The sequence below is a fragment of the Candidatus Avelusimicrobium sp. genome (assembly GCF_056976295.1).
Genome location: NZ_DBMCTG010000009.1, coordinates 1 through 57,671, shown reverse-complemented (window position 1 = coordinate 57,671; position 57,671 = coordinate 1). Strand labels below are relative to the sequence as shown.

52 protein-coding genes, 1 tRNA gene and 1 pseudogene (1 of these 54 running past the window's edge) are annotated in these 57,671 nt (G+C 47.2%); 40 read left to right on the top strand and 14 right to left on the bottom strand.

The features are described from left to right. The 3 genes from ACZOTW_RS05230 to ACZOTW_RS05220 form a co-directional block, all read left to right on the top strand. Positions 1-341 carry the final stretch of an iron-sulfur cluster assembly scaffold protein gene (locus tag ACZOTW_RS05230; RefSeq protein WP_177746005.1) on the top strand. Its footprint begins 361 nt before the window's first position, so only the last 341 of its 702 coding nucleotides appear in the window; its start codon lies off the left edge, out of view; its stop codon occupies positions 339-341. Between the two features lie 18 nt (positions 342-359). After that, positions 360-1,355, top strand: coding sequence for a GGGtGRT protein (locus tag ACZOTW_RS05225; protein WP_177746003.1), 996 nt, complete (start codon positions 360-362; stop codon positions 1,353-1,355). Positions 1,356-2,113: 758 nt separating this feature from the next. Then, positions 2,114-2,740 carry a hypothetical protein gene (locus tag ACZOTW_RS05220; RefSeq protein WP_483997666.1) on the top strand — a complete coding sequence of 209 codons (627 nt, stop codon included), beginning with the start codon at positions 2,114-2,116 and terminating at the stop codon, positions 2,738-2,740. Positions 2,741-2,792: 52 nt separating this feature from the next. Here ACZOTW_RS05220 and ACZOTW_RS05215 read toward each other — a convergent pair whose 3' ends face one another. The 3 genes and pseudogenes from ACZOTW_RS05215 to ACZOTW_RS05205 form a co-directional block, all read right to left on the bottom strand. Continuing rightward, positions 2,793-3,422 carry a hypothetical protein gene (locus ACZOTW_RS05215; protein ID WP_483997665.1) on the bottom strand — a complete coding sequence of 210 codons (630 nt, stop codon included), beginning with the start codon at positions 3,420-3,422 and terminating at the stop codon, positions 2,793-2,795. Positions 3,423-3,524: 102 nt separating this feature from the next. Beyond that, entirely contained in the window at positions 3,525-4,685 is a 1,161-nt protein-coding gene (locus tag ACZOTW_RS05210; protein WP_483997664.1) for an HNH endonuclease family protein, read from the bottom strand. Next, a pseudogene (locus tag ACZOTW_RS05205) lies at positions 4,682-5,860 on the bottom strand (adenine-specific methyltransferase EcoRI family protein); the annotation flags it as partial. The gene ACZOTW_RS05210 and the pseudogene ACZOTW_RS05205, both read right to left, overlap by 4 nt. 231 nt (positions 5,861-6,091) lie before the next feature. Here ACZOTW_RS05205 and typA point away from each other — a divergent pair. After that, complete coding sequence (gene typA / locus ACZOTW_RS05200; protein WP_428038063.1) at positions 6,092-7,927, top strand: translational GTPase TypA; 1,836 nt, start codon at positions 6,092-6,094, stop codon at positions 7,925-7,927. A gap of 113 nt (positions 7,928-8,040) precedes the next feature. On the opposite strand, the gene ACZOTW_RS05195 is transcribed toward typA, so the two are convergent. From ACZOTW_RS05195 to ACZOTW_RS05170, 6 genes are all read right to left on the bottom strand, one after another. Next, positions 8,041-9,198, bottom strand: coding sequence for a hypothetical protein (locus ACZOTW_RS05195; RefSeq protein ID WP_483997663.1), 1,158 nt, complete (start codon positions 9,196-9,198; stop codon positions 8,041-8,043). A 224-nt stretch (positions 9,199-9,422) separates the two neighbouring features. Then, entirely contained in the window at positions 9,423-10,472 is a 1,050-nt protein-coding gene (locus ACZOTW_RS05190; protein ID WP_483997662.1) for an anion permease, read from the bottom strand. 11 nt (positions 10,473-10,483) lie between these two features. Then, positions 10,484-11,101: a DUF47 domain-containing protein gene (locus ACZOTW_RS05185; protein ID WP_483997661.1), complete on the bottom strand. Its 618-nt coding sequence runs from the start codon at positions 11,099-11,101 to the stop codon at positions 10,484-10,486. Positions 11,102-11,245: 144 nt separating this feature from the next. Continuing rightward, positions 11,246-12,610, bottom strand: a complete 1,365-nt coding sequence (locus tag ACZOTW_RS05180) for an acetate kinase (protein WP_177746315.1) — start codon at positions 12,608-12,610, stop codon at positions 11,246-11,248. A gap of 152 nt (positions 12,611-12,762) precedes the next feature. Beyond that, on the bottom strand, positions 12,763-13,434 hold the full coding sequence (locus ACZOTW_RS05175) for a toxin-antitoxin system YwqK family antitoxin (RefSeq protein ID WP_428038058.1): 672 nt from the start codon (positions 13,432-13,434) through the stop codon (positions 12,763-12,765). 4 nt (positions 13,435-13,438) lie between these two features. Further along, positions 13,439-14,665 (bottom strand): BaiN/RdsA family NAD(P)/FAD-dependent oxidoreductase, encoded by a 1,227-nt coding sequence (locus tag ACZOTW_RS05170; protein WP_428050059.1) that lies wholly within the window; start codon positions 14,663-14,665, stop codon positions 13,439-13,441. A gap of 94 nt (positions 14,666-14,759) precedes the next feature. Here ACZOTW_RS05170 and ACZOTW_RS05165 point away from each other — a divergent pair, with 94 nt between their 5' ends. Together ACZOTW_RS05165 and ACZOTW_RS05160 are read left to right on the top strand one after the other, a co-directional pair. After that, on the top strand, positions 14,760-15,440 hold the full coding sequence (locus tag ACZOTW_RS05165; RefSeq protein WP_483997660.1) for a hypothetical protein: 681 nt from the start codon (positions 14,760-14,762) through the stop codon (positions 15,438-15,440). Between the two features lie 102 nt (positions 15,441-15,542). Further along, entirely contained in the window at positions 15,543-16,205 is a 663-nt protein-coding gene (locus ACZOTW_RS05160) for a hypothetical protein (protein ID WP_483997659.1), read from the top strand. Positions 16,206-16,313: 108 nt separating this feature from the next. On the opposite strand, the gene ACZOTW_RS05155 is transcribed toward ACZOTW_RS05160, so the two are convergent. Then, positions 16,314-16,868 (bottom strand): flavodoxin family protein, encoded by a 555-nt coding sequence (locus ACZOTW_RS05155; RefSeq protein WP_483997658.1) that lies wholly within the window; start codon positions 16,866-16,868, stop codon positions 16,314-16,316. Between the two features lie 154 nt (positions 16,869-17,022). On the opposite strand from ACZOTW_RS05155, the gene mnmE reads away from it, so the two are divergent. The 11 genes from mnmE to ACZOTW_RS05100 are packed head-to-tail and all read left to right on the top strand — an operon-like array spanning position 17,023 to position 29,732. Beyond that, on the top strand, positions 17,023-18,375 hold the full coding sequence (gene mnmE, locus ACZOTW_RS05150) for a tRNA uridine-5-carboxymethylaminomethyl(34) synthesis GTPase MnmE (protein WP_483997657.1): 1,353 nt from the start codon (positions 17,023-17,025) through the stop codon (positions 18,373-18,375). Further along, on the top strand, positions 18,376-20,169 hold the full coding sequence (gene mnmG / locus ACZOTW_RS05145) for a tRNA uridine-5-carboxymethylaminomethyl(34) synthesis enzyme MnmG (protein WP_483997656.1): 1,794 nt from the start codon (positions 18,376-18,378) through the stop codon (positions 20,167-20,169). Further along, complete coding sequence (gene rsmG, locus ACZOTW_RS05140; RefSeq protein ID WP_428042940.1) at positions 20,126-20,794, top strand: 16S rRNA (guanine(527)-N(7))-methyltransferase RsmG; 669 nt, start codon at positions 20,126-20,128, stop codon at positions 20,792-20,794. The genes mnmG and rsmG overlap by 44 nt, the downstream gene beginning before the upstream one ends. Continuing rightward, positions 20,794-22,101, top strand: a complete 1,308-nt coding sequence (locus ACZOTW_RS05135; protein ID WP_428038050.1) for a hypothetical protein — start codon at positions 20,794-20,796, stop codon at positions 22,099-22,101. The genes rsmG and ACZOTW_RS05135 overlap by 1 nt, the downstream gene beginning before the upstream one ends. An 8-nt stretch (positions 22,102-22,109) precedes the next feature. Beyond that, positions 22,110-23,003: a 16S rRNA (cytosine(1402)-N(4))-methyltransferase RsmH gene (rsmH, locus tag ACZOTW_RS05130; protein WP_483997655.1), complete on the top strand. Its 894-nt coding sequence runs from the start codon at positions 22,110-22,112 to the stop codon at positions 23,001-23,003. Continuing rightward, positions 23,000-23,257, top strand: a complete 258-nt coding sequence (locus ACZOTW_RS05125; RefSeq protein ID WP_177746336.1) for a septum formation initiator family protein — start codon at positions 23,000-23,002, stop codon at positions 23,255-23,257. Before rsmH ends, ACZOTW_RS05125 begins: the two co-directional genes overlap by 4 nt. Before the next feature lie 2 nt (positions 23,258-23,259). Then, the gene (locus ACZOTW_RS05120) at positions 23,260-24,972 is read left to right on the top strand and encodes a peptidoglycan D,D-transpeptidase FtsI family protein (RefSeq protein ID WP_428064016.1); all 1,713 of its coding nucleotides are present in this window, start codon (positions 23,260-23,262) and stop codon (positions 24,970-24,972) included. Positions 24,973-24,986: 14 nt separating this feature from the next. Beyond that, positions 24,987-26,330, top strand: a complete 1,344-nt coding sequence (locus tag ACZOTW_RS05115) for a UDP-N-acetylmuramoyl-tripeptide--D-alanyl-D-alanine ligase (protein WP_483997654.1) — start codon at positions 24,987-24,989, stop codon at positions 26,328-26,330. Between the two features lie 3 nt (positions 26,331-26,333). Further along, on the top strand, positions 26,334-27,419 hold the full coding sequence (gene mraY, locus ACZOTW_RS05110; protein ID WP_177746342.1) for a phospho-N-acetylmuramoyl-pentapeptide-transferase: 1,086 nt from the start codon (positions 26,334-26,336) through the stop codon (positions 27,417-27,419). A gap of 5 nt (positions 27,420-27,424) precedes the next feature. Further along, on the top strand, positions 27,425-28,648 hold the full coding sequence (locus ACZOTW_RS05105) for an FtsW/RodA/SpoVE family cell cycle protein (RefSeq protein WP_483997653.1): 1,224 nt from the start codon (positions 27,425-27,427) through the stop codon (positions 28,646-28,648). 1 nt (position 28,649) lies between these two features. After that, complete coding sequence (locus tag ACZOTW_RS05100; RefSeq protein WP_483997652.1) at positions 28,650-29,732, top strand: UDP-N-acetylglucosamine--N-acetylmuramyl-(pentapeptide) pyrophosphoryl-undecaprenol N-acetylglucosamine transferase; 1,083 nt, start codon at positions 28,650-28,652, stop codon at positions 29,730-29,732. A gap of 113 nt (positions 29,733-29,845) precedes the next feature. On the opposite strand, the gene ACZOTW_RS05095 is transcribed toward ACZOTW_RS05100, so the two are convergent. Then, entirely contained in the window at positions 29,846-30,316 is a 471-nt protein-coding gene (locus ACZOTW_RS05095) for a type IV pilin protein (protein ID WP_428076753.1), read from the bottom strand. 139 nt (positions 30,317-30,455) lie between these two features. Here ACZOTW_RS05095 and ACZOTW_RS05090 point away from each other — a divergent pair, with 139 nt between their 5' ends. From ACZOTW_RS05090 to ACZOTW_RS05075, 4 genes are all read left to right on the top strand, one after another. Continuing rightward, a complete protein-coding gene (locus ACZOTW_RS05090) occupies positions 30,456-30,785 on the top strand; it encodes an ArsR/SmtB family transcription factor (protein WP_428044835.1) in 330 nt (109 codons plus the stop codon). After that, positions 30,782-32,686 (top strand): heavy metal translocating P-type ATPase, encoded by a 1,905-nt coding sequence (locus tag ACZOTW_RS05085; protein WP_483997651.1) that lies wholly within the window; start codon positions 30,782-30,784, stop codon positions 32,684-32,686. The genes ACZOTW_RS05090 and ACZOTW_RS05085 overlap by 4 nt, the downstream gene beginning before the upstream one ends. Positions 32,687-33,232: 546 nt before the next feature. Then, the gene (locus tag ACZOTW_RS05080) at positions 33,233-35,338 is read left to right on the top strand and encodes a glycosyltransferase (protein WP_483997650.1); all 2,106 of its coding nucleotides are present in this window, start codon (positions 33,233-33,235) and stop codon (positions 35,336-35,338) included. A 13-nt stretch (positions 35,339-35,351) separates the two neighbouring features. Continuing rightward, positions 35,352-36,035, top strand: a complete 684-nt coding sequence (locus ACZOTW_RS05075; RefSeq protein ID WP_483997649.1) for an acyltransferase — start codon at positions 35,352-35,354, stop codon at positions 36,033-36,035. 53 nt (positions 36,036-36,088) lie between these two features. On the opposite strand, the gene ACZOTW_RS05070 is transcribed toward ACZOTW_RS05075, so the two are convergent. Further along, on the bottom strand, positions 36,089-36,661 hold the full coding sequence (locus ACZOTW_RS05070; RefSeq protein WP_177746357.1) for a hypothetical protein: 573 nt from the start codon (positions 36,659-36,661) through the stop codon (positions 36,089-36,091). Between the two features lie 102 nt (positions 36,662-36,763). Beyond that, complete coding sequence (gene ppdK, locus ACZOTW_RS05065; protein WP_483997648.1) at positions 36,764-39,592, bottom strand: pyruvate, phosphate dikinase; 2,829 nt, start codon at positions 39,590-39,592, stop codon at positions 36,764-36,766. Positions 39,593-39,747: 155 nt separating this feature from the next. Between ppdK and ACZOTW_RS05060 the strand changes: the two genes are divergently transcribed. After that, on the top strand, positions 39,748-40,293 hold the full coding sequence (locus tag ACZOTW_RS05060) for a hypothetical protein (protein ID WP_483997647.1): 546 nt from the start codon (positions 39,748-39,750) through the stop codon (positions 40,291-40,293). A gap of 31 nt (positions 40,294-40,324) precedes the next feature. Here the strand turns inward: ACZOTW_RS05060 and hydE are convergent, their stop codons facing one another. Then, positions 40,325-41,383, bottom strand: a complete 1,059-nt coding sequence (gene hydE / locus ACZOTW_RS05055) for a [FeFe] hydrogenase H-cluster radical SAM maturase HydE (protein ID WP_483997646.1) — start codon at positions 41,381-41,383, stop codon at positions 40,325-40,327. 174 nt (positions 41,384-41,557) lie between these two features. Here hydE and ACZOTW_RS05050 point away from each other — a divergent pair, with 174 nt between their 5' ends. The 18 genes from ACZOTW_RS05050 to ACZOTW_RS04965 all read left to right on the top strand — a co-directional run bounded on the left by ACZOTW_RS05050 (position 41,558) and on the right by ACZOTW_RS04965 (position 57,066). Then, positions 41,558-41,728, top strand: a complete 171-nt coding sequence (locus ACZOTW_RS05050; protein WP_483997645.1) for a hypothetical protein — start codon at positions 41,558-41,560, stop codon at positions 41,726-41,728. 148 nt (positions 41,729-41,876) lie between these two features. Continuing rightward, complete coding sequence (locus tag ACZOTW_RS05045) at positions 41,877-44,636, top strand: hypothetical protein (RefSeq protein WP_483997644.1); 2,760 nt, start codon at positions 41,877-41,879, stop codon at positions 44,634-44,636. Between the two features lie 54 nt (positions 44,637-44,690). Then, entirely contained in the window at positions 44,691-45,101 is a 411-nt protein-coding gene (locus ACZOTW_RS05040; RefSeq protein WP_428042926.1) for a DUF805 domain-containing protein, read from the top strand. An 84-nt stretch (positions 45,102-45,185) separates the two neighbouring features. After that, positions 45,186-45,602 (top strand): DUF805 domain-containing protein, encoded by a 417-nt coding sequence (locus tag ACZOTW_RS05035; RefSeq protein ID WP_177746371.1) that lies wholly within the window; start codon positions 45,186-45,188, stop codon positions 45,600-45,602. A gap of 151 nt (positions 45,603-45,753) precedes the next feature. Continuing rightward, entirely contained in the window at positions 45,754-46,023 is a 270-nt protein-coding gene (gene rpsO / locus ACZOTW_RS05030) for a 30S ribosomal protein S15 (RefSeq protein ID WP_177746373.1), read from the top strand. A gap of 8 nt (positions 46,024-46,031) precedes the next feature. Continuing rightward, the gene (pnp, locus tag ACZOTW_RS05025) at positions 46,032-48,143 is read left to right on the top strand and encodes a polyribonucleotide nucleotidyltransferase (RefSeq protein ID WP_428046671.1); all 2,112 of its coding nucleotides are present in this window, start codon (positions 46,032-46,034) and stop codon (positions 48,141-48,143) included. A 431-nt stretch (positions 48,144-48,574) separates the two neighbouring features. Continuing rightward, positions 48,575-49,078, top strand: a complete 504-nt coding sequence (locus ACZOTW_RS05020) for an acetyl-CoA carboxylase biotin carboxyl carrier protein (RefSeq protein ID WP_177746376.1) — start codon at positions 48,575-48,577, stop codon at positions 49,076-49,078. 2 nt (positions 49,079-49,080) lie between these two features. Next, positions 49,081-49,344 (top strand): hypothetical protein, encoded by a 264-nt coding sequence (locus tag ACZOTW_RS05015; protein ID WP_177746378.1) that lies wholly within the window; start codon positions 49,081-49,083, stop codon positions 49,342-49,344. 127 nt (positions 49,345-49,471) lie between these two features. Continuing rightward, positions 49,472-51,790, top strand: coding sequence for an FtsK/SpoIIIE family DNA translocase (locus ACZOTW_RS05010; RefSeq protein ID WP_428046669.1), 2,319 nt, complete (start codon positions 49,472-49,474; stop codon positions 51,788-51,790). Further along, positions 51,771-52,526, top strand: a complete 756-nt coding sequence (locus ACZOTW_RS05005; protein ID WP_483997643.1) for a LolA family protein — start codon at positions 51,771-51,773, stop codon at positions 52,524-52,526. Before ACZOTW_RS05010 ends, ACZOTW_RS05005 begins: the two co-directional genes overlap by 20 nt. Further along, complete coding sequence (gene pgsA, locus ACZOTW_RS05000; RefSeq protein WP_177746384.1) at positions 52,523-53,143, top strand: CDP-diacylglycerol--glycerol-3-phosphate 3-phosphatidyltransferase; 621 nt, start codon at positions 52,523-52,525, stop codon at positions 53,141-53,143. The genes ACZOTW_RS05005 and pgsA overlap by 4 nt, the downstream gene beginning before the upstream one ends. Next, on the top strand, positions 53,134-53,616 hold the full coding sequence (locus ACZOTW_RS04995; RefSeq protein WP_483997642.1) for a phosphatidylglycerophosphatase A family protein: 483 nt from the start codon (positions 53,134-53,136) through the stop codon (positions 53,614-53,616). Before pgsA ends, ACZOTW_RS04995 begins: the two co-directional genes overlap by 10 nt. 14 nt (positions 53,617-53,630) lie before the next feature. Beyond that, positions 53,631-54,281 carry a MotA/TolQ/ExbB proton channel family protein gene (locus tag ACZOTW_RS04990; RefSeq protein ID WP_177746388.1) on the top strand — a complete coding sequence of 217 codons (651 nt, stop codon included), beginning with the start codon at positions 53,631-53,633 and terminating at the stop codon, positions 54,279-54,281. 3 nt (positions 54,282-54,284) lie between these two features. Then, entirely contained in the window at positions 54,285-54,689 is a 405-nt protein-coding gene (locus ACZOTW_RS04985; RefSeq protein ID WP_177746390.1) for an ExbD/TolR family protein, read from the top strand. After that, positions 54,689-55,402: a TonB family protein gene (locus ACZOTW_RS04980; protein ID WP_483997641.1), complete on the top strand. Its 714-nt coding sequence runs from the start codon at positions 54,689-54,691 to the stop codon at positions 55,400-55,402. The genes ACZOTW_RS04985 and ACZOTW_RS04980 overlap by 1 nt, the downstream gene beginning before the upstream one ends. A 1-nt stretch (position 55,403) precedes the next feature. Continuing rightward, positions 55,404-55,892 carry a hypothetical protein gene (locus ACZOTW_RS04975; protein WP_483997640.1) on the top strand — a complete coding sequence of 163 codons (489 nt, stop codon included), beginning with the start codon at positions 55,404-55,406 and terminating at the stop codon, positions 55,890-55,892. Positions 55,893-55,895: 3 nt separating this feature from the next. Then, a complete protein-coding gene (locus ACZOTW_RS04970; protein WP_483997639.1) occupies positions 55,896-56,852 on the top strand; it encodes an NAD-dependent epimerase/dehydratase family protein in 957 nt (318 codons plus the stop codon). Positions 56,853-56,975: 123 nt separating this feature from the next. Next, positions 56,976-57,066, top strand: a tRNA-Ser gene (locus ACZOTW_RS04965). The last annotated feature ends 605 nt before the right edge of the window (positions 57,067-57,671 follow it).

Here is a 57,671-nt window from a genome sequence, read left to right as displayed (position 1 = left end):
TGCAAATTGTCTATGGCCGCACCCAGAGTGCCTTCTCCGACGACGGTCTGCCGATTGGCGCCGGTATGGAAGACTTGGGTAAAGGGCATCGTTCCCAAATCGGTACGATGTACGGCACCCAGGCCAAAGGCCCCCGCTACTTGGAAATGGCCGAAGGCTATGTGTTGGAAATTGGTCTTGATGCCAACAACGAAATTATCGGTTATAAATTTGTCAACCTGGGCAAAATGATGGACGCCATTAAGAAAGGTGAAGAACCGAAAGTGGCGTTTGAAAAGAACGTCAGTCAGTACGGCCGCTTTGACGAAGCCGTCAAAAAGATTGACCCCCGCAAAGAGTAAGCCCAGGAGAAAATGAATATGATTACGTTTGAAGGATACGAAAGAAGAATTGATAAAATCAACTCCGTTTTGAAAGAAAACGGCATTGCCTCCTTGGAAGAAGCCAAGGAAATCTGCACCAAAAAAGGTGTGGATGTGGAAAAAATCGTCCGTGGCATTCAGCCTATCGCTTTTGATAACGCCGTGTGGGCCTACACCGTAGGCGCCGCTATCGCTTTGAAAACCGGTGTAAAAACCGCTGCCGAAGCCGCCGAAAAAATCGGCGTAGGCTTGCAGAGTTTCTGCATCCCCGGCTCCGTAGCCGACCAGCGCGCCGTAGGCTTGGGTCACGGTAACTTGGGTGCTATGCTTTTGAGCGAAAACACCAAATGCTTCTGCTTCTTGGCCGGCCACGAAAGTTTTGCCGCCGCCGAAGGGGCTATCGGTATTGCCCGCACCGCTAACAAAGTACGCAAAACGCCGCTTCGCGTTATTTTGAACGGTTTGGGTAAAGACGCTGCTTATATTATTTCCCGCGTAAACGGTTTTACCTCTGTGGAAACCGAATACAACTACAAAACGGGTGAACTCAAAATCGTAAGCGAAAAAGCCTTCTCCAATGGCGACCGCGCCAAAGTGCGCTGCTATGGCGCTGACGATGTAAACGAAGGCGTAGCGATTATGCGTCACGAAGGGGTGGACGTATCCATTACCGGTAACTCCACCAACCCGACCCGTTTCCAGCATCCCGTAGCCGGTACCTATAAGAAATGGGCGACCGAAAACGGCAAAAAATATTTCTCCGTGGCCTCTGGCGGCGGTACTGGCCGCACCTTGCACCCGGACAATATGGCCGCCGGTCCTGCCTCTTACGGTATGACCGACACAATGGGCCGTATGCACAGCGATGCGCAGTTTGCGGGTTCCTCCTCCGTGCCGGCTCACGTGGAAATGATGGGCCTTATCGGTATGGGTAACAACCCGATGGTGGGTGCGACGGTGGCGGTAGCGGTAGCCGTAGCCGAAGCCAAGTAAGATAACAACGGCTTTTTCAGTTGTTGCGAAATTCGTACGGGGGACAAAGAGTAAGTCTTTGTTCCCCGTTACTTATTAGGGCCAACCATTTGCCAAATTCGTTGCAGTTTGGCGTCTTTCGGGGCTTATGTGGCATACAGCCACACCGCACCCCGACTACATCCTCCCAACTGCTTAGAATTTGACAAATCAGGCAATCGTCTAAAAAATTTTCAGTTGGTTGTGGACGGCCCTTGTAGGACGGCTTTTTCAGTTGTTGCGAAATTCGTATGGGGGACAAAGAGTAAGTCTTTGTTCCCCGTTACTTATTAGGATAAACCCTTTGCCGCCTTTGGGCAATTTTTCACCGACTTTGCCCTTGCAGGCTACCGCTTTATTTACTTTTTGTGCCGACAAAAAGTAAGCAAAAACTCGTCGCCCAATGTGTTATAAAAGTCAGGCTTAAACGGGTATTTTTACAACTCGCCCTATTGGCTCAAACAAGTAAAAATACTTTTCCGTTTAAACCGCCTTTTAAAGGCAACGCAAAAGGGCGACAAGAACAGCAAAAGCCTTTGCTGTTATCCAACGAAGTCATACTGGAAGGTTTCTGTCCAGTATCCGTTGTTTCCCTTTTTTATAACAACAGATTCCCGACTACGCCACTCGGAAATGACACGGCCCCCTTTGTTGTTTGCCGTTACTGTTTTTTCTCCACCCTTAAAAACCCTTGAAAAAATGCCTTTTCCGCAGATACTTATAGTAAGGGGGAAAATGCTATGAAAAACCTTTTTAAAGCATATGGCGGGTTAACGGTGCTTATCTTGGCGTTAGTATTCTTTTTTGCGTCCGGCTGGGAGTTTGCTTTGGCGGAAGATGACTCTTTTGCGGCCTTGCGCGGGCAAGTTCCGGCGCAGTTAGATTCGCTTCGCGCGCGTGTTAATCAGGCGGGGGGAGAAGATATCAGTTTGGCTCTTTTGTTGGGCGCGCAAGACGAGGATGCCCGTATGGTGGGGGCAACGGTGCTTGTTTATCAGCAATATCCGCGCGAGCGGAAAATGGCTGTTTTGCTGGCGGCATCAGTCAAATTTAATAAAGAGTTTTACCGTTTGCAAGAGGTGTCGGAAAACTCTTTAAAATTAGCATTATCCCAAGCGCCCGAAGAAATGTACGGTGCGCGGGAAACCTTCCAGACGGTGCGGGACTTGCTGGAAATGCCTTCTGAACAGTTGCGCAGGGTTGTTCAGCAAAGTAAAGACTTGGCATCCAAAAATAAGCGGGAAGTGGCTTTGGCTGAAACCCAAAAAAGTTTGAAAGCGCGCCAAAAAGCAGAGGCCGGGTTGAAGCGCGGGAAAGCACAGGCTAACCGCATTATTAACGAGGTGCGCCAAGATATTAAAAAATAATTTTGTTGGAGGAGGGGAACTTTAAAACGGAGCGGGGCAAACCGCTCCGTTTTTAGCGGATAAAAACGCGGAATGCCGCCACAAGCCCCAGTACGCATACAAGGCCAAAAACGGCAAAGCCCAGTTCCCCGGGTTTTGGTTTGGCGGATAAAGTTTGTTCGGGTAAGGCATTTAAACGGTGTTGCAGGGCCGCAGGCGCACCTACCCACAGCGCGTAACAGCAAGCCCGCCAAAAGAGCGGTTTTACCAACACCGTGCCGATTAAGCCTCCCAGCCACAGTGTGCCCCACACCCACGGCGGAAAGGGCGATTTTTTGCGCATATATTCACAGGTTCGGCAGATAAGGGCATTTAACTCAAAAAACGTAACCGCCCCGCCCAATGTCCGCATAAAAGCCCCGCCGGAAAGCGGTTGCCCGGACAGGCGGCGGAAGCCCGTCAGCGCGGCCTTCCATTGGCGGAAAAGCCAATAGAGCACAAACAGCCCGCCGCTAACAGCATTTAAAATAAGCAGCGTACCTGCGTGGATAAAATAAAACGTGTTGGAAAGCCCCAATTCTTTTAATTGGGTGCGGCGCTCGGTGCGCTTGGCTTCGCTGGCGTAGTCCCATTTTTTTAGGGTGAGCGCATAGGCGATATAGAGGGCGGCTAAAACTCCGGCCATTTGCAAAAATTGTTCCATAGGGTTATTATAAAAAATTTTTCCCCGCTTGTGGGTATGCAGGAAATTTTATAAATACTGCTTATAATAAACCCCGGGTGTAAGCCCGGGGCGTTTCATATTTTACCTGTTTCCTTTGGCGCGGTTATGCGTTTTGCACAGCAGTTGGCAATTTGAAATATCGCTCCCGCCACCCTTGCTCCAAGCGGTTACGTGATCGGCGTCCATATCTTTTAACGCCCAAATTTTGGTTTTGTTGGCTTCGTGCCCCTGGGCGCATAACGGGCAGTTAGAAATGCCCTTTGCCTTGGCTTCTGCTGTTTGTTTTTTATACACCTTGCGTTTGGTATTTTCGTCAAATACGCGCACTGTCAATAATTGGGTCATTGTGTTGCCGGACAGGATATATTCAAAAATGCCCCGGGTGTTGGTGATATAGTCATCTGCCAGCAAGGTGTTAACCTCTTTCTCTACTTTTTGGGGGTTGTAACTGTTTTTATGGTATGTTTCATATAAGCGTCCCCACTCTAATCCGCGCATCTCTGGCTCTACTTGGGTAAACACTCCGGAAACCCAGTCTATCACGGAATTAAAATACAGTTTCAGTTCGTTGATATCGGTATCGTAGCGGTGGTTGCTCATATATTTGTCTATATTCCCGTGGCTTACCCAATCTAGGGCGCACTCCAAATAATCTTGGCGTTTTACATCTCCGCGGATATAGGCACTCCATTTTTGCACACGGGCATTTTGGCTGTTGCTAAACTCCTCTTTGGCTTTGGTTACAAATGGCCCGCAATAGACGGCATTGAGCAGTTCTTGATGGTTTAATGGAATCCCGGCGATGTTAATGGTTTTGAACCACTCTTTTATTTCGCTTTCGGTGCCTTGGCACTCGTAAACCAGCAAGGTGGTATTTAAAATTTTATCTTGTAAATCTTGTGCAAGACTATCAAAATATTGCTCCATACCGTTTTTGTCTTTAATGGCAAATTTGTTGGTTACAAACCGTCCCACGCTGGTAATGCGTTGTTGTCCGTCCAATACTTCCAATTTGTCTTTGGCGGGTTGATTGAAATAGATAAGCCCCAGCGGGTAGCCCTTTAATAAAGAATCTATTACCGCAACATCTTTTTTGCCGTCGGCATAAATATAATTGCGTTGGTATTCCGGCTGGATAGTTAATTTCCCACCCAAGCCGGATAGCCCTTTGCCTTCAAACTCGTTATATACAAAGCCGTTGCAAATATCTTTTACGGTATATTGTTGTAAAGTAGTTTTCATTTTTTGCTCCTTATAAATAAACGTTGATAAACAGATTGGATAATTCTTCCGGCTGAATTAATAAAATAATTTTTTATGCCGTCATTTCCTAAAATATTTGCGTTTTCGTTGGTTTTATTTCCAGAAGATCCAGTTCTTTCTCCGTTTTGCTTTACTTCCCAATATGAATCATATTTGCGTATATCTGGTACAAGGTTATGGCAGCCCCGTTGTGTTGCTCCCATAATTTCAAATTGTTCGGGGCAGTATTTGTCCAAAAAACTGATGGGTACGCCCATTACGCCTGGGTAGTCGCTGGGGATAGCATCCGTAAACGGCACTTCAATCGCGTCGTAATTATCGTACTTTTGGTAACCGTTTTGGCGGATTTCTTTATGGCGGCTAAATTTCAGGTTTTCCTCCATAGTCATTAACGATAGCGGCTGGTGGCGCTTTCCGTGGTCTATATTGGTAAACCAACAACAATTTCTAAATTTTACTAAGCCAGTAGTTTCATCATAAACCCCATTAGCATAAACCTTTTGTGGGCTTAACTCTTTGAAAAATGCATTGCCCCCAGCAAAACCATTACCTAGCCACAATTCATTGCTTTGTATATATTTAAAAGTTTCCTTATAGGTAATAGCGTTCATGTTCCCAATAATCACGCATTTTTTGTGCCCTTGCATAATCCAAGCCAAAAATTCCCTGAATAAAGAAAAGGGGGGATTTGTAATAATAAAGTCCGCCTCGTCGCGCAAGGCGGTTACTTCCGCGCTTCTGAAATCGCCGTCGCCCTTTAAATAGTGCCATTGCAGGGCGTTGATATCCAACTTTTGGCTGTTATGGGTACGGTCCAAGATGAAAATTTTACCCTTGACGGCTGTTTTCTTTTTGTCAAATTGGGGGGATTCGCTTTCAAATAAAGAGGGCTGGTAAGGGATAGACAGTTTTTTGCTTTCTGCCGCGTAACTGGTGCTGATTAATTTTTTTAGGCCAAAACGCTCAAAGTTTTGGGCAAAGTATTTAGTAAAATTGCTCCACTCTGGGTCGTCGCACGGGAGTAAAACGGTTTTGTCTTTAAAAACATCGGGGTTAAAATCCAGGTAGGCTTGTATTTCTTTTTCTATATCGTGGTACTGCGTGTAAAACTCATCGTTTTTGGCCTTTTTAGCCTTTGTGAGGTTCTTGTTTGAGGCAGAACGCTGGACGCGTTCTGCGTTCTGCGTTCTGCGTTCTGCGTTCTGCGTTCTCTAAATTATGAGGCATATTTTGACTCCTTTTGCAAGTATTTTGCTAGGGTTATAATGTTTTTATTCTACAAAAATCTATTTATTTTGCCCATACCCTCTTGCGCCTCTCTTGTTAAGGCGCCCCCTTAAATACTAAAATATATATATCTTAATATTAGGACTGTATAAACATATATGAATAATACCCGCGAGGACGTACGCAACGTAGCCATTATCGCCCACGTTGACCACGGCAAGACCACGATTGTGGATTCTCTGTTAAAATTTGCCGGAGAATTTAAAGTAAAAGAAGACCAAGCCCAAGATACTGTTTTAGACTCTAACCCGCTTGAAAGAGAGCGCGGCATTACGATTTTGGCCAAGTGCACTTCTATCGGTTACAAAGGCCATACCATTAACATTGTTGACACCCCCGGCCACGCCGACTTCGGCAGCGAAGTGGAACGCGTTTTGCGTATGGTGGACGGCGCTATTTTAATGGTGGACGCCGTGGAAGGACCTATGCCGCAGACCCGCTTTGTACTGCGCAAAGCGCTTGCCTTGGGCTTAAAGCCGATTGTAGTTATCAATAAAATGGACCGCGAACACGTCCGCCCCAGCGAAGTAGTGGACGAAGTGTTTAACCTTTTTATGGAACTGGGCGCAACGGACGAACAGTTGGATTTCCCGATTATTTATGCCTCCGGCCGCGCCGGTTGGGCGAGCCTTAAAATGGAAGAACAAGGCAAAGATATTGCTCCCATTTTGGATACGATTTTGGCCCACGTTCCCGCGCCCGAGGCTATGCCCGACGCTCCCTTGCAAATGCAAGTTACAATGTTGGACTACAACAACTTTTTGGGCCACGTCGGTATCGGCCGTATTTTGGCGGGCAATATCACCAAGGGCCAGCAAGTTACCCTGATTCACCCGGATGGCTCCACGACCAATGCTAAGGCTGCCAAAATTGAACGCTTTGTCGGTTTAGGAAAAACCGAAGTGGAAAGTGCCACTGCGGGCGATATCGTTTCTATCGCCGGGTTGGAAGGAGTGGACGTGGGCGATACGATTTGCCGCCCCGATGCCTTAAAGCCGCTTCCGCCCTTGGCCATTGATGCGCCGACGATGTCTATGGACTTTATGGTCAACGACAGCCCGTTCTCCGGCCGCGAAGGTAAATTTGTTACCAGCCGCCACCTGAAAAACCGTTTGGAAAAAGAAGCCCAAACCAATGTGGGCCTGAAAGTGGAACAATTAGAGGGCGAAGGTAAATTTAAAGTATATGGCCGCGGAGAATTGCATTTAACCATTTTAATTGAAAATATGCGCCGCGAAGGTTTTGAATTGGCCGTTTCCTCCCCGGAAGTAATTTACAAAGAGGAAAACGGGCAAATTTTAGAGCCGATGGAATACTTGATTTTGGACATTAAGAGCGAGTATCAAGGCGCGGTATTTACTTCGTTGGGTACGCGTGCTGCAAAACTGGAAAATATGGTGGCGGAAGGCGAGGACCGCTTGCGCCTGGAATATTTGATTCCGTCCCGCGCGCTTATCGGTTTTAAAAACGAACTTTTAACCAATACCCGCGGTACGGGTATTATGCACCACAGTTTTAAAGGCTACTATCCCAAAGTGAACCTGCCGGACTTGCGCCGAAACGGGGTGCTGATTGCCAAAGAAGACGGCGAAACCACTCCTTATGCCTTGTACGCTTTGGAAAACAACGGCGAACTGTTTTTAGGGCCGGGCGTAAAAGTGTATGCGGGCGAAATTGTCGGGCAGAACGCCCGCAGTAATGACTTAGTCGTCAACCCCTGTAAAGCAAAACATCTAAGCAATATGCGCAGTAAAGCCAGCGACGAATCTTATGTGTTGACCCCGCCGCGCGTGATGAGTTTGGAACAGGCTGTGGAATATATTGCGCCGGATGAATTGGTGGAAATTACACCCCAATCTTTGCGTTTGAGAAAGAAAATCTTGTCGCACCTGTTGCGCAAACGCACGGAACGCGCCGAGGAAGAAGAAGCATAATCCGGGTGTGTGAAAATAATTTAAAGGGCTGCACTTCTTTCGGTGCGGCCCTTTTTTACGCAAAAAAATGCCGCAAGCCGAAAAACTTGCGGCATTTTCTGTCAGCAGGAAAATTAATGTTCAAACAGTTGGCCTAATTTGTCTAAAAAGCCTGTAAACAGGCCGGACTCCTTGGTCTGCGCTACGCCCAGTTGGTTTTGCTCGCGTTCTAGTGTGTGCCGGATAAGAGACAAGGCTCCCGTGTAAGCAGGGTTATCGGCGGGGCAATCGCTTATAAGGTGGTCCACCACTCCCAAGCGTGCTTTTTTTGCGTTAAAAATGGCTTTGGCGGTTTTGACCATTTGCTTAGTCGCTCCGCTTCCGCATAAAATCAAGTTGGGGGAGGGGTATTTTAAGTGCAGGCAGAACGCCTGTAAAATTTCCTTATTAATACCTTGGAGCATTTTGCTTTCGGCATCCTCTATTACCTCGTCCATAATTTCGTCCGCACCCGGTTCGTAGCCGTTTAGCACCTCTTGGGCGGTTTCCACATCGTTTTGCAACAGGTCTGCCACCGCTTCGGCTCGGCGGTTTAAACCATAGGGCAGTTCTATTCCGTCCAGCAAAAGTCCTTTGTTGTATAACAGGGCGGAAACGGACTCCTCCCCTAAGTCTAGCAAAAGCGCGCCCGAGCGTTTTTCGCCCTCGGTTAGCAATGTTTCGCCTAACGCCACCGAGGACGGCAAAAGCGCATATTCCGGGCAGTTGCAGGCGGATAAAACATTATTTAAATTATTTAAGTGCGTTACAAGCGCGTAGGATAAAAATGTGCCGATTTCCAAGGTGAACCCGGCCATCCCCTTGGGATCTAGAATCCCTGTGTTCCCGTCAATCATATACGACTGGGGAAGAATATCCACTACCTCTAAGGTGTCGCTTAAATTAATCGGTACGGAGTTGCGGATCGCCTCGTCAATTTCTCTGTCTCCAATGATGCGGTTGCGGGTATCAATGGATTTGAATCCGCTGGAACTTTTAAAGGAAAGGAAATTCCCGCGCAAGCCTACTACGACGGACGGATCGGCATTTATGTATTCGTTCATTTCCACAAATACTTTGTTTAGCCCTTCTTCGGCCCCGGCCATATCGCGCACGAACGCACCGGAAAACGAGCGACAAGTCCGGCGCAAAACGTGGCGGATGCGCAAAGTGCGGGTATCGTCGTCCAGCGAGGCCAAGGCGGCGGTAATGGTTGAGCCATAGAAATCAAGCGATAAAATATTGCGGGGCATAATAAATCCTTTATCCCATTTTATCAAATTTGGACCAATGTCAAATTTGTAGAGGGGGAGCGTTTGGGGTGCGTGGGAAAATTTGTTAAATTTCCGTCGGAGGAGTTGAAAATTTTGCGGGTTGCCATTTCCCAATCATCCTAGTTGTATGATAATAATTTGGATACATAAAAAAACGCCCCGGGAAATGTAGAAACCCGAGGCGGTTCTTTGCAAATATTTACTTACTTAAAAAGCCACGTTTTAAGCAGGTAACAAGCGGCAGAAATCAAAGCCGCGGCGGGAATAGTGATAAACCACGCCCACACAATGCGGTTGGCTACACCCCAGCGCACGCACGACAGGCGGCGCAGGGAGCCGATGCCCACAATCGCACCTGTAATAGTGTGCGTAGTGCTGACAGGAATACCCAACATAGATGCCACAAAGAGAGAGATAGCCGAGCCGGATTCGGCGCAAAAGCCGTCCACCGGGCGCAAACGCGTAATCTTCTGCCCCATTGTTTTAACAATCTTCCATCCGCCGGAAAGTGTACCTAACGCAATAGAGCCTTGGCACAAAAGTACCACCGAAAGCGGCACAATAAATGTGCCTTGTGCGACTTGGTGCATTTCTTCGTGTGTGAGCAAAAAATCGCGGATAGGGGCTGCTTCTTGCCCGGCAAGTCCGCCTAAAAGCAGCATACTGATAATACCCATAGTCTTTTGTGCGTCGTTTCCGCCGTGGCCCAGGGAGTAGGCTGCCGCAGAGAACAGTTGCCCTTTGCGAAAGAAATGGTCCACCTTGTAGGGGTTAAACGGACGGCAGATATTAAATACTAATATGCCGATAATAATGCTGAGTAAAAAACCCAGAAGGGGGGATAAAAAGATAAATAAAATCGTCTTAAAAATTCCGCCGGCAACCAAAGCGTTTACCCCTCCTTTTACAAAACCTGCTCCAATCAGCCCGCCGATAAGTGCGTGCGAGGAACTGGATGGCAATCCCCACCACCAGGTAAGGATGTTCCACCCGCAGGCTCCCATTAATGCGCCAAATACCAGATTAGCATCCACAAAGTGAATATCCACAATGCCTGCACCAATGGTTTTGGCAACTTCCGTGTGAAATACCAAAAAAGCCACAAAATTAAAAAAACCAGCCCACGCCACAGCCACTTTTGGCGATAAGACGCGCGTGGACACCACGGTAGCCACCGAGTTGGCAGCATCGTGGAAACCGTTTAAATAATCAAAGAATAAGGCCAAAATAATTAGGAATAATATCCACAGCATAACCGGCTCCGTTAATTATTTTTAACCAAAATGGATTCCACCATATTGGCGGCATATTCGCAAAAGTCGGTTACGGTTTCGCCTAATTCGTAGAGTTCCTTTTGTTTTAAAATCATAATGGGGTCTTTTTCGTTTTCAAACAAATGGGTAATGGCCTCATCGCGCAGGACGTCGCCCTCGTTTTCCAAACGGTTGATTTCCACGCATTGGATAAGGGTTTCCTTCATATTTTTGTTACTGCGCAGGGAGGCAAGAGCCTTTTGCAAGGCCTTGGAGGTTTGGGCAATGGTGTGCCCCATTTTTTTGCTGTATTCGGTCGGCTTTTGGATTTTGTACATACAAAAGCGGTTTGCAAGCAGGTAAATGCTATCTACAATATCGTCTAAACGGTTGGCCAAGGCCAAAATGTCCTCGCGGTCAAACGGAGTGATAAAGGTTTCGTTTAAGGTGTTAATGGTGGTGTGGGTGAGTTCATCGCCATAGTGTTCAATTTCGTGCATTTCGCGGATGTTTTCGGGGGTAAAGTTGCCGCTATCCACGAGTTTTTTGTAAAACTCAGCCGCGCGGACGATATTTTCGCCCTGCTTATCAAACAAATCAAAAAACTTTACTTCTTTGGGTAAGAACATATGTTTGCTCCAATTAATTTTTTTCGTTCATCTTGCAACTTGCGGGCCCGGTGCGAACCTGTTTCGTCCAGGCGGGTTACATCTTACAGCATTTTTTCTTTAAAAAAACGCCCGTTTGAATAACCAAACGGGCGCACATAAAAACTACTTATTTAACTCCTGCTTTAACTGCTCGGGCAAATTAACGGCTGCTTTTAACAGGAAGGGGCGTTTTTTGACCTCTTCTATAAAGGCTGCGTCGCGCAGTTTGTTGCGGTAGTCTTTCTCCTGGAAGATATAGCGGAACTTGGTATATACGTCGTATGTTCCGGCCAAGAGGGCAACAATATCTTGTACGCCGACGATTTCTTCATCTGTCGGGATGACAAAGATTTTTACCGGCGAATTATCGGCCGAAATGCGGCACTCGGCTTTGTTTGTATCTGCCGCGTTGTTGCGCTCCTCGTCCAGGATAATGCCAAAGTTTTCAAGGCCTTTTAAAATCATTTCGCGGATATTGGTGGCTCTTTCGCCTACACCGGCGGTAAAGACAATGCTGTCCAAGCGGCCCAAGGCAGCCATATATGCGCCAATGTACTTTTTCACGCGGTAAGATTCCACGTCCAAGGCTAGTTTGCACAGTTCGTCGCCGTTGGCGGCCCCTTTGCGCACGTCGCGCTGGTCGGCAAAGCGGTCCCCGGTCAGGGCATACATACCGCTTTTTTTGTTTAAAATGGTGTACATTTCGTCCGGGCTCATATTGAGTTTCTTCATCATATGGAAGCAAATGGAAGGGTCCATATCGCCCGAACGCGTGCCCATTACAAGGCCTTCTAACGGGGTTAAGCCCATAGAGGTATCTAAGCATTGTCCGTTCTTTACGGCGGTTACGCTTGCCCCGGCGCCAATGTGGCAGACAATGGTGTTTACTTCGTCCACATTTTTGCCCAGAAGTACGGCGGCGCGGCGGGAGGTATATAAAACGGAAGAACCGTGGAAGCCGTAGCGGCGGATTTGATAATCGGTGTACCATTTGCGCGGCAATGCATACATATAAGAAGAAGCCGGCATTGTCTGGTGAAAAGCGGTGTCCATTACGCAAACGTGTGTAACATTGGGCATAAGGGCGCGGGCCGCTTCAATACCCATAATATGTGCCGGGTTGTGCAGCGGAGCCAAGTCGGAAATATTTTTAAGTTCGGCGACTACACTGTCGTCCACGATAACAGATTTGGCAAATTTACCGCCGTGCACGATACGGTGGCCCACTGCGCTGATGACATTTACGTTTTCAATAACGCCGTGTTCTTTATCGGTTAAGGTTTCAATTACCAGGTTGATAGCGTCTTTGTGGTCTTTGCAATTTCTTTTTAATTCAAAGGAGGGGTATCCGTTGCGGTCCTGGGAAATGAAGGAACCGTCAATGCCGATGCGTTCCACCGCGCCGGCGCAAAGGCTTTTCTTCTGGTCCCAGTCGTACACACTGTACTTAACAGAAGAACTGCCGCAGTTTAAAAACAATATAATCATTTGATTTAGAATCCTTGTTAGGGCTCTCGTGGGAGCGTAATTTTGAAGGAAAATCCTTCCTCATTATTATTGTAGCAAAAAGAAACGAGCCGCGTTTGAATTTATAAAGAAAAACCCCCGGGAAAGTATTCCCGGGGGGAAGATAAAAGAGTTTAGTGCGCTTTTTTGAGCGTTAAAACGCCGTCCTCAAAGAACCACTCCTCAATAAGGGCGCCCGTTTCATTAAATTTTTTGGTTACGCCGTGGGGTTTTCCGTCCTTGTGGGGGGAGATGAGCGCAATCGTACCGTTGGGGTGGTAAATGATTTTATCACCTACGATTTTATCGTTTTTATAGGTACACTCGGAGCGCAAATCTCCGTCGGGCGTATAAACCTTGCTCACGCCGTTTAAGTAGCCCTTTTTATATTCGGCGCTTTCCAATACTTTTCCGTCGGGGTAGTATTTTACTTCTTTGCCGTCTTGGATATCGTCCACATACGACAGTTCTTTATAAAGGCGGCCGGTCGGGTGGAAAACACGGGCTTTGCCTTCAAGCATACCGTCTTTGTAAAACTTTTCAATGCTTACTTTGCCGTTTTCAAAATAAATTTTACAGATGCCGTTTCTCAGTCCGTTTTTAAATTCGCACTCAAAATAAACCTTTCCGTTTTCAAAAAATTCCTTTACAATTCCGTCGGGCATTGTGCCGGAGTGCTTTTCAATATCCAGGTTTTTGTCCAAAGTTTCCTGATAAACTTCTTTGTCGTTTACATAATAAGTGCGCACAAAACCGACGTGCAAGGGGTCGTGTAAACTGGTTGTCTTTCTAACGATATCTACCATATGATTATTTCTCCTCCGACACATTTTTGGCCGCTATATAGCCCGAGGCCCAGGCAAAATGTAAATTAAATCCGCCGCTTTTTCCGTCCACATCCAATAATTCTCCCGTAATAAACAGCCCCGGGCATTTGAGGGACTCAAATGTATTATAGTTTATTTCTTTCGTATTTACACCCCCTGTTGCCGCCATTGCTTCGGTCCACGGGCGTACGCCGGTGGCGGTAAGCGGCCACGCGGTAAGGGTTTCCCCGATACGTTGTAAACCGTTTGGCGTTTGTTCCTGCATAGGGATATTTTTGCGAAGACCTATAAAATCAATCAGTAAATTAGCAATACTTTCGTGTAAAATGCCGGCAAAAAAGTCCTTGGGTTTTCGGTGGGAAAATTGTTTCAATCTTTCCTCTAAAAATTTTTTAGGTTCCTTTATTTGCGCAAAGAAATTAATCGTCAGCGGCACATTTCCGTGCGCGAGTGCGCGCGAGACCGCGGAACTGATATTTAGCACCGCCGGGCCGTTTACACCGTAATTCGTAAACAAGATTTCGCCCTCTGCCCGGGCCAACAGGCTTTTATCCTGCCAGGCCGAAAGTTCCACTTGGCTGCGGATACCTGTCAAGCGGGCGACGGCTGTTTCCTTTACACACAAGGCGCTCAATGCCGGGCGCGGCTGGATAATAGTATGACCCAGTTTTTTAGCGAGTTCATAGCCTGCGTTCGTGCCTGTTACTTGCGGGTATGCGCACGAGCCGCACGCCAAGACTAATTTTTTAGATTGAAAGTTTTGGCCTTGCTTGGTGGAAATTAAAAAAGTTTTGCCGCGCTTTACGCGCAGCACCTCTTGCCCGGTTAAAAGTTCAGCCCCGGCCTCTTTTACGGCCAGTTTAAGGGCTTCCGCCACGGCAGTTGATTTGCCCGTCTGCGGAAATACGCGCCCCAAGGCTTCCTCTTGTGTAAGTACGCCCAACTGGTGAAAATAATCAAGTGCGTGCTGAAAGGAAAACTGTTTGAGGGCGGACGTAATTAACACCGGGTCCGCGTGGTAATATTCAGGCGAAACATTGGCATTTGTCAGGTTGCAGCGTCCGTTTCCGCTGACAAGAATTTTGCGGGCCGGAAGAGCATCTTTTTCCAGTAAAAGGGTTTTTTGCCCGCGGCGGGCGCACTCCCGCGCGCACATTAGCCCGCTGGCACCCGCACCGATAATAATTACGTCGTAAATAGGCAAATTCATTTCATACAGTTTAGCAAAAAAAGAAACTCTTTTCACTCTTGACAGTTTGGCGGGTAAGTATATACTATAAAAAGTAGCCAAAAAGGAGGCATTTATGAGAATCGGATTTTTACTTTTTATTTTGGGGCTGAGCGTTACGGCTTCCGCCCAAATGTACCGGGTGGGGGGAACCTCCCGCGCGAGTTTTGGTTCCCAACAGACGGAAGAAACGGCGGCTCCTGCTACGCGCACGTTTAGCAGTTACGGTGCCCGCCGCCAACGCACGCAAAGTGCTAATACGCAGCCGTCTGCTCCAGCGGCGCAAACGGACTCTTCTGCCGCTGGGCAGGCCGCCCCTGCAACAACGGGCAATACGGCTCCACAAACTCCTTCTTCCGGTAAGGCTGGTAAAGCGGACAAAAACGCAGGAAAAAATCAGAAGGCCGACCCAAAAGAGGGCGAAAAAAAAGCGGATAGCGACCAACAGGCACAGGCGGCCGTCAGCCAAGTGCAGGCAATGATGAACAGTTTTGGGCTTTCCGCCCCGCAAACGGGCGTACCTCAGGCAGAGGGAAAGAACGATAAAAAGGCGGGCAATCGTGGTAATAATTCCCGCGCGGGGAGTGCCAATTCCAATGTTTCATCTAGCCGGGGAGGCTCCGCTAATAAAGGTACTGATGCCGGCGCGGCTACCCCCGGGGTGCCGGATATGTCGGCTATTATGCAGGCGGCCAGTTCCGGACAAATGCCGGACTTATCGGCCCTTATGGGCGGACAAAGTTCAGGCAAAAAATAAACAGGTGATTTTAGTTTAAGTAAAAATCCCCCGGTTGTGCCGGGGGATTTTCGCCTTGACTATGGGCAAACGGAACTTATACTATATAACAAGGAGAATAAAATGAACCGTTTTCTTATTATTGGTTATATGGTGCTGGGCGCAACCGTTTTGCAGGCGGCCCCGGTTACGCGGGTTTCCGTTTCCCGCCCGACAACTACGGTGTCGGTATCCCGTCCGACGACGGGGAGCGTTTCTGCTAAACCCACTACCGCTGTACAAGTAAAAAAGCCTACTACCTCGGTTGCGGTTTCCAAGCCGGAAACCTCGGCGGCGGCAAACCACCCGGTTACAATGCCGTCCGTCAGCCGTCCGGCTACAACGGTAGAGGTGTCCCGCCCAACTACGCAGGTTTCTGCAAGCCGCCCGACTACCGGGGGAGAAACGGCTGTGTCCAAACCCGGGGGGGCGGATATAGGCAAAAAAACCGCCGCGCCAATGGCACAAGCCCAAACTTCTATGAGTAATTATCAGCCGAAGAAAGCCAAAGATTTTAAAGCGGCTAAACCTCAGCAAGCAGCGCAACTAAGCGGGGGCGAATCGGGCTTAATGCCGTCATCCGCCGAACAAGCAGCCAAAGCCGCGGCTGCGGCTTCTATGAGTATAGCCAAAGGCAAGGACCCCTCCGCCGCTACCGCGCAGACGATTCAAGGACAAAATTCAGGTGCGGGTTCGGCCTTGTTAAATTTGCTTAAACAAAAATCTGCCGGAAACGCCGCCAAATAGTTAATTGATTAAAATTATATGCTTCCCCTTGGTTTATTATCAGCCAAGGGAAGTAAAAACTACCCCGCTAATTGATTTTAGCGGGGTAGTTTAAAGTGTTCTTTGCTTTTACATTGTTTTACCAAATTCCAAGGCTTCTTTCAGTTTGCCTGTTTTGATAATTTCACCCGGCTCTCCCACACCGCCCACTAACACCATACCGCGGTCCTGCCAACCTAAATAGTTGGCTATGCTGTGGTAGGTGGCTTTTAAACCGTCGTAGTCGCCGTCTTTTTCGTTTCCCTCAGCGGCGGCTAACAGTACGCACTCTTTAATTTTCAGTTTGCGTGGAGCGATGTCTTTCATATAGGCATACAGTTTATCAATAGCCGCCTTTAACTGCGCACTCATAGAAAACCAATACAAAGGCGTGCAGAATACCAGCATATCGGCCGCTTCCAGCATAGGGGCCAACTTTTCAAAATTATCTTTAAATACGCACGGCTCTTTGGCAGACCAACACTTGTCGCAGGCGTGGCACGGCAGTACCGGGTGAAAAGCCGTCTCAAACACCTGCACGGTATGGCCTGCAAATTTGACTCCTTGAATAAAAGCGTCCGCCAGTAAGGCCGAATTGCCCAGTTGGCGCGGGCTGCCCGTAAGCACTAAAATATTTTTACTCATATAAAAAACCTCTCCGAAACGTCCGTTTTTTTCTGCGGAAAAAGAATATTTAGATTATAGTTTTTTGCCTGCGCTTTGGCAAGTATAAAAATTATTGTTTTTCCCAATACAAAAAACACCCCGCAAGCGTATGAAAAATTGATAAAATATACCTATGCAAACTACTATCTGCGCCTTAGCCAGCGGTATGGGCGGAGCGGTGGCGTTAATCCGCCTGTCCGGCCCCCGGTCGCTTGCCCTTTTCCAAACGCTTACCCGCCGCCAAACGGCGCCGGAGCCGCGCAAACAAATTTTTTGTACGCTTTATGACGGCGGCGAAGTGCTGGATAAAGCACTGGTAACGTATTTTAAAGCCCCGCACTCCTACACCGGCGAGGACGTGGTGGAATTTGCCGTCCACGCATCACCCTATATCAAGGGCAGACTGTTAGAACTGCTGTGTGAAAACGGGGCTTCTATGGCGCGGCGGGGGGAATTTTCCCAGCGGGCTTTTTTTAACGGAAAAATGGACTTAGTGGAAGCGCAGGGGTTGTGCGATTTGATCGCTTCGGGCAATAAACACGCGCATAAACTGGCTATGGACTCCTTGGACGGAAAATTATCCGCCCGTTTGGACGATATGAAAACCAAACTTTCCGAACTTCTGGCGCAAATAGAGGTCCGCTTGGACGACGTGGACGAGGAAATGACCCCGCTTTCGGACGAATTTGTATCCGGCCAAATAAATGCCGTTCTGGCGCATATTAAAGCGTTGGCAGACACTTTTTCCGTGGGTAAGTATATTAAAGACGGCCTCAAAACCGCTATCGTTGGCGCACCCAACAGCGGTAAGTCCAGTTTGCTAAATGCTCTTGTAGGGTTTGACCGGGCGATTGTTTCTTCTGCCAGCGGTACCACGCGCGACACGGTGGAAGAAACCCTGGAAATTAACGGGCAAAAAATCATTTTAACCGATACTGCCGGTATTCGCGAACACGCGCTGGACCCGGCGGAAAAAGAAGGGATGAAGCGCAGCCTGAGAGCCATGCAGGGGGCAGATTTAATTTTGTTTGTGCTGGATTCTTCCAGGCCCCTTACTCCGGAAGAAAAAGATTTGTGGCAAGATATCCGCCGGCAGCAAAAGCGCACCCTTATTGTGCTTAATAAAACAGATGCCGTACAAAAACCTGTTTGCCCGTTGGCGGAGTGCGAAAATTATACGGTTCTGCCGGTTTCGTGCAAAACGGGAGACGGATTAAATGCGTTAAAACTGGCTATTACCGCCGATATCAACGAGGCTCAAACGGCAGACGGGTTGATGATTTCCAACTTGCGCCATTACGAAGCCTTGATTAACGCACAAACCGAACTGGAAAGTGCTTTAATCCGCCTGGCCGCGCACGCCGGAGGGGAAATTTATGCCGAGCACCTGCGCCGCGCGCTGAATTATTTACAAGATTTGATTGGAGAGGTAACTCCTGATGATGTTTTGGGAATTATTTTCTCCAAGTTTTGTATGGGGAAATAAATGTTTGTTTGCGAAGATAAGTATGATGTTATTGTAGTCGGGGGCGGACACGCCGGGTGCGAAGCCGCCTTGGCCTCCGCCAAATTGGGGGCTAAAACGCTCCTGCTTACGCAAAGTTTGGATACCGTTGCCCAAATGTCCTGCAATCCGTCTATCGGCGGTATTGCTAAGGGCCAAATCGTGCGCGAAATTGACGCCTTGGGCGGGGCTATGGGCCGCGTAACGGACTGTGCGGCCTTGCATTACCATATGCTTAACACCGGCAAAGGCCCGGCGGTTCACTCTCCTCGCGTTCAATGCGATAAGAAAATTTACCAGTTCACCTTTAAGCACTTTTTGGAATTACAGCCCAACTTGGATATTATGCAGGACGAAGCCGTCAAAATTTCCACCTCGGATAACGGTGTAAACGGCGTGCTGACCTTACGCAACACTTTTTACCATACCAAGACCGTCGTGCTGACCAGCGGAACTTTTTTGGCGGGAACCATACATATTGGTACCGAAATGTTTAAGGGTGGCCGCTACAACGATATGCCGTCTGACGGATTGGCTAAAAATCTGCGCGAAGAATTACACCTGCATATGCTGCGTTTTAAAACGGGTACTCCTATGCGTATTAACGCACGCGGTTTAGATTATTCTAAATTCCGCTTGCAGCCGTCTGATAATCCGTTGCAGCCCATTTCCCATTTTACGGACGTAAAAGCCCAACAGCAGCGCCGGTTTTTGAGTTGCCACATTACCAGAACGACCTTGGAAACGGATAAAATTCTGCGTAATAACTTCCAACGCTCTGCTATGTATAGCGGAAATATTCACGGGATGGGGCCGCGCTATTGTCCGTCGGTAGAGGATAAAATTAAAAAATTTCCGGACGTTACCAGCCACCCGCTGTTTTTGGAGCCGGAGGGCTTTCACACGGAAGAATATTATATTCAGGGCTTTTCTACCAGTATGCCGGAGGACGTCCAACGCGCGCTGATAAAATCTGTACCCGGTATGGAAAAGGCCTCTATCACGCGCCCCGGTTATGCGGTGGAATACGACTTTTCCGACCCGCGCGATTTGTTCCCGTCGTTGGAAAGCAAACTCGTGCCCAACTTGTTTTTAGGCGGGCAGATTAACGGCACCACCGGCTACGAAGAGGCCGGCGGACAGGGGCTTATAGCGGGTATCAATGCGGCATTAAAAACCTTGGGTAAAGAGCCTTTTGTCCTGCGCCGGGACGAAGCCTATATCGGCGTGCTGATTGACGATTTGGTAAATAAGGGCGTAAACGAGCCTTACCGTATGTTTACGTCGCGCGCCGAATACCGCATTTTACTGCGTAACGATAACGCGGACTTGCGCCTGATGCCCCACGCCTTTAAAATGGGATTATTGGAAGAAAAGTACAAAGCGCCGTTTGAAAAATACCGCGCGCTGTGCGAAAAATTAATTGAACATCCGGGCGCACAACCGGCCGAAACCGACGAAGATTTGTTCCCGTGGACGTTGGAAAAAGCCCGTGCGCACGCCGATATTCATAATAAATATGCCGGTTATTACGAACGCAATAAAAAAGATGCCGAAAAATTGGCGGAAATGGACAATATAAAAATTCCGGAGGGGTTTGACACGTCCTCCGTGCGCGGCATTTTGTTTGAAAGCGCCCAAAAACTGCGTGAGGTAAAACCGCAAACCTTGGGGCAGGCCGGGCGTATCCCGGGTGTAACCCCGGCAGATTTGCAATTACTGGCGGTACATATTGAACGATACCGGAGACTTAAAAATGCTCAAAACGCTGATTGATTTCGCCGCAACGCTTAATTTGCCCCTCTCACAGAAACAGGCGGAGCAAATGTTATCCTATGCCAACTTGGTGTGGAATAAAAAGGACTTTTTAAACTTAACAAGCGCGGCGGATTTGAACGAAGTCCTCACCCGCCATATTTGCGACGGTTTAACCGCGGCAGCCAAGATAAACGGTTTTATACACGCTAAAAAAATGGTTTCTCCTCAGGCGGCCGACGTTGGCGCAGGGGCGGGATATATCGGTATTACGACGGCACTCGCTTTGCCGCACGTTCAGGTAACGCTGGTAGAAAGCATTGAAAAGCGTTGCTCGTTTATGAACTGGGCAATTATGCAACTGGGTATCAAAAATACCAAAGTTAAACAGGCGCGTCTTGGGCAGGGAACTGCATTTGCGTTTGATTTTGTAACCGAGCGCGCTATGGGCCAACTGCCCGATATTTTGGAAATTTGTTTGGGTGCGCTGAAAGCGGGGGGAGTATTTATTGCCTATCAGGGCGAACACCCGCAGGCGGATATGTGCCGTCCGGAAAAATGCCAAGGAACTTTGCTTGGCGTAGAGCAGTATAACTTGCCGGACGACAATAAAAAAAGACACTTGGTTTTGTTTGGAAAAATGTAATGGATATCTTTAAAAAGTTAGCCTGTTTTGCGTTGATACTTGCGGTCCTGTTATGCACACCGCACGTATTGCGTTCGTTCGGGCTGACGGCCAAGGATGTGGTAAACGCTTTATTTTCGGAAAAACCGCGTGAGGATGCCGTTCCGCTCCCCGTACCCGAAAAGAAAGCCCCGGCTCCCGCTGCGGACCCCAACCGCGGACACGCGCGGGAAAACCGTCCCGATATTTCGGTGCCGCCTCCGGCTTCGGCCTCGGCGGTGGAATATTCACCCGAGGATGAAAAAAAGTTTAACGAAATGATTTCCGGTTTAGAGCACGTTGCCTTAAATGCGCCCAAGAGCGAAGGAGCCGCTTTGGAGGCGGTACCCGTTCCGGCCTACCGCCCGACGGATTCTGCGCATAAGGTGCGTTGGTCTCCGCCCCCGCCCGGTTTTTTGACGGCAGATACCTTTAACTATTTGATTTATCGCGAAAAAAATCCCGTTACGGAAAATATCAAAACGGTGCTGGATACGATTCACGGTAATTTGATGTTGGATTTAACTCCTTTTACATTGGTTATAAAACCCAATAAAATTTTGGTTATGCTGTTTGGCGAAAAGGACAGTTATATGGGCTTTACCAAGCGTCCGGCGTGGTCGGGTGCTTCTTCCGACTTGCGCGCCGATACAATGTATGTAATAGAGGGGAACAGTTTTTATCCGCTTTCTGTGCACGAACTGACACACTTATATTTTGACGGATACTTTTTGCCGACGATATCACCTCTCTGGCTTTCCGAAGGGATGGCGGTCTATATGCAGATTTATGCCACCAAGCAAAAGCCCAGTTGGGTGGACAGAAGTCTTTTGCGCATTGTGCAGGGAACTTATATCCCGTTGGAAGAAATGACACAAACCGAGGATATAAGTAATTTTCCCAATGATAAAGCGGAACTGTGGTACACGCAAGCATATAGTTTAGTGGATTATTTGTTAAATTCCCGCACGCGGGACGAATTTTATAAATTAAGCACGGAAATAAAGGCCAAAACACCCTTGCACCAGGCGTTATACCGTGCGTTTGGTATGCCTTTTAATAAGGTAAGTGTCTTGGAAAATGTATGGCTGCACGATTTGCAAAAGGCTTATCAGGCGGGAAAACTGGTTTCGCCCAAGCCCGAACCGCAGAAACCGGCTGTTAAAAAGCCGGAACCTGCCAAACAGCCGCAGACCGCGCCGAAACCGGCCCCCAAACCACAGCCTAAAAAGGCTCCGCAGCAGACCAAAATTAACAAGTTGCAAATGGTGCCCGTGATGAAGTATTAGGAGCGTTTATGACAGAACAGATTTGGACACATATTCCCATTATGGCACCGCAGATAGCGGATTATTTGCTTACCAATTTTGACGGTACTTATATTGACGGTACTTTGGGTCTTGGCGGGCATACCAAATATTTTTTAAGCCACTTGGGCGCGCGTGCGCGCGTATTGGGGTTTGATAAAGATGAAGAAGCCTTAAAAATGGCCCAAGAGCGCGTAAATGACCCTCGTTTAAGCGTGTTTCATAAAAGTTATACCGAATCTCCTGCGGTACTTAAAGAACTGGGGTTGGAGGGCGCGGACGGGGCCTTGTTTGATTTGGGATTAAGTTCCTACCAATTAGATAACCCGGCCCGGGGATTTAGCCTGTTGCGGGACGGCCCTTTGGATATGCGCTTTGACAAGCAAAACCCGTTAAGTGCGGCCGTGATTGTAAACACTTGGCCAATGGCGGAATTAGAGCGCGTTTTGACCCAATACGGCGAGGAACGTAATGCTACTAAAATTGCCTTGGCTATTATGCGCGCCCGCAAAGAAGCCCCCATAGAAACAACCGAACGCTTAAAAGCGGTTGTGGAAACGGTGTACGGCCCCAAGCGCGGAAAAACGCATCCGGCCACACAAACCTTTCAGGCCTTGCGTATTGCCTGTAACCGGGAATTGGAATCGGTGGAGCAGTTGCTTACTTCTTTGGCGGATATTATCAAACCGGGCGGACGGGCGGCTATTTTAACCTTCCACTCGTTAGAGGACCGTTTGGTTAAAACCCATTTTAAAGCCTTGGCGCAAAGCGGCGGGTGGAAACTGGTTACCAAGCACGCCTTGGCCCCGGAATATGAAGAAGTCCGCCAAAACCGCCGCTCCCGCAGTGCTAAATTGCGTGTGATTGAAAGAGTGAAAAAATGAAATATTTTGTTTTATTATTTGTTTTATGTTTGTTTGGTTTTATGGTGGTGGCGATGCGCATTGAAATCAACCGCTCGGGTCGTGCTATCAGCCAGTTGCAAAACGAGGTGGAAATTAAAGAAGCCCGCAACCAGTATTTGGAGTTGGAAATTTCCCGTCTGTCCGGCCCGCAGCACGTTACCGCTTTTGCGCAGGACAAGTTGGGCCTTGTGCCCGCAAAGCCGCACGAAATTATTATTTTGGACCCGAAATAACTATGTTAAAAAGACCCCTTTCGTCCCCGGATGTATTTAATGTTAAAAACCGGATGAAGATTGCCGTAAAGGTTATTTTAATTGCTCCGTTGCTGATTTTTTGCAAACTTTTTTATATGCAAACCTTTCAGCACGACGAATTTTCCTCCAAGGCCGAGCGCGCTATTTATAACTATCTGGCCGAGGACCGCCTGCGCGGAAAAATATTAGACGTAAACGGCCGGGAACTGGCCGAATCGGTCCGCACGCACTCCTGCGGTGTGAATAAACGCTATGTAAAGGACAAAAATAAAACAGTGGCCTTTTTGTCTGAAACTTTGGGTATTCCCAAAAGCCGTATTTTGGAAAAGTGGAACCGCGCTTCCAACTTTTTCTTTGTGGCTAAAAAGATTAAACCGGATAATTACATTAAAATTTCCCAAATTTTGCGCACCCCGTTGGGGCAAGGGCTAGAACTTACGCCGGAATACGAGCGTATTCACCCATACGGGCAAAGCGTGCTAGATATTGTGGGGGCGGCTAACTCTAAAAACCTTGGTCTTTCCGGCGTGGAAAAGATGTTTAACAGCGAACTCAGCCAAGACATCAGCAAAAGGCGCGCTAAGCGTGCCCGCCGCGGTGAAATCATTTACGACAGAAAATTAAAAGAGGAACTTTCCGTAGCCAATGTGTATTTGACGATTGATGAAGTCGCCCAGTTCTATGCCGAAACTGCCCTCAAACGAGCGGTGGATTCAGTGGGGGCCGAGCACGGAGTGGCTCTTGTGCAGGAGCCTAAAACGGGTAAAATTTTAGCAGCCGCTTCCTACCCGATAAAAGACGGCCAATCATTAGCGTTCCAGTTCACTTACGAACCGGGCTCTACTTTTAAAGCGATTGCCGTTTCCTCCGCATTAGATGCAGGGGTCGTGAGCGTTACGGACAGTATTGATATGGAAGGCCGCCGGTGGGAGATTGCCCGCGGGGTAGTTGTGCGGGACAACCAGCACAAAAAAGATTTCCTTTCTATCCCCGAAATTATGCAACTTTCTTCCAACATCGGGGCCGGGAAAATAGCCGTAGAGTTAGGGGCCAAAAATCTTTTTTATTATATAAAAGCCTTCGGTTTCGGCACTAAGACGGATATCAACTTTAATGGCGAATCCAAAGGCAATGTGCTTCCGTACAACAAGTGGACCAAAGTGGATACCGCCACCAAAGGGTACGGCTACGGGGTGGCCGTTACGCCTATCCAGTTGATTAATGCTTATTCCACCATAGCCAATGGCGGGGTGTTAATGCAGCCGCACCTGATTGACCGTATAGAATACGCAGGCGGCAAGGTGGAAAAACTTTCCAAGCCTGTAAAAATCCGCCGTGTTTTGCGCGAGGAAACCGCCCATACAATGACCAAGGTATTGGAAAGTGTGGTGGAAGCGGGTTCCGGCAAGCGTGCGCGTATTATGGGCTATAATGTAGCCGGAAAAACGGGTACGGCTGAAAAGTTGAGCAAAGAGGGGGGGTATGCCAAACGCAGCCATATTGCTTCGTTCTGCGGCTTTGTCCCGGCCAGCGACCCGCAATTTACGATTTTAGTGGTTTTGGATAATCCCGCCAAATATACCTTTGGCGGTACCGCCGCCGCACCGGCATTTAAAGAAATTGCCGAGCGGTTATTAGCCTTAAAGGGCATCGCTCCCGACCAGTTGGATTTTGAACCGGGCGCAAAAATTTGATTTAAGGAGACCGTATGAAACTTAATTTATCTGTCCGCAAAATTGCGGAAATTACCGGAGCGGAACTGATTTCGTCTGCACCGGATACAGTTGTAACCTCTTTTGTAACCGATTCGCGCGTAGTGGCTCCGGGAGATGCTTTTATTGCCTTAAAAGGCCAAAAGCACGATGCACGCAAATTTATCCCCGATGTGCTAAGCAAAGGGGCGGCTGTCATCTTGGCGGAAAAAGGCTTTGAGGTTCCGCAAAAGGCCAATGCGTCATTTTTACTGGTGGAAGATTCTTTAAAAGCCTTGCAAGCGCTGGCCAAATACCACCGCTTAAACAGCACCTTAAAGGTGGCCGCCATTACTGGCTCTAACGGAAAAAGCACCACCAAGCAAATGCTCCGCGCCATTTGCGAAACCGCCGGCGAAACCGCCGCCAATATGGGCAATTTTAATAACCAGTTCGGCGTACCCTTTTCTTTATTGGAAATTCAGCCCAAACACAAATACGGCATATTTGAGTTGGGGGCTTCCCATCCCGGAGATATTTTGGAAACGGCCTCTTTGGCGGTGCCGGATGTGGCGGTAATTACCAATGTGGGGCCGTCGCACCTGGAATTTTTCCACGATTTGGAAACCATTTATAAAACTAAAACCGAAATTGCCCAATGTTTAAATTTTGGCGGGACCTTGGTGTATAACGCCGATGATGAATATTTATCCCGCCTGAAAACCGAATTTAAGGGCAAAAGTTTGTCTTTTGGCTTTCATCCGGGGGCGGACTTGCAGATTTTGGATACCGAAAAATTTTCATTTACCTATAAAGGCGAAGCCTATGTGTTGGATTTAAACTTGGCCCGGCACGATAAGTTAAATGCCGCGGCGGCTGCCGCGGCGGCTATTGCATTAGGCCTGTATATGGATAATGTAAAAAAAGGGCTTCTTTCTTTTACGCCGATGCCAATGCGTATGGAGCATTTGCATAAAAACGGGGTGGAGTTTATCTTGGATTGCTATAATGCCAACCCGGCCAGTATGAAGAACGCCTTGGAAATTTTGGGCCACGCTTCTGCCGAGCCGCGCGTAGCGGTGTTGGGCGATATGAAGGAACTGGGCGAAACCTCCAAAGAATACCATCGTTTGGTGGCGAGAGAGGTGCTGGATAACCATATCAATTATTGCTTTTTGGCAGGGCCGGAAATGAAATATGCCTACGAGAAGTTGCAAACTGCGTCGGGTGTAAAAGTATTTTATGATGAAACACCCCAAGGGTGGACGGGGGAGTTAAAAAAGGTGCTTTCTAAGGGGGGGACCTGTTTGGTAAAGGCTTCCCGCTCTATGAATTTTGAAAATATTTTAAAGGAGATTTAAACTGTGCTTTATTATTTGTCGCAATTTACTGATAATTTCAGTTTTTTAAATATCTTTAATTATATTACGTTCCGTACCGGAGCGGCGATATTTACGTCTTTTTTGCTGACCCTTTTAATTGGTCCCAAGGTGGTAACGAAACTTCGTTCCTATAAAATCCAGCAAATTGAACGCCAATACGGTCCCGCTTCCCACTTATCTAAAAACGGCACGCCGACAATGGGCGGTTTGCTGATTTTCGTCAGTTTAATCGTTAGCGTACTTTTGTGGGCGCGACTAGACAGCAATTATATTTGGTTGCTTATTTTTACCACCGTTACGCTTGGTATTGCCGGTGTAATGGACGATTATACCAAACTTGTAAAAAAGAACCCGGAGGGGATGAAATCTTCTATTAAACTGGCAATCCAGTTATTTACGGCGGTAGTGGTGGTAGGATATTTGGCCTTAAATCCGCCCAATGGGGAATATTCCACTGCTCTTATTATTCCGTATATGAGCAAAATGTTTATTGACCTGTCGGTATTTTATTTTGCGTTTGCAATGCTGGTGATTGTCGGCTCGTCTAACGCTACGAACTTAACCGACGGCTTGGATGGGCTTGCAAGCGGCTGTATGGTATTTACGGCGGCTACTTACGGGATTGTGGCATACTTGGCGGGGAACTTCCACTTTGCGGACTACTTAAAGATTATTTATGTGCCTGGGGCGGGGGAAATTACTGTGTTTATGGGCGCGCTCATCGGGGCTTGTATGGGGTTTTTGTGGTTCAATTCGTACCCTGCGCAGGTGTTTATGGGCGATACGAGTTCCCTCTTTTTGGGCGGCGTAATCGGCACGGCAGCCCTGTGCGTAAAGCAAGAACTTTTGCTCCCGATTGCAGGCGGTATTTTTGTGTTGGAAACCGTATCCGTTATGCTCCAAATGGGATACTTTAAATTAACGCACGGCAAGCGGCTTTTTAAAATGGCGCCGATTCACCACCATTTTGAATTAATGGGTGTGCCGGAGCCTAAGGTAATCGTGCGCTTTTGGATTGTGGGCGCAATGCTGATGCTTTTGGCCTTAGCCTCGCTTAAAATCCGTTAACGCTTATGAAACTATTTAACAAAGCGCCCCAGCGGCGCAATACCTTTACACGGCGGCCTACTCCCCGGGCCGTGCGGGGCTTTGCCGGTGCACGGCAGGACGGGTGGTGGAGCCCGCTCAAATTAGATATATACATTGCCTTCATTGCCTTTGCGTTCGTGCTTTTTGGGCTGATTTTTACTTATTCGTCTAGCGCGTTTGACTCTACGCTCTTTTTTAAACGCCAACTGCTGTTTGATTTCTTAGGTGTGTTGGCGGCGTTGTTTCTATCGCAGACGTTTGACCGCCTGATACGCATTAAAATTTTTAAGCCGATTAACTTGCTATTCTTTACTTGGGTGTTACTTGTTATTGTGCTTTTTACCCGTCAGCAGGCCAATGTGCACCGTTGGATTGACTTCGGTTTTTTTAAGTTGCAGCCCTCCGAAATCGCCAAAGTAACTTTGGTTATTTATATTGCCGACTATTTGGATAAAGTGGCCGGAAGGTTAGCCAAAAATTGGAAACTGCTTATTAATCCTATGATAGTGGCGGGGATTACATTAGTGCTTATTTTGGCGGAAAAGGACTTGGGTACGCCTATGCTGATGGGGGCGGTATTTGCCTTTATGCTCTTAATGGCGGGTGCGCGCTTTTTGCACTTGTGCGTACCGGGGGTATTATTGTTGCCGGTGCTGTACCGCTTGCTGTTTGGGGTGGGGTACAGGCGCGACCGTATGCTTTCCTTTTTAAACCCGTTCGCCACCGAGGGCACTACGGGCTACCAGTTGGTGCAATCGTTTCTGGCGGTAGGGTCCGGCGGGTGGTTTGGAAAGGGACTAGGCAACAGTGAACTGAAACTGGAATATTTGCCCGCCGCCCATACGGACTTTATCTTTTCCATTATGTGCGAGGAAGTGGGCCTTTTTGGCGGGGCGATTATTATTAGTCTCTTTTGTTGGCTGCTTGTCCACGGAGTGCAGTTGGCCCGCGTGGCAAAAACGCATTTCCGCAGTTTGACTATCTTTGGCCTGACGATTACAATTTGTATGCAGGCATTTTTTAATATGGCTATGGCCATTGGTTTAGTGCCTACAAAGGGTATTGCCTTGCCGTTTTTTTCCTACGGCGGTTCGTCTGTGATTATGACGCTGGTGATGATTGGCATTATCCTTAATTTGGCGGCGGTGGATAACACGCAGAATAATCTGCGCGAGGACATCACGCATTTTAAAAACAGGAAAAAATAATATGAACAAACGCTTTTTGATTGCTTCCGGCGGCACCGGCGGGCATTTTTACCCCGGTTTTGCGCTGGGCGAAGAATTTAAACGCCAAGGGTGCGAGGTTCTTTTTGTCGTCCGTAAAGACGACCCGGCCGCCAAAGTGTTATCTGCGCACGGACTTTCCTATAAAGAAATTGATTTTATGGGTTTCCCTCGCTCTGTTAACCCCGTGCGGCACGTTAAATTTGTGTGTAAATTGGTAAAATCCTTGCTCCAAACACGCCAAATATTGCGGTTTTTTCGGCCGGAGGTGGCTATCGGTACGGGCGGGTATATTTCTTTCCCGCTTATTTTTATGGCGCATTTTATGGGTGTAAAAACGGCCGTGCACGATTCCAACGCACGCTTGGGCCTGGCAAACAAGGTGTGCGGAAAATTTGCGGACCTGTTTATGTTGGGCTTGCCGACGACGGAGAAAGTGAAAAACGGCGTTTTGACAAGTACGCCTGTGCGTGCGGAGTTTGGTTTGCCCGCGAACCGTGCCACGCAATTACAGGCACTAAAACTGGATCCTGCAAAGCCAACCGTTCTAGTGGTGGGCGGAAGCCAAGGAGCCAAAGATTTAAACAATACGGTGGTTGCTTGTGCCAAGATTTTTTCCAACTGGCAATTTATCCACATCACGGGAGAGCGGTGGTTTGAAAGCGTGCGTGGCTTGTATGCCGGGTTATCCAATGCCGCCGTATTGCCTTATTCGCACGAAATTTACGCGCTGATGAAAGCGGTTGATTTGATTATTTGCCGGAGCGGTGCAAGCACGCTGGCTGAACTGGTGTGCTGTAAGTTACCCGCAATTTTGGTGCCGTTTCCGCACGCGGCGGCAAACCACCAATACTACAATGCTAAAATTTTTGCTGAGGCGGGGTGTGCGCAAATCGTGTTGGACGATGAACAGTTGCCAACGCGCTTATCTAGTGTATTTAAGGGGCTGACCCAAGGCCAAGTGAGTGCAAAACTGGCCGCTATGCGTGCCGGGTATGATAAGTTGGCCCTGCCTAATCCCTTAACGGCGGCGCAGACCATAGCGGATAAATTAAAACAGTTGTAAGTTTTTCCAAACGGCAAGCAGGGTGAACTCCAATCAATAACGACAAAGGCAAAACATTTAAAAACCACCCCGAAGAATATTTTTCCGCGGGGTGTGTTTTATATTAGGCAAAATTACATACCTTGGATAAATTTACACATTTGTATCCCTAATTCTTCATCCTCGTCGCCAACCGAACAGTTTTTGTCAGTTGTATTATCAGGGCCGTACCAAAAGTTGTAAATGTTGTTAGCAGGATTCCCGTCATCCGTTCTCCAAACATCCACCCAATCGCTATTAGTTAATTCGTAAACAAAATATTTGGTTGTGTAATAAGAACAACCATAATTGCCACTATTATTTGTCCATTTTCCGCCCTTTAAAGTAACATCAGCAATTTGGCTTTGGGTACATACATCATCCTCAGGGTTTGCCTGCTGGTGGCGTTGGATTGCATCTACAATCGCCTTGGCGTTAATAAGCCCCTCCGTTAAGCGTGCCTTTTCCACGGCGGTTTCGTATTGCGGCAAGGCAATGGCCGATAAAATGCCGATAATCAGCACCACGACCAAGAGTTCAATTAAAGTAAAGCCCTTGTTGTTCATATTATCTCCTTAAAAAAGTTTACACACATAGTATATCAATTTTGGCGCGTTCTTCAAGCAGTACCTTTACAAATAAAAGAAAATTAATTATACTAATATATGAACATATGTTCATATATTAATATAATAGGACTTAATTATGAAGAAAACCCCACCACACATTTGCAAACCATCCTTGCAACTGCCCGACGATATTCTCTACGATTTGGCCGATCTGTTTAAAGTGTTTGGCGACAGCACGCGCCTGCGCATTTTGTGCGCTCTTTTTAATTGTGAACAATGTGTACAGCACATTGCGGACGAACTAGGGATGACGCACTCCGCCATTTCGCACCAGTTGCGCTTTTTAAAGCAAAACAAACTCGTCAAAAGCCGCCGCTCGGGAAAAACGGTTTTTTATTCATTGGCGGATGAACACGTCAAACGCATTTTTAACCAAGGGTTAGAACACATACAGGAGGGGTTATGAGTCATCATCACGAATGTGCTTGTACCGCTTGCCACGCCTGCTCGTGTGCCCAAGGGAAGGAAGGTGAACCACGCGGCGAGTGGAAAAAATTAGCCTTAGCGGCGGGGTTGTTTTCCTTGGGTTTTTTCTTACCTGTTCCGCTTGCTATTAAACTGCCCTTTTATTTGGCGGCTTATTTTATCAGCGGGATTGAGGTATGGCAGGCTTGCTATTCCAATGTAAAAACAGGCCAATGGTTTGACGAAAATTCCCTTATGGCGGTGGCCACTTTGGGGGCGTGGTGCATTGGGGAATTTCCCGAAGCGGTGGCTGTAATGCTGTTTTACCAGGTGGGGGAATTGTTGCAGGAATATGCGGCGGGTAAATCGCGCCGGAGTATTGTTCGTTTAATGGATTTACGGCCCGATTTTGCCCGCTTAATAAAGTCTGGCAAAGAGGAAAAGGTTTCCCCGCAAACAGTTAAGCCGGGTGAGGTGGTACTCGTTTTGCCGGGGGAGCGTGTGCCGTTAGACGGGGTGATTGAAAGCGGAAGCGGCCATTTGGATACCTCCGCCTTGACGGGGGAATCCCGCCCGGTAACCGCCCAAGCGGGGCAGCAGGTGTTGGCGGGGGTAATCAGCGTGGACGGCACACTTCGCGTAAAGGTGGAAAAGACTTATGAAAATTCCGCAGTTGCCAAGATTTTGGAACTAGCCGAAAATGCCGCCAGCAAAAAATCGTCTGCCGAAAAATTCATCACGCGCTTTGCCCGTATTTACACGCCTGCGGTGGTGTTTGCGGCTGCGGCAGTAGCCGTTCTGCCACCGCTTATTTGGGCAGATGCTTCGTTTAAAACGTGGTTTTACCGCGCACTTATTTTCTTGGTAATTTCCTGTCCGTGCGCACTTGTTATTTCCGTGCCGCTCGGTTTTTTTGGCGGTATTGGGGGTGCGGCCAGAAATGGCGTGCTGATTAAGGGCAGTTCGTACTTGGAACAATTATCGCGCCTTTATACGTTGGCCTTTGACAAAACGGGCACGCTCACGCAAGGGGTATTTTCGGTTACAGGACTTTTTCCCGCCGGAAACACAACAGACAAGGAATTGCTTAAATTGGCGGCTTCCGCCGAGCATTATTCCAATCACCCGGTAGCCAAAGCCATTTTAAAGGAGGCTGAAATAAAGACGGAAACCCCGGAAACGGTGCAAGAGATCTCCGGAGAGGGGATTTGCGCCTCTATGAAAAACACACAAATTTTAGCAGGAAACGAACGCTTAATGGCGCGCTATAACGTGGCGGATGTGCAGGCCGGGCGCGGAACGTGCGTATATGTGGCGGAAAATGGAGTTTTTAAAGGGCGCATAGAACTGGGCGATAAGGTAAAGCCCGGCACTGAGGAAGCCTTAAAAACCTTGCAAAACGGGCTTGTTCACCAAGTGGTGATGTTGAGCGGAGACAGTATCTCCGCCGCCGAAAAAACCGCCTACGAACTACATATAAAGCACGTTTACGCAGGTCTGTTACCAGCAGGCAAGGTGGAAATTTTGGAAAAATTAATATCAGGCACGCCTAATGGGCTTGCCACGGCCTTTGTGGGCGACGGTATTAATGATGCGCCTGTTTTGGCGCGTGCCGATTTGGGAATAGCAATGGGGGCGCTTGGCTCTGATGCCGCCATAGAAGCCGCCGACGTGGTGCTGATGACCGATGAGGTAAAAAAGATTGTTTCGGCAATTAAAATTTCCCGCAAAACCTTGCGTGTAATTAAGCAGAATATTGTCTTTGCGCTAGTGATTAAAGCCGGAGTGTTGGCTTTGGGTGCGGCGGGGCTGGCTAATATGTGGAGTGCCGTTTTTGCCGATGTCGGCGTATGTTTATTGGCGGTGGCAAACTCCTTGCGCCCCTTGTATTTTAAGGAGTAGTGATAGCATACGATAGTTGTTCGGCCCGCAAGGCGCGGCGGGGTTGCCGAGTGTTTTGGCGGCCTGCCAGGCTTTTGAAAAAAGGTAGATTCTGAAACAAATTCAAAATGAACAATAAAATAAATATGCTATAATAAACGCAGTGCGCAAGGGAAACCTTGCACCGACAATTTAATGTTTTTGGAATCCTATTGAAGAATAGGAAGGCTTTGGAAAATCCAAAGTTCTGAGAGAGTCCAAAAAACAGTTAGTTTAGGCAGAAGATAAGGGGAAGTCATGAGCCCCTTGTCTTCTGCCGAGTGTTTCGCACATATTTATATGGGCGGAACCACGGCTGTTTATTGGCAAGGCTTCTCTCAGACTTGTCCTAACCAGCCGTTTTTTTTAAGCCTTCCTTCGCTTTTTCCGCCTTGTTACTGCTTCATTTTTCATAGGTTCCGTTCGCTTTCATACGTTACAGCACATACGTATGAACGGGAAGGGGGCTTATGCACATCTCCGCCAAGAGTCAGGGCCCCTTCTCCCTGTTTTGTGGAGGAACTTGTTATGAAAATCGCCGTCGTTATTCCGTCTAAAAATGGGTTGCACCATATGAAAGAGTGTTTGCCTACCGTATTGGCTGCCGCCAAAAAATCTACCGTTCCTGTCAGCGTTACCGTAGTGGTGGGGGATTCTACGGACGGTTCTATGCAAGAGGCTCCTGTACTTTTCCCGCAAGTGAAATTTTTAGAAAACTCCAAACACGGTGCTTCGTCAGCGCGCAATTTGGGGGTAAGCGACTCGCAGGGTGAGTGGCTGTGTTTTTTGGATAATGATGTTTTTGTTGACGAAGATTTTTTCAATACGGCCCAAAAATATTTACGTCCGGATGTGTTTTGCGTAGCGTGCGCTGGTTATTGTGCTTATCCTAAAAAAGCCGGCGCGTGGGAACAGTTGGACGGCGTAAAATTATTGGGTTGGAAAAAGGGGTTTCCCCGCTTTACGCACAATATTTATAATGAATTTTTGCCGGAAATGGCGGAATATCCTTCGTGGGGTGTGCAGGGAGCATATTTCTTTTGCCAGCGGAGTTATTTTGATTTATTAGGTGGTTTTGACGAAAATTTGGACCCGTATATGTTGGAAGAAACAGACTTGGTTTATCGCGGGTTAAAACGTGGTTGGAAAGTGATTTATGCACCTGATACCAAGCCCCGCCACAAATGCGGAGGCACGATTAACAGTAAAAAGAACAAATTTACGCAGTTTTTATCCAAGCGCAACCGCACTTGGTTTGTGTGGAAAAATGTACACGATACGTCGCTTTGTTTGACACATTGGCTGCGTTTTATTTTTTCGTTTTCGCCGCGTTTGTGGAAGGAATGTTTGCGGGAATATTCTGTTTTCCATCAAGCCGCTTTACACGAAAAATTTGCCCGTAAAAAGACGGATTTAGAACTATTGGAAGAGTCCAAAAAATTTGAACAATTTGCAAAAAAAAACGCTGATTTACAACTGCAACTAGATACAAAAGCGCAACTGGATTTCTTACAAGAGCGGTTGCTGTGTTATAGTTATAAATATTCTAGTGGTTGGAAAATTGCCTTGCATATGTTAGGGGCTAGTGTATCTAGTTTAAAATTTCATCGTTCGGTTTCTAGCACTTCCTCCCAGCCGATTAAAATTTGTATGGAATTAGAGGGAGGTTTGGGAGATTTGATGTTTGGGTTGAATTATGTGTGTGCGTTTTATAAAAAATTTGCTCCTTTATCTCCAATGACGGTAGATATCGCTTTTCATAACTTAAATATGCTTAACGTGTTTTTGCCTCCTTTCGTTCATAAGGTTATCTTGCCAAAAGAAATAAAAAATTGCTCTTATGATTTGGTCATCAATGTTATTCGGTGCCCTGTGGTACAGGGGGCAAAAACTTATGTTTTTCCAAAGTTGTTAAGAACTTATATTTCAAAACTACTGAATTTTGAAAAGGAGCATAAGGGACTTTTACTTTTAACGCCTTACAAAGATACCATTACAAATAATGTTTTTTCTTCCTCTGTTAAGCGTTGGCATCAAGCGGATATGGTAGAAGAATTAAACTTAACAGAGAATTTCCTTTTTCCCGTGTCTGTTAAAAATGAAGAAGAAATTTTAGGTAAATTCGGCTTAATTTCCAAAAAATTCATCACTATAAATAGAGAGGGTGGTCTTTCCGGGCAATCTGACACTACCAAATTGTGGCCGTTGGAGTATTACAGAAAATTAATTGCTGATTTAAAAGAAACCGCTCCCCAATACCAAATTATTGAGGTTGGGTGTGGTAAAGGCGAGCGTTTAGGAAATGCCGATAAAAATCTAGCAGGAAAAACCTCGTTAGAAGAAATAAAAGTCATTTTAAAGCACGCCCTTTTGCATATAGATAGTGAGGGCGGCCTTGTCCACTTGCGCCACGCGTTAAAAGGGGGCGCGTCTTGTGTCTTTTACGGGCCGACTTCTCCCCAAGTTTATGGATATTCTGAAAATATCAGTTTATGTAGTAATGTCTGCCCTATATATTGCGAGTGTTATTCCCGCACTTGGCAAAAGAAATGTTTAAGAGGAAAAAGAATATGTATGGAAAGTATTACTCCACAATACGCATTGGATAAAATTATTGAAGCCAAATTATTATAAAAGGATAACTAATATGACTGAAAGAGAGAAAATGCTTCTACACAGTAAATATGGACATTCCAAAATTTTATTTTTGATTCATTTAGTGGGGCGGTATATTAAGGAGTTATATCGTCCTAATATTGCAACTAGGAAGCCGTTAATATTAGGAAACGGAAATGTTGTTTCGTTTGTGCCGAAGGGAGTGCAAATAGAAATATATGGTGATAACAACAAGGTGGAAATTGACCCTTCTGTAACAAAATGGGATGGTCATATCGGATTAGGTGATGCCGAAACCCCAGTTTATAATTGTCATATAAGCATTGGCAAAAATTCTTATTCTAATGGAGTGAATATTATTGTAATGGAAGACAATACATCTGTTACTATTGGAAAAAATTGTATGTTTTCTTGGGGAATATATCTATTTGCTAGTGATACTCATACCATTTATGATGCTAAAACAAAAAAATTACTAAATTGGGGTAAAGAGATTATCATTGGCGATAATGTTTGGGTGGCTATGGACTGCACTGTTTTGAAGAATAGTTTTATCGCTAAAAATTGCGTGGTGGGGGCTTCGGCTGTGGTGGCTGGTAAATTTACCGAAGAAAACTGCGTGATTGCCGGAAATCCCGCCAAAGTAGTAAAACGCGGGGTGGCTTGGGATAGACGCCGGCCTAAGGAATATATTACACAGTATCCTATGGAATAAAAAAATCCCCGCGGTTTAGACACCTCGGGGATTTTTTAAAGCAACTAAACCAGTTAATCGGCTAACCAAGCCGGGTCTTGTACGCAGAACTTTTCCGGGTCCACAATACCGTTTAAGGTGGCTACTTCTTTCTTGCAGTTTTTCCATCCTCTAAACGTCTCGGACACGGTAGCAAAGGCAATGTTCATATGTGTATTTTGACCGAATAACACGCCCACCATACCGCCTTTGTCTGCCAAATCCGCCCCTTGGCGCAAGGCTTCGCGCAGGGATATCTCGCCCGACATCACACGGGAAAAGAGTACGTTTTCCGCCACATCTACATAATTGGTAAGCGGGTCCGGTAAAAAGCCATCGGAACCATACACTTGCCCAAAAGTTACGCGAATATTATTCTTTTTGGCTAATGCCAGGGCTTCGGTTTCTTTGGTTAATGCCCGCTGCCCCAGTGAAATAGCCTTTTTAAAATTTTGCTTTCTAACGGCTTCGCGGCATTGTGCCGCATCCTCTTTGATTTGCTGGAACTGCGTGACCAACAGTTGTTTGGCAACGGCCTGGTCCGCCGGGGCTGCACTGACCGGCCACGCCAAGGATAATACTAATGCAATTAATAAATGTTTTTTCATAATCAACACCTTTACCTATATTTATAGTATAGAGAGTCTTATGGAAAAAAGCAAATAAAAAGCCCCAAGGTTGATTCCCCGGGGCTTTTGTAAAGCAATTTTTTATTTGCGTTTGTAGGCCAATACGTCTTTGGCGGCGGCTTGCGCAGCGGCCAGACGCGCTATCGGCACGCGGAACGCGGAGCAGGACACATAAGTAAACCCTTCGCGGTGGCAGAATTCCACGCTGGCAGGGTCCCCGCCGTGTTCGCCGCAGATACCCACCTTCAAGTTAGGTTTGGCGTCGCGCCCCTCGGTTACGGCGTGTTCAATCAGCATCCCTACACCGCGTTGGTCAAGGGTTTGGAACGGGTCGGCTTCCAAAATGCCCTGCTTCAAATATTCGGGCAGGAACGAGCCGATATCATCACGCGAAAAGCCAAAGGTCATTTGCGTAAGGTCGTTAGTTCCGAACGAGAAGAAATCCGCTTCTTGGGCAACTTCATAGGCCAACACCGCTGCGCGCGGAATTTCAATCATAGTACCCACGGAGAAGTGGAGTTTTTTAACCTTGGTTTTGGCTACCACTTCGTCATACGCGGCGCGGATGAGTTTCTTTTGCGTGATGATTTCGTTCACGTCGCAAGTAAGGGGAATCATCACTTCCGGCTCCGCTTTTACACCCTCTTTAATGAGTTCGGCGGCAGATTCAAAAATCGCGCGGGATTGCATCTCGGTAATTTCGGGATAGGTTACACCCAAGCGGATACCGCGGTGCCCCATCATCGGGTTGACTTCGTGCAGACCGGCGGCGCGTTCTTTAAATACAGCCATTGTAATGCCCAATGCTTTGGCCAGTTCCGTCTGCTTTTCGGGCAAAGTCGGCACAAATTCGTGGAGCGGCGGGTCCATCAGGCGGACGGTTACACCATAGCCCGCCATAGCCTTCATAGTAGCCTTGATTTCCTTTTTCATATACGGGAAAAGTTCTTCTACCGCGGCTTTGCGTTCGGCCTCGTTGCCGGAGAGAATCATTTTGCGCAAAATAAAGAGCGGTTTTTCGGAGTTTTTACCGTAGAACATATGTTCTATGCGGAAAAGGCCGATGCCCTCCGCACCGAATTTGCGGGCATTTATGGCATCTTCTTCCGTATCTGCGTTGGCGCGCACTTTCAGGGTGCGCACTTTGTCGCACAAGGCTAAAAAGTGCATTAAGTTCTTGTTGCCTTCGCCGGCGGCTAACATTTTTAAAGCACCGTCATAAACATATCCTTTCGTACCGTTTAAGGTTAAGGAATCGCCCTCTTTAAAGGTTTTTCCGCCCATACTGACGGTTTTGGCTTCCAGGTTAATTTCCAGTTCGCCGCAGCCGACAATGCAGCATTTGCCCCAACCGCGGGCAACCAAGGCCGCGTGAGAAGTCATACCGCCGCGTTGGGTCAAAATACCAGCGGCGGCACGCATCCCCTCAATATCTTCGGGGTTGGTTTCTTCGCGTACCAAAATGGCTTTTTTGCCGGTTTCTTGCAACTTAATAGCGTCGGCGGAGTTGAAAACAATTTCGCCGCAAGCACCGCCCGGGCCGGCCGGCAGACCTTGGGCAATGGGCTTTACACCCGCTTCGGCCTTGGGGTCAATGGCGGGGAGCAAAAGTTCGCCCAACTGGGCAGGCGTTACACGCAAGACGGCTTCTTCCTTGGAAATCAAGCGTTCTTTTACCATATCCAAGGCCATTTGTACGGCGGCGGTTCCGTTGCGTTTTCCTACGCGGCATTGGAGCATCCACAATTTTTGGTCCTCAATCGTAAATTCAATGTCCAACATATCGTGGAAATGCTTTTCCAGTTTCTTTTGGATAGCGTCCAATTCTTTATAAACTTTCGGCATTACCTTTTCAAGCGTAGGCAAATGGGCCGAGTGAGCATTTGCAGACCATTTGTTCATCGGCGAGGGGGTGCGGATACCGGCCACCACATCTTCACCTTGGGCATTGATTAAATATTCACCGTAAAAGTGGCTGTCGCCGTTGCCGGGGTTGCGCGTAAAGGCCACGCCCGTGGCGCTCGTGTCGCCCATATTTCCAAAAACCATTGTTTGTACGTTAACGGCAGTACCCCAATCGTGCGGGATATTTTCAATATTGCGGTAAGCAATAGCGCGTTTGCCGTTCCAAGAGGCAAACACCGCACCGATAGCGCCCCAAAGTTGTTCCATCGGATTGTCCGGGAAGTCTTTTTTGAGCACTTTTTTGACGGTCTTTTTAAATTCCGCGCACAGTTTTTTGAGTTCTTCGGCCGGAATATGCGTATCGTCCGTTACGCCGAGTTTTGTCTTTAAATCGCCCAGCATACCGTCCAAAATTTTGCGGATTCCTTCGCCGTCCTTGGGTTCAATTCCGGCGGCTTTTTCCATTACTACGTCGGAATACATCATAATCAGGCGGCGGTAAGCATCATACACAAAGCGGGCATCTCCCGTTTTGGCAATCATACCCGGGATAGTTTCTTCCGTCAGACCGATATTCAAAATGGTTTCCATCATACCGGGCATAGAGGCGCGGGCGCCAGAGCGGACTGACACTAAAAGCGGATTTTTTTCGGAACCGAAAACTTTTTTGGTTTCGCGTTCAATTTTTTTGAGGTTGGCCTCTACGTCGGCTTTCAATGTTTTGGGATAGGAACGGTCGTGGTTCCAATAATAGGTACAAACTTCGGTAGTAATTGTAAAACCGGGAGGAACGGGCAGTTTTAACAGTCCGGCCATTTCGGCCAAATTGGCGCCCTTACCGCCCAATAATTCCTTCATTTTGCCATTGCCTTCGGCACGGCCTGCGCCAAAAGAGTAAATATATTTAGCGGGTTTTTTGAGAACGGCTTTCTTTACGGCTGTTTTTTTTACAGTCTTTTTAGCGGCAGGTTTTGCAGCCGCTTTCTTGACGGTTTTCTTTACCATATATGGTCGTTTCTCCCTTATATTAAAATAACAGTGTAACGGGGCTTGCCCGTTTTAATTTCCTATATTGTAATACATTTTCCATAGAAAACAAAATTTTTTTCTACATATCCACTTTTTGTTATAATTAGGAAACGTGTGTAAAGGGGGAAAAGATGAATAAAAAAGGACTCAGTTTATTTGCAATGCTGGGCATTTTGCTATTAGTGGCTGTGGCGGCCTGCATTGTGTTTAAGGATACTGTTCCTGTAAATCTGGAAGAACTGGCCCAACGGCCAGACAGTACGATTCAGGCCGGCCTTTTAACAGCCGGAATACCGAACGTAAAAGTATTGCCGATTCCCCAAGAGGTTTACGATTCTATACCCGCTAATTCCAGCCATAAAGAAATTTTTTTAGGTGATATTAAAAAAGTCCATTGGGTCAGTTTGCGCGGTTGCCCTTATGCGGCAGCCTTTCGGGAAGCCGTGGAAAGAACACTGAAAAAATATCCCTCAGCCTATCAAAATACAATGGAGTGGACCAGTGGTACAAGATGGATCAAGTGCGCCCCCGGATACAAAACCTGCCCGGAGATGTGGTTGGTAAATAATTGTATGGAGTTGTGCATTATAAACCCGCAAAAACGCCAAATCGTAGCCTTGCAGCAAAGAAATGGCAAACAAGCCGCGGCACTGTTGGAAAAATTAAAAGATTGGTAAAAAATAAAAGTCCTGTTTTTTAATGGGGCTTTTATTTTTTCTGGGCCTTATTCTTTAAATACTCTCCGTGAAAGCCGTAGGACATTTGCACGGTTCGGCCGATAGATTCAATCTTACCGGCAATGCAGTAGCGGCACTTTTCAGGGGTATCTCCCGTACAGATTTTTCCGGGATACAGTTCATACATTTTGCGGGGTTCGCCCTCGGTAACATTGGGCATCACCACATTGGCCCCGCTCTGCAAAGCCAAAAGGCGGCCTTGCGGGTGGAGTGTTTCCATAGCCGTGGTGGCCGGGATATTGATGTCCGGCAGTAACAGGCGCATTATAGCCATCATTTTAAGGGCTAACTCAAAATGACCGTTTGTCGTTTCATTTGCTAACGGGGTGTGGGGGTGGGGGATAAAAGGTCCGATTCCCGCCATATCCACAGGAATTTGCTTAAAAAACAGCAAATCGTCCGCTAAACTTTCCATTGTTTGCCCCGGCAGTCCCACCAGCGACCCTGAGCCGACCTCGTAGCCGAGAGCCTTTAAATCGGTTAAACAGCGGGCGCGGTTTAACCAACTCATTTGCGGGTCCAATTTTTCGTAAAGGACTTTATCGGTGGTTTCTATGCGCAAAAGATATCTGTCGGCCCCAGCCTGGCGGTACAGGGCATATTCTTCGCGCGTTTTTTCGCCCAAACTTAATGTAACCGCTAAACCCATTTTTTTAATTTGACGGACAATATCCGCCATTTTATCGGCGGAGAACCACCCGTCTTCCCCAGATTGGAGCACTACTGTTTTATAGCCGTAGCCTGCGGCTTTTTCAGCCAATTTTACGATTTCCTGCGGGGATAAGCGGTATCGTTTGGCTTGTAAATTGGAGCGGCGGATACCGCAATACATACAGTCGTTTTTGCAATAATTGGAAAATTCAATAAGTCCGCGCAAATAGACCTCATCTCCCACGAATTGGCGGCGGACCTCGTCGGCTGCCTGAAAAAGCGCGCGCGCATCCGGGAGCGACAAGAGCACAATAATTTCCTCTTTCGTAAGCGTATGAGTGGCCTTTGCCTTGGCTAAAATTTCCGTTTCAGCAACCATATATTAAAGTATATCAAATTGAAAAAACAGGCCAAAAGACCTATTTTTAGGTAGGTCTGCCCGTCGGGGTGGAGTAGGCCCAAAAAGTTCCGTCGGTTAGGCCCAATGACCCTGTTAATTCTCCGTCGTAAACAATATTATATAAGTATAATCTACCGCGGAGGAGGCGCAAAAATGAACACTTTAACCCAAAAAACAAAGCAAGACCACCTGCTTAAAAAACAGCGCCTGGACCGGGAGTTTTCCTGGATTAGCCGCGAATTTAAAGATATGCTTACTTCCAGTGATGTAAAACTGGACAATGTGGAACTATATACGGCCTTGTTTCTGGGCTTTGCACAATAAACTTTAAAAACCTCCTACAAGAACACCCTGCGCCCGCAACTTCTCCTGCGGGCGCTCTTGTATGTAAGGCCTATATTTTGGATAGGTCTTTTGACCCTTGAAGGGGAAAAAAGAAATTTATATATTATCAAAAGGAGGTAGTGGATATATGAAAATGCCAATTTTAGTAGGGGGAACTTTGTGCCTTTTATGTGTGGTTCCGGCTTCCGCACAGGAGACAAGTGTTGTCAAAGGAGCAAAAGAAGGTTCGCAAATAGTGGAACAAGTTATCGGACAAGCCAGCAAAGATGTGCCAGGCCTTAAAGGACTGTCTAAGGTTACGGGTATTCCCTCGGCGCACCTCCCAACGGGCATTATTCCTACGGTTCCAACTGTTTCCGTGCCGGCTACCCCTGTGGGGAAAACTCCACAGACTAATGTTACCATAAATTCTCCTGCCGTTTCGTCCCAGCAACAACAGATTTCTACTGCCGTTGATAATTTAGTGGCCAATGTCAAAACCCCATTAAAAACATTGCAAGAAACGGACGACCTCCTTGCCAAAGAGAATTTTTCAGCCGCAGATGCAAAAGAGGTGCTATACCAAATTTTTGAGGTTTCACGCATGCCTTCTGCCCAAGAATACTTGCTGTTAAAAGATCTTCCGGTTTTGGCAATACAGAAAGGTGTTAAATTAACCGCGGATCAGACCTACCTGGCACAAGAATTATATAGAACTATTTTGGTGTGCTATAAGGGGAGCGTTTCTTTGGAGGAACAGGCAGACTTGATGGCTTGGGGGAAAACAATGTCCGCCATCAGCAATTTAGGTTTTTTTGGCACCACAAAAGATGTGCCTATGTTGATGAGTATTTACCAAAAAGCACCGGAATCTGTAAAATCGGTTACGGGTATTGCCATTGTGCGCGCTATGCTTAAACTGAAAGCATACAAACAGTTACGTTCTTTTAAAGGGGCGTCTTCTTTGCCGGCGGAGTTTGTAGAAGGAGTAAATAACTGGCTTGCCAAAAATGGCTTGGGCGAATATGTGTTGCCGCAAGCGACAGGGAAGATGAATACTTTATCCAAAGATGCTTACCGGCTATTGAACTATTATAGTTATTATAGTGTAAAGCATACATTCCCAGGGGAAACAACTACCGCTGATTGGCTGAATTTATCTTTTTCCGCCCCCAGAATCAATACAGTTGTACAAGGAAAAAATAATAACAATGCCGCCTTGGTTGCAGAGTTGCGCAATTGGATGATTGCCCATAACGGTAAATTTCCGCGGTCCGCTATTTATAGAGATGGAAAGCTGATTCGCGGGGAGCAGAGAACGCCGGAGGAATTAACTGAGGTTAATTTGGCTTTCCGTGTGCACAAAGCTTTACAACGTGCACAGGACTCCAATGATATTTGGATCAAACAGTTGCAAGATTTAAAGGGTGGCCCTATTAAAAAACACCTGACACCGCAGGAAAAGCTCCAGTCCGTACGGAAGTGGATGGACGAACACGACGGAATATGGCCTGGAAATGCTTATGACAATAAGGAAGCGATTAATTTAGCACAAAATGTTGACAATTATTTGAAAACAGTACCTGCCGATGACCCCATAGCCAAAGAGTTATTGGCACTGAAAGAGCAGGGGCAAAAAGTGCGCCGTCAACAACTGGCAGAAACTTCCCAAGAGAGAGCGGAGGAAGCGCGCCGTCAAAAACAGTTGAAAGCCGAAGAACAGTATCAACAACAGTTAGTGCGTGACCAACAAACCTATGACAATTTGGTCCTTTGGATGAGAAATCATAACGGGACATTTCCAACCATTGCTTCTGCTGATGCAGAAGAGTCCGGTTTGGCCCGTGCCGTTTCCGGGGTTAAACAACGCAATGCTGGTTTGAGGGATAGTATAATTCGCCTTAAGGAAAATGCTACTCCCCGGGAAAAAGCCACACCCAAAGAAGATCCCGCTCAGGAGAAAGCAAGGTTAGAACGCTTGGCAGAAATTTCTCGTCAGCAACAACAGGAACGGTTTGAGCGTGGCCAAAAAATTTATGACGAAACCATCTTTTGGTTAGAGACCCATAACGGAAGATTGCCTTCATCTGCTTCCACTGATAAAGGAGAACGTCGTTTGGCTGGGGTTATTAGTTACTACAAATCATATAATCATAATTTGGCGGATCTTTATGAAGACGCCAAACTATGGGCTGCAGTCAAGAGAAAGTTAGGCTATGGAACCTCACGTTGGTTGGCATCGGGTAACCCTGACAAGACGATGCAAGAGGCCTATGAGGAAATAATGAAAAAAATGGAAACTCGTTCGCCTTCGGACAACCCTGTGCTAAAAGAAATATGGTCCTTATATTACCAGGGGAAAATTGATAATCTCAAGCGGAAGTTGGAAGTTTATGTGAGTTATCTTCTTTTAGGTTATGAGGATACTTATAAAGACCTGATGAAACCAGATGTGCCTGCTGGAATACAAGCCGAAGCCAAACGCTTGGTGGAGGAAGCACAAACGGCTGTCCAGCAATCAACTTTGCGTAAAATGCAGGACTATTTGGCAGATTCCAATCATCTGTGGCCTTATCGTACGGGGAGTGGAGAGAATGGAATAAAACTGTACAACTTCTTGACTGGCAGTAATGTTCCCAATGACATAAAGCAGCAAGCTATAAGTTTGAAAGAAGAGGGCCTTTCTCGTGTTGTCCCCGCGTTAAAAAGTTGGTTGAAAACACATAGCACGTGGCCGAGTTACAGTGATAGTAGTGAGAGAGAGTTGGCTACGGCTATTGATTTACTGACAAGGGACCCGGACTTGAAATTGACACCGGAGGCAGCGGAGATTGAGCGCTTATACAAAAAACAAAATAGCACACTGGAAAAAATAAAGAAATGGTGCCAATCTTTCTTTAACAAATAGTTGTTTTAGTGCCCGTAACTTCTCTTGCGGGCACTCTTTTTATATAATAACATTATGTTAAAAGATGTCTTTATTTATACGCTTAAATGCCTACTCTATTTTTGGTGTCCGTTTGGACGCGCCAGCCGCAAGGAATATGCTTACTACAATAATACCACGCTGGTTTTGGCTTTGTTGGTAGTTGCGGCTATAAAGTACCTGCCCCCTCATAAGTTGGAGTGGTTGTATGCGTTTGCAAATGAATTTAAGGTCGCGCTGTGTTGTGCTTGTGCCGTAGTGGTTTTGGCTTCGTATAGCGTACTGGTGCGCCGCGGGCACGACTTGGGGTATAATTGGTTTTCTACGCTTTTCCGCTCATCAGAGTGTATGATGTTCAAAGGCTGGCAGTTTAACCGCCGGTTGTTTAAAGAAGAAGGCTCCCCTTTGCCCAACGAATACGGTCCCGCGCCCGAAGAAAATCGGTAAACCTTCCCCAAGGCCCGGATAATTTGTTCTCATTCGTCTGTGTTTTACGGCTTAAAGGGGGGATAGTTTTTGCTACAATATATTATGCAAATCATTTTAGATGGGTTAAAATACTCGCTTAAATGCATGGCCCTCTTCTGGTGCCCGTTCGGCCGTGCCAGCCGCATAGAATACGTTTACAGCCACCGGGCCCCGGCGTTTGTGGCTTTTACTGCTATTATCATTATGCTGTTCTTGCCACCCCATAAGTTGGAGCAGGCGTTGGCGTTGATAAATGAATACCAAGTTGCCCTGTACAGCGTGTGTGCCGTAATGTTTGTGGGGTCGTGGACCCTGCAGGTACGCCGCGGGCACGATTTGGGGTATAGTGGATTTGCTACCCTGCGGCGCACTTTTAATTATTGGAAAGGTAGCAACTGGCAGTTTTATGACCGGTTAATGTCGGAAGAAGGCTCCCCTTTCCCCAATGAATACGGTCCCGCACCCGAAGAAAACAAGTAGCCCTTTCCTAAATACAAATCAATTTGCTATAATTAAACTGTACTTTAAGTAAGTATAAATTAACAATAGGAGAAGGCCCTTACTCCGGCTCGGTACTCTTTCGGATAAAGAGTGCTTGGTCGCGCAGCAAACGGTCTAAGTGTACAAAAAAATGGTACTTTCCATGCAAGACAGAAAAGACATCATCAGCAAATTCCAATCCAGCGCCAACGATACCGGCTCTGCCGCTGTCCAAATCGCGCTCATTACGGAACGCATCCAATATATTTCTAACCACCTCAAAGCCAACCCGAAAGATTTTGCGGGCGAAAGAGGCCTTAACAAATTGGTCGGCCAGCGCAAACGCTTGCTCGCTTATTTGAAGAAATCTGACTTTGAAAGATATCAAAAAGTTACCCAGGAACTTAAATTAAGAAAATAACTTTTATTATGCAAAATTTCAACCACAAATTTGATATTCAAGAAGTGGAAGTTACCGTCGGCAGCCAAACGATTAAACTTCAAACGGGTTTAATCGCCAAGCAGTCTGACGGCGCAGTCGTAGCCACTATGGGTGAAACTATGGTTTTGGCGACGGCTGTTTCCACCAAAGAGCAAAAACCGGGTATTTCCGATTTTACTCCTCTTACCGTCAATTATAAAGAAAGAACCTACGCCGCGGGCAAAATCCCCGGCGGTTTTTTCAAACGCGAAGGCCGCGCCAGCAAGAAAGAAACGCTGTCTTCCCGCATTATTGACCGCACCATCCGCCCTATTTTCCCCGAAGGTTTCGCTTGCGAAACCAACGTAACGGCTATGGTTATTTCCAGCGACGAAAAACACGATGCGGATGTTTTGTCCGTATTGGCTTCCTCCGCTGCGTTAGTTATTTCCAGCATCCCGTTTAACGAGCCTGTCGCCGCTGTGCGCATTGGCCGCAAAGACGGAAACTACATCGTCAACCCCACCAAAGAAGAACAAGAAACCTGCGATATGGACCTGGTAATTGCCGGTTCTGCGCAAGGCTTATTAATGGTGGAAGGCGGCGCCAAAGAAGTGGAAGAAGACGCCATCATCAAAGCGATGGAAGTTGCCAAGCCGGAAATTGACAAAATGTGTGCCGTGCAGTTAAAACTGCGCGAATTGGCCGGCAAGCCGAAATTTGAATACGTCGTGGAAAAACTGCCGCAGGAAGTGGCGGACCTCGCCAACGGCAAATTCCGCGAAGAAGCCAAAAAGATTTTGCACGCGTTTTCCGATAAGCAAACCCGCGATACGCAGGTTGCCCAGTTGAAGGCCTCTTTCACCGAAGAGTTGGCTCCCAACTACGGCGATAATGCCGCCACCTATGCGGGTATTGCGTTGGAAAATATTATGTACGAAGAATCCCGCAACTTGGTGTTGCACGAAAACGTCCGCGTTGACGGCCGCAAACCCGACGAAATCAGACCTTTGAGTTCTATGGTCGGTTTGTTGCCCCGCGCCCACGGTTCCGCCCTGTTCACCCGCGGTCAAACCCAATCTTTGGCAGTAGCCACCTTGGGCACGCCTGATGACCAACAAATGGTGGAAGGTTTGGACGACACCACTTACGAACGCTTTATGTTGCACTACAACTTCCCGGGTTTTGCTACCGGCGAATGCAAACCGGACCGCTCTCCGGGCCGCCGCGAAATCGGACACGGGGAACTTGCCCGCCGCGCTTTAATGCCGCTTATCCCGAGCGAAGAAGAATTCCCGTACACCATTCGCGTGGTTTCCGACATTATGGAATCTAACGGTTCCTCCTCTATGGCCAGCGTCTGCGGTGGTTCTTTGGCCCTGTTTGATGCGGGCGTGCCGATGAAATCGGCCTGCTCCGGTATTGCTATGGGTGCCATTTCGGGCGAAGGCAAATTTGTCGTGCTGTCCGATATTATGGGATTGGAAGACCACTTGGGCGATATGGACTTTAAACTCACGGGTTCCCGCAAAGGTATTACTGCCTTCCAAATGGACGTAAAACTTAAAACGGGTATTCCTCTTGATGTTTTGCGCCAGGCTATCTCCCAGGCTACCAAAGGCCGTATGTTCATTATGGACCATATGGAGAAAACGATTGCCGAACCGAAGAAGAACATTTCCCGCTTCGCGCCGATTATTTTCAAAATGAGAATCCCGGTGGACAAAATCGGTGCCTTGATTGGCCCCGGTGGCAAGAACATTAAACGCATTACGGAATCTACCGAAGCCAAGATTGACATTGCCGAAGACGGTACGGTAACTATTGCCGCCGCCAACAGCGACCGCTTGGACCAGGCCAAAGCCGAAATTGATATGATGACTGCCGAACCCGAAGTAAACAAAATTTACAAGGGTAAAGTAGTATCTATCCAGCCGTTTGGCGCGTTTGTGGAAATCTTGCCCGGTAAAGACGGCTTACTCCACATTTCCGAAATTGAAAAACACCGCATTAACAAGGTGGAAGACGTATTGAAACTCGGCGATATCGTTGAAGTGAAATGCGTTGAAATTGACAATAACGGAAAAGTAAGACTTTCCCGCAAAGCCTTGCTTAAATAGTTTCAGTTGTTGTATATAAAAAAGCCCCGGAGCCTAACCCGCCCCGGGGTTTTTGTGTAAAAAGTCTATGTTTGGCTCTTTTTCTGCTTAACCGGTTATTTGCTTTTTCCTGTGAGGACACAGCCTGCCGCCCAAAATAGCCGTCATATGTGATAGCAAGCCTTGCACACCTGTCTTATTAAAAATATGAAAAATTTAGGGGGAAACTGGCAGGTGTTTGCAACGCGTTGTGACTTTTTGTTTTTGCGCCACGACGGTGTTTATGAGGGCGTTTGAGAGGACAGAAATGCGTTGGTTAGCCGTTTCACAGGACGAAAATGTATCGTGCCTTCCGGTAAAAATAATACTTTTTGTTTCAAGTGCTTCAAAATTATGTAAAATAGAATAAAGTAGTTTTGGGATTACTTACGAAACCGAGGTCATCTTGATTTATGAAAAAAACAGTAACTAAAAAAGCGGCTTCCAAAGTGGCTGCTAAAAAGCCCGCCGTCAAAGAATCTCCGATTTTAAAAGACGTAAAACAACTGTACGGTTTTATGAAGGACAATAACCTGGACACCATTGAATACGACCAGAAAGGCCTGTATTTGCGCTTGGTGAAAGCCAAACCCGCCGTGGTGCCGGTACCTGTCAATGTGGGCGGAGCCATTTCCGCTTCCGGCGCACACGCGGCCGTCCCTGTGCAGGAGCAATACAAAGAAGTGATTAAATCTTCCTTAATGGGTATCTTCTTCCGCGGATCCACCCCGTCGGCTCCGCCTTTTATTAAAGAAGGCGCACGCGTGGAAAAGGGTGATGTTATCTGCCTGATTGAAGCGATGAAGGTGTTTAACGAGATGCGCGCAGAATTTCCTTGCGTTATTAAGAAAGTGCTGGTAGAAAACGGCAAACCGGTTAAACAAGGCGATGCTTTGTTTGCCATTGAACGGGTGTAAATATGACACCGCTGCAAGAGAATATTCAAATTGCCGCTACCCGTATGAGTGAATATTTGGCGGAGCACAAAACGGCTACATCGTGGCAATTAAAATTAATGTTGCGCGTGTCCAGTTCGGTGTTGTTTTTAGCCTTGGGCGTGCTTTACGGACAGGGGAAAATATCCTTAGTGGCGGACGGTATTAATTACCACGTCATTTGGGGGAGCAACCCCGAACCGCAAGCCCCGGTGCCGCCTACACCGCCTTTGCAAGAAAATATGTAGTTTTTACAGCCCCCGCGTAAGCGGGGGTTTCTGCTTTTAAGGCCGCCCTCTCCATAATTTTTTTGTCAATGGGCAGTGTAGGGTTTTATCTTGGAAAATCAGCCCAAAAAAGGTAAAATATCTCTATATGCAAAAGCGTTATTATTACACCCCTAAAAAATCCAAAAAACGTACTAAAAAAACGAATTCTACGGTTTGGATGCGCACGGTATTTTATATTTTAACGGGCGCGCTGACGCTGTGGCTCTTTTGCATTTTATGGTTTAACATTTCCAACGGCGCGGCGGGTCAGGCAGTCGCCAAACAACTGTACCAAATGTTGGGGCAGTCGGCGGGATTGATACCGCTTTTTCTGGGATATTGGCTCGTGCAGACGGTGCGCAAAAAAAGCGCGTCTTTTCTGTTTTTTATTATTGGTTCGTCGGTAACCTTGGCGGCCTTTTCCTGTTTTTTAACCCTTTTAAGACTCGTTTTCAAGGATTCCCTTATTTCCGGCGGACACGTTGGCGAGAGCCTTTTTACGGCCTTGCAGGGAGTGTCCGGCGTGGCGGGCGCGGCGGTGTTTTCGCTTGCGTTTATTTTGGTTGGCATTCACTTGCTTTTTGCAATTCCGTGGGCGGTGGTGTTGCAAAAAACGGGTGAGTTTATCCGCAACGATTTTAACGGTTGGATGGAAGCCCGTGCCGAACTTAAAGAAAAAGTGCGCGAGGGTAAGGCCGAACTTAATGAAAAGCCCTCTAAATCCACCTCTTCCCGCCCGGTAGCGGAGGAAATCCACGAAGTGCCGGAAATTCACCGTTCAAAACCCGAAATCCGCCGTCCGGTGGCCGAACCCGTCCACTTACCGCGGCGCGAGGAAATTTCGTCCGCCCATTTACAACAAGAAGAAACTTCCAATGCTCCTACGGATGAAAACGGCGAAGTAAAAAAATTTGACCCCAAAACCTTTAAACTTCCGCCGCTTGATTTGCTAAATGACCCGTCCGGAGACGGTATCGTCGGTCCTACTGATGATGAAATCGCCCAGGCCACCCGCCGCTTGGAAGACACCTTAAAAAGTTTTGATATCCGCGCCACGGTTACCGGGGTATCTCCGGGCCCGGTGGTTACCCGTTACGAAATCAAGCCCGACCCGGGCGTAACGATTGCTTCTATCACGGCCCGCACCCAGGATATTCAGGCCAGTATGGAGGCCCGTTCCGTGCGTGTCCAGGCGCCTATTCCGGGGAAAAATGCCGTTGGTTTTGAAATCCCCAACGAACGCCCGGTAATGGTTACAATGAAGGAAATTTTGCAATCTTCCGTGTATGCCAATTCCAAGGCGGTCCTGCCGATTGCTTTGGGCCGCTATGCCGACGGCGAACCTGCCGGTTCCGTGGCGGAAAAGTGGCCGCATATTTTGATTGCAGGGGCCACTAACAGCGGTAAGTCTATTTGTCTGCATACGATTATTATGTCCCTGATTTACAAGCATACCCCCGACGAAATCAAATTTCTAATGATTGACCCCAAGCGCGTGGAACTGACTCTTTATGAGGGAATTCCTTACCTGTATGACCCCAAAACGTCGTGCGACGATGTGGATGTGGTTACCGATGCCAACGGGGCTGCAAAATCCTTGCAAATGCTGGTAAAGGTAATGGAAAAGAGATTGTCCATTATGCAGTTAGCCAAGGTGAAAAACATTGAGGGTTACAACCAATGGGCTAAGCAAAATAATGAAGAAAAGATGTTCTACATCTTTGTTATTATTGACGAAATGGCCGATTTGATGCTCCAAACCAAGGCATCTATTGAGGATTCCGTACAGCGTTTGGCGCAAATGGGCCGCGCGTTGGGGATTCACTTAATCCTTTGCACACAGCGTCCGTCCGTTAAGGTTATTACGGGTATTATTAAAGCAAACCTGCCTTCGCGTATTGCTTTGCAGGTGGCCTCTGGTATTGATTCCAAGGTGATTTTGGATGCCACGGGGGCGGAAGATTTGCTCGGCCGCGGGGATATGTTGTATCAAAGCACATCGGACAAAACGCCGTTCCGTATTCAGGGGGCCTATGTGTCCGAAAAGGAAATTAAAGCGGTGGCTGATTTCCTGCGCGCACAAGGCGGGCCGGATTATCCGGTACAAATTGTGGCGGAGCAAAACCCGCACCAACGTCCGCAGGACGGACTTGGCACCAGCCCCGAGGAATTATTGCAGGCGCTTAACCTTATTAAAGAGCGCCGCCGCGTGTCGCAAGATTTGCTCAAAGCGCACTTTGGTTCCTCCGCACGCGCGACCAATATGTTAAGCGTGTTGGAAATGAAGGGCTATATTTCCAAGCCGGAAGGCTCTAACCGCTGGGAAATCCATTATGAAATGATTGACCAGGCCATTGAGGACTTAAACAGTTTACCATATGATAAAAACTATCAGGAAGAAACGTATGAAACAGTCTATAAATAAAGTAATTTTTCCGTTTATTTCGGCATTGATTTTAGCGGCTTGCGGCGGTTCCGCGCCCGAAGAACCTGTTGCACCCGCCCCAGAACCGGCGGCTCCGCAAGTGGTTACTCCGGCGCCTAAAACCGTACAAAAACCCAAAGCACCTGTTAAAAAAACTGCTCCGGCCCCCAAAACTACGTTAAATGCAGCCGAATTAACCGCTCGTTTAAAACAATGGGATAAAAAATTAGCCACCTTGGAAACATCCTTTGCCCAAAACACTTCTTACGATGGGGTAGAGGTTAGCCGTTCTATGGGCAAACTGTTTTATGACCGCGCCCAAAACCGCCTTCGCTTGGATACAACTAGCCCGGAGGGCGATTTGGAACAGACTGCCATTACGGATAAAAAAGATATCGTTATTTTGGACGAAGCGGGTAATATGGTTACTACACTTTCCTGGGCCGATTGGCAGCAGGGCCAACCCAATCAGGCGCTCTTTGATTTTGGCAATTATACCGCTTTGGTGGAACGCCACAATGCCACCGTAAAAAGCCAGACCGACAAAGAAGCCGTTTTGCTTTTAACACCCAAAGAGGGGGAAGAATATCAACTTTTGCTGACTTTAACGGCTCCGGATTATTTTCCGCAGGTGCTTGCTATAACATCTGACTTAATGACGACAAAAGCCGTCCTGAAACAAATTCAAAAAAACCAACCGCTGCCTGCGGCGGTGTTTGGAGGATTTAAAAAATGATGACATTAGCCAATAAAATTACGCTTATGCGTGCCGCGCTGTCTATTGTAATGTTTCTGTTTATTTTACTTCCGTACGGGTGGGCCCGTATTACAGCCACGCTGATTTTCATTTTGGCAGCCAGTACGGACTGGGTGGACGGAAAAATAGCCCGCCAAACCAACACAATCACTCCATTTGGCGCGATTGTGGATCCGTTTGTAGATAAAATTTTGGTTGCGGCAGCGTTCTTTGCCTTTGTGGGCATTAAGGAATTGGATGTGCCGATTTGGGCGGTATTCTTTATTTTGTTACGCGAATTGATGATTTCCACCTTGCGTGTGATTGCCGCCTTGGAAGGCAAGGTAATGGCCGCAGAACGCTGGGGAAAGTTTAAAACCGTTATTCAAATGACTGCTATCGGGACTATTTTCTTTGTGTTGGATGTTTATCATTTGTCCCATTTAGTGTCCGGTTCGGCACAGGAGTTCTTTCAAATAACTTTTTTAACACTCCAAAAGGTCCCCTATGCCATTACGGCCATCGCGGCGGTAATTACTTGGATTAGTGCAGTTTCATATTTAAAAAACAACTGGGATTTGCTTAAAAAATCGTGGAGTCTGCCCGTATGCAAATAATCTGGCGCGCCTTAGCCACGGGGCTGTTTGTCAGTTATCTGCCGCCACTGGTGTTTAAATACAAAAAAAATACAGGGGCGGGCTTTTTAGGTACTTTATGGGGAATTCCTTTGGTGCTGTGCTTTCCGCAGGATTCTATGCTCTATATGGTGTGTATGCTGGCCTTTTGGGCAGTTGCCGTATGGGTCTGTAAAAAAGTACAATTTAAAGGATTCACAGGCCACGATAATCCTAAAATTGTAATAGACGAAATGGCCGGATATATTACGGCTATGGCGTTTTTACCGCGGACCTGGCCGTATTTGTTGGCGGCTTTTATATTGTTCCGGACGTTTGACACACTAAAACCGTGGCTTGTTAAGACCTTTGATAAAATGGAAAATGCCTTCGGTGTGGTGTTTGATGATGTGGCCGCCGGGCTAATGTCCAATATACTCGTGCAGATTTTTATTATATTAGTAGTAAACAGGTAATAAGGAGATAAAAAATGGATTTTTCCAATATGACAAACTTACGCGAACTTTTGGCAGCGGGCGGCCCGATTTTAATTCTACTGCTCTTGCTGTCCGTTTATTCTATTTCTATTATTTTGGAACGCTTTTTTAAGTTGCGCTCTACGGTTTCCCTTTCCCGCAAGTTAATGGCGTATTGCCGCCACCCGCTCCGCTCGGAAAATTACCAAAAGGTGGAAGATGCCTGCCGTAAAGAGGTTGTTAAAAATACACCTGCGGCCGCGCTTATTTTGCGTCTGGTGCAGGAGCGCAACCGCCCGCAAGCCGAATTGGAAAAAATCGCGGACAGCGTGATTGATTGGGAAGTTACCAAATTACAGCGCCGCCTGACTATTTTGGGCACTTTGGGCAGTATTACGCCCTTTATCGGCTTGTTCGGCACGGTTATTGGCGTTATGCACGCATTTAAAGATTTAGCCGCCAATACTGCCACCAGTGCCGGAGCCTCCGTCGTGGCCGCCGGTATCGCCGAAGCGTTGGTCAACACCGCCGCCGGGCTTTTTGTGGCTGTTCCTGCGGTAATTGCCTATAACTATTATTTGTCCAAAACCAATTACTTTGCCAAGGAACTTGAAAATATCGCCGACGAAATTATTTACCGCCGCGGCGACGTGGAAGAATTTTAACCTATGCGCACACACAAAAACAGAACCGTAATGGCGGAAATCAATATGGTGCCGTTTATTGACATCACCTTGATTTTGCTGATTATTTTTATGGTAATGAGTCCGATGTTGGTGCAAATGCAAATGACGGTGGATTTGCCTAAATCCAAGGCCATTAACACGCAGGCGGAGGACGATGTCATCCGTATAGAAGTTACGCGCGACGGCACCATTACCGTAATGAATAAAAAACTGACCCTTAAAAATTTAGAGCGCGAGTTGATTTTGCGCTTGGGTAAAGCAAATAAAAAGACGATTCTCGTCCAGGCAGATAAAGACGTACCGATACAGCAAGTAGTGGACGTTTTTGACGTTGCCAAGAAATTAGGTGCGGCCAAGTTGGGAATCGGGGTGCTTTCTAAAAACTGATGAACCGTTATTTTGCTATTTCCAGCGGACTGCACATTCTGGCCGCTTTATTCTTACTTTTGCTATTGGCTCCTTCGGCTAAGAAGGCGTCCGCTACTTATACGATTGATTTTATCGGTAGCGGCAAGGTGGTGGCCACCACGGGGCAGGAAGCCTCCGCGCCCAAGGCTCCCAAAGCCGCCGTGCAAGCCCCGGCAGTAGCCAAAGAAGCCCAACCCAAAGCAGAACCTGCCAAAACGGCTAAAAAGGCGTATGCCTCCAAGAGCGAAATTACCGCTAAAAAGCAACCTGCAAAAAAGGCGAAGCCTTCCGCACCGCTAGCCGCGCCCAGCGTATTGGACGAATCCCAAGCGGGGGGGCAATCGGCAGAATCTGCCGAAGCCGCCAAAGAAGGCCAATTTGCCGGCGGTAATATTCAAACCGATTTTGCCAATTTCCCTTATCCTTGGTACATTACCCAGGTAAGAAATTCCCTTTGGATTGAGTGGGAAAAACGCCGCCCCGCAGGCAATACGTTATCGGCATTAGTATCTTTTGCTATTGCGCGCGACGGCAAGATTAAAAATTTACAGGTAGAACGCAAATCCGGCGATGACACTTTTGACTTTGCTGCATCTTCCGCCGTAATTAATGCAGGCCCCTTTGCGCCGCTGCCGATGTATTACGAAAAAGACGAACTCACCGTAAGTGTGGAGTTCAAACAGGAGAAATAATATGAACGGATGGCAGCGTTTTGCGGTGCTTATTATTTGTTGTTTTGCGATAATGATTTTATATCCCGATTTCGGTGCTTCGGGCTGGACGTTTATCGGGATGATAATAGCTATGTGGACGGGGGTAATCCTTATTTTGTCTGTTGTGTCCAACCTCTTTGGCCTGTACAAGTGGGAAAGTTTAAATAAACTGATTTTCTTTGTGCTTACCTGTGCGATTATGTATTCCTTGTTGTGGTATTTCCCGCAGGAAGATAAAGTTACACCGGTTAATAAAATTAAATATGGCGAATTTCCTACCAAGGCCGATATTGACCGTGGCTTAAAACGCTTTACCTTTAATTTTGATTTCGTCCGCCGCAATGCCAAGAGAAAGGAAAATTTTACCAACCAGGATATAGACGAAAAGGCCATTAAAAAGGAAATTAAAAAGAAGGTTTCCCAAAAAACGGATGAATTAGTAGAAAAACTGGATATTCAGGTGGACTAACGTATGAAGAATACCATTTTAATTACGGGCGGAAACGGTTTTATTGGACGGGCGTTGACGGATAAACTCCTGCAAGAGGGGTACAATGTCCGTATTGTTACCCGCCGGACCCCTAAACAACAACCGGCAAACCCGGCAGTAACACTGGTGCAGGCCGATTATAATGATGTGCAATCTTTGGAAAAGGCCTTGTCGGGCTGTGTGGGCGTGTTCCACTTGGCGGCGGCCATTTTCGGCTTTAACCGCGCGGATTTTGAGCAGGCCAATGTAATTGCCACGCAAAATGTGGTATCTGCCGTAAACAATACGCCGGAAATAAAAACCTTTGTACACGTTTCCAGTTTGGCGGCCAGCGGCTTTGCCACGGATACGGACCACCCTCGCACGGAGGATATGGCGCCGAAACCCGTATCCGATTACGGCATTACCAAACTGGGGGGAGAAAAAGCCGTTAAAACGCTCCGCCCGGGCGTAAAATGGACGATTATCCGCCCTCCGATTGTCTATGGCAAGAACGATTCCGGTGTGTCCAAAATCGCATTGTGGGTCAAACGCGGTCTTATGGTAAATACTTCGGGCAACGGATATTTTAGTTTTGTGCACGTTTCCGACTTGGTGGAAGCCCTTTGGCAAGCGTTTATCCGCCCGGAAACAGATAAAGAAACCTATTTTATTACAGAAGAAGCGGTTTACTCGTGGGATTATTTTATTACGCAAATGGCCCGCGCGATGAATTGCCACAAGCCTTTTATGCCCTCGGCCCCCAAATGGATGATGCGTCTGGCGGCGTGGGTGTATGAAGTGGCGGCCCGGGTTACGGGCGCGCAGCCTGCCTTAAATTATGACAAGGTAACCGAAGCCACTATCCCCGGACATTGGATTTGCTCGGGCAAAAAGTGGCACACGCTGACTGGGCAGAAGTTTACCCCATTGGCAGAAGGCCTAAAAAAGAGTTTTTAATTTTGTCTTGCAGATGTAAATGGTATAGGTAAAAAATAATGTCTGCGGATAAATTAAGAAAAGTTTGTAAAATTTTGTTATAATATAGAGGTTGACGGTAATATTACCGACGGCACAAATTTTGGAGAGGTGGCTGAGAGGCCGAAAGCGGCGGTTTGCTAAACCGTTATACGGGTTAATTCCCGTATCGAGGGTTCGAATCCCTCCCTCTCCGTAGAAATTTAAAACCCTTGCGCGAGCAGGGGTTTTTAGTTTTTAGGAGAGTTTGCACATACCCACTATTTGGTGTATCGTCTGGATTTGAAACTCGCAATATTGTTTGAGTTTAAGGCCACCCTAGGCCGAAAGGCGAACCCTGCGCGAGGGCGGCCCGGGCAAAATTTCCGTCAGTTATACAGGGCATATCTCTATTGTTGCTTCCTAAAACACATTTATTCCTTGTTTTAGTTGGTTGTCCGGATACCTTTCTCGCGCTCCGCGCAGGTCTCCCTTCCCTCACTCTTAGCATAAACGGGTTTTCGTTTGAAAACTCCTTCTTCTCCAAAAAATTCTTTACTTTTCAAATAGATCAAGAGCCAGGTGAATTTCTCCTGTTTCTCGGGCATTTAGTTTGTTATACGGTCGTTATCGGTTGCCATTGTCGTTATTCCCGAGGGTGTACAGTCGGGAATCTGTTGTTATTAAAAATGAGGTTATATCTTAGCCGTATGCAAGAGGAAAGGTCAAATAAGAGGTCATCCAGAACTGGTGGCCCGCAGGGTTTTCAGAATCTACTTTTTGGCTTTTTTTTCGTTGTTGTTTAGCCGTTCTTTTTAAAGG

What these genes read in the sequence shown, in the direction of transcription:
- ACZOTW_RS05170 (WP_428050059.1), bottom strand. Translation starts at nt 14,665, where the DNA reads ATGAATTTGCCTATTTACGACGTAATTATTATCGGTGCGGGTGCCAGC.
- ACZOTW_RS05005 (WP_483997643.1), top strand. Translation starts at nt 51,771, where the DNA reads ATGAAACAGTCTATAAATAAAGTAATTTTTCCGTTTATTTCGGCATTG.
- ACZOTW_RS05010 (WP_428046669.1), top strand. Translation starts at nt 49,472, where the DNA reads ATGCAAAAGCGTTATTATTACACCCCTAAAAAATCCAAAAAACGTACT.
- ACZOTW_RS05160 (WP_483997659.1), top strand. Translation starts at nt 15,543, where the DNA reads ATGAACCGTTTTCTTATTATTGGTTATATGGTGCTGGGCGCAACCGTT.
- pgsA (WP_177746384.1), top strand. Translation starts at nt 52,523, where the DNA reads ATGATGACATTAGCCAATAAAATTACGCTTATGCGTGCCGCGCTGTCT.
- ACZOTW_RS05050 (WP_483997645.1), top strand. Translation starts at nt 41,558, where the DNA reads ATGAACACTTTAACCCAAAAAACAAAGCAAGACCACCTGCTTAAAAAA.
- hydE (WP_483997646.1), bottom strand. Translation starts at nt 41,383, where the DNA reads ATGGTTGCTGAAACGGAAATTTTAGCCAAGGCAAAGGCCACTCATACG.
- ACZOTW_RS05155 (WP_483997658.1), bottom strand. Translation starts at nt 16,868, where the DNA reads ATGAGTAAAAATATTTTAGTGCTTACGGGCAGCCCGCGCCAACTGGGC.
- mnmG (WP_483997656.1), top strand. Translation starts at nt 18,376, where the DNA reads ATGTTTGTTTGCGAAGATAAGTATGATGTTATTGTAGTCGGGGGCGGA.
- ACZOTW_RS05070 (WP_177746357.1), bottom strand. Translation starts at nt 36,661, where the DNA reads ATGAAAAAACATTTATTAATTGCATTAGTATTATCCTTGGCGTGGCCG.
- ACZOTW_RS05210 (WP_483997664.1), bottom strand. Translation starts at nt 4,685, where the DNA reads ATGAAAACTACTTTACAACAATATACCGTAAAAGATATTTGCAACGGC.
- ACZOTW_RS04985 (WP_177746390.1), top strand. Translation starts at nt 54,285, where the DNA reads ATGCGCACACACAAAAACAGAACCGTAATGGCGGAAATCAATATGGTG.
- ACZOTW_RS05085 (WP_483997651.1), top strand. Translation starts at nt 30,782, where the DNA reads ATGAGTCATCATCACGAATGTGCTTGTACCGCTTGCCACGCCTGCTCG.
- ACZOTW_RS04980 (WP_483997641.1), top strand. Translation starts at nt 54,689, where the DNA reads ATGAACCGTTATTTTGCTATTTCCAGCGGACTGCACATTCTGGCCGCT.
- ACZOTW_RS05225 (WP_177746003.1), top strand. Translation starts at nt 360, where the DNA reads ATGATTACGTTTGAAGGATACGAAAGAAGAATTGATAAAATCAACTCC.
- ACZOTW_RS05115 (WP_483997654.1), top strand. Translation starts at nt 24,987, where the DNA reads ATGAAACTTAATTTATCTGTCCGCAAAATTGCGGAAATTACCGGAGCG.
- typA (WP_428038063.1), top strand. Translation starts at nt 6,092, where the DNA reads ATGAATAATACCCGCGAGGACGTACGCAACGTAGCCATTATCGCCCAC.
- ACZOTW_RS05175 (WP_428038058.1), bottom strand. Translation starts at nt 13,434, where the DNA reads ATGGTAGATATCGTTAGAAAGACAACCAGTTTACACGACCCCTTGCAC.
- ACZOTW_RS05215 (WP_483997665.1), bottom strand. Translation starts at nt 3,422, where the DNA reads ATGGAACAATTTTTGCAAATGGCCGGAGTTTTAGCCGCCCTCTATATC.
- ACZOTW_RS05020 (WP_177746376.1), top strand. Translation starts at nt 48,575, where the DNA reads ATGAAAAAAACAGTAACTAAAAAAGCGGCTTCCAAAGTGGCTGCTAAA.
- ACZOTW_RS05090 (WP_428044835.1), top strand. Translation starts at nt 30,456, where the DNA reads ATGAAGAAAACCCCACCACACATTTGCAAACCATCCTTGCAACTGCCC.
- ACZOTW_RS05185 (WP_483997661.1), bottom strand. Translation starts at nt 11,101, where the DNA reads ATGTTCTTACCCAAAGAAGTAAAGTTTTTTGATTTGTTTGATAAGCAG.
- ACZOTW_RS05125 (WP_177746336.1), top strand. Translation starts at nt 23,000, where the DNA reads ATGAAATATTTTGTTTTATTATTTGTTTTATGTTTGTTTGGTTTTATG.
- ACZOTW_RS05035 (WP_177746371.1), top strand. Translation starts at nt 45,186, where the DNA reads ATGCAAATCATTTTAGATGGGTTAAAATACTCGCTTAAATGCATGGCC.
- ppdK (WP_483997648.1), bottom strand. Translation starts at nt 39,592, where the DNA reads ATGGTAAAGAAAACCGTCAAGAAAGCGGCTGCAAAACCTGCCGCTAAA.
- ACZOTW_RS05165 (WP_483997660.1), top strand. Translation starts at nt 14,760, where the DNA reads ATGAGAATCGGATTTTTACTTTTTATTTTGGGGCTGAGCGTTACGGCT.
- rsmH (WP_483997655.1), top strand. Translation starts at nt 22,110, where the DNA reads ATGACAGAACAGATTTGGACACATATTCCCATTATGGCACCGCAGATA.
- ACZOTW_RS05075 (WP_483997649.1), top strand. Translation starts at nt 35,352, where the DNA reads ATGACTGAAAGAGAGAAAATGCTTCTACACAGTAAATATGGACATTCC.
- mnmE (WP_483997657.1), top strand. Translation starts at nt 17,023, where the DNA reads ATGCAAACTACTATCTGCGCCTTAGCCAGCGGTATGGGCGGAGCGGTG.
- ACZOTW_RS05040 (WP_428042926.1), top strand. Translation starts at nt 44,691, where the DNA reads ATGTTAAAAGATGTCTTTATTTATACGCTTAAATGCCTACTCTATTTT.
- ACZOTW_RS04990 (WP_177746388.1), top strand. Translation starts at nt 53,631, where the DNA reads ATGGATTTTTCCAATATGACAAACTTACGCGAACTTTTGGCAGCGGGC.
- ACZOTW_RS05045 (WP_483997644.1), top strand. Translation starts at nt 41,877, where the DNA reads ATGAAAATGCCAATTTTAGTAGGGGGAACTTTGTGCCTTTTATGTGTG.
- ACZOTW_RS05180 (WP_177746315.1), bottom strand. Translation starts at nt 12,610, where the DNA reads ATGATTATATTGTTTTTAAACTGCGGCAGTTCTTCTGTTAAGTACAGT.
- ACZOTW_RS04970 (WP_483997639.1), top strand. Translation starts at nt 55,896, where the DNA reads ATGAAGAATACCATTTTAATTACGGGCGGAAACGGTTTTATTGGACGG.
- pnp (WP_428046671.1), top strand. Translation starts at nt 46,032, where the DNA reads ATGCAAAATTTCAACCACAAATTTGATATTCAAGAAGTGGAAGTTACC.
- ACZOTW_RS04995 (WP_483997642.1), top strand. Translation starts at nt 53,134, where the DNA reads ATGCAAATAATCTGGCGCGCCTTAGCCACGGGGCTGTTTGTCAGTTAT.
- ACZOTW_RS05080 (WP_483997650.1), top strand. Translation starts at nt 33,233, where the DNA reads ATGAAAATCGCCGTCGTTATTCCGTCTAAAAATGGGTTGCACCATATG.
- ACZOTW_RS05120 (WP_428064016.1), top strand. Translation starts at nt 23,260, where the DNA reads ATGTTAAAAAGACCCCTTTCGTCCCCGGATGTATTTAATGTTAAAAAC.
- rpsO (WP_177746373.1), top strand. Translation starts at nt 45,754, where the DNA reads ATGGTACTTTCCATGCAAGACAGAAAAGACATCATCAGCAAATTCCAA.
- ACZOTW_RS05195 (WP_483997663.1), bottom strand. Translation starts at nt 9,198, where the DNA reads ATGCCCCGCAATATTTTATCGCTTGATTTCTATGGCTCAACCATTACC.
- ACZOTW_RS05220 (WP_483997666.1), top strand. Translation starts at nt 2,114, where the DNA reads ATGAAAAACCTTTTTAAAGCATATGGCGGGTTAACGGTGCTTATCTTG.
- ACZOTW_RS05190 (WP_483997662.1), bottom strand. Translation starts at nt 10,472, where the DNA reads ATGCTGTGGATATTATTCCTAATTATTTTGGCCTTATTCTTTGATTAT.
- ACZOTW_RS05135 (WP_428038050.1), top strand. Translation starts at nt 20,794, where the DNA reads ATGGATATCTTTAAAAAGTTAGCCTGTTTTGCGTTGATACTTGCGGTC.
- ACZOTW_RS05015 (WP_177746378.1), top strand. Translation starts at nt 49,081, where the DNA reads ATGACACCGCTGCAAGAGAATATTCAAATTGCCGCTACCCGTATGAGT.
- ACZOTW_RS05100 (WP_483997652.1), top strand. Translation starts at nt 28,650, where the DNA reads ATGAACAAACGCTTTTTGATTGCTTCCGGCGGCACCGGCGGGCATTTT.
- ACZOTW_RS05095 (WP_428076753.1), bottom strand. Translation starts at nt 30,316, where the DNA reads ATGAACAACAAGGGCTTTACTTTAATTGAACTCTTGGTCGTGGTGCTG.
- ACZOTW_RS05105 (WP_483997653.1), top strand. Translation starts at nt 27,425, where the DNA reads ATGAAACTATTTAACAAAGCGCCCCAGCGGCGCAATACCTTTACACGG.
- ACZOTW_RS05060 (WP_483997647.1), top strand. Translation starts at nt 39,748, where the DNA reads ATGAATAAAAAAGGACTCAGTTTATTTGCAATGCTGGGCATTTTGCTA.
- ACZOTW_RS04975 (WP_483997640.1), top strand. Translation starts at nt 55,404, where the DNA reads ATGAACGGATGGCAGCGTTTTGCGGTGCTTATTATTTGTTGTTTTGCG.